Origin of the sequence: Desulfamplus magnetovallimortis (genome assembly GCF_900170035.1) — a bacterium.
GTDB classification, from domain to species: Bacteria; Desulfobacterota; Desulfobacteria; order Desulfobacterales; family Desulfobacteraceae; genus Desulfamplus; species Desulfamplus magnetovallimortis.
The window spans coordinates 179,392-237,062 of sequence record NZ_LT828540.1; the positions used below are offsets into that span (position 1 = coordinate 179,392).

Annotated in this window: 44 protein-coding genes, 1 pseudogene and 1 riboswitch (1 of these 46 running past the window's edge); of the genes and pseudogenes, 22 read left to right on the forward strand and 23 right to left on the reverse strand. The window is 41.0% G+C overall.

Annotated elements, in window-relative coordinates:
• The coding region (locus tag MTBBW1_RS00755) for a PD-(D/E)XK nuclease domain-containing protein (RefSeq protein WP_186441009.1) at positions 1-413 on the forward strand (413 nt) is incomplete at its 5' end.
• A gap of 256 nt (positions 414-669) precedes the next feature.
• Positions 670-2,268, forward strand: a complete 1,599-nt coding sequence (locus MTBBW1_RS00760; RefSeq protein ID WP_080797767.1) for an ATP-binding protein — start codon at positions 670-672, stop codon at positions 2,266-2,268.
• 222 nt (positions 2,269-2,490) lie between these two features.
• Here the strand turns inward: MTBBW1_RS00760 and MTBBW1_RS00765 are convergent, their stop codons facing one another.
• Complete coding sequence (locus MTBBW1_RS00765) at positions 2,491-2,925, reverse strand: DUF3842 family protein (protein ID WP_080797769.1); 435 nt, start codon at positions 2,923-2,925, stop codon at positions 2,491-2,493.
• 455 nt (positions 2,926-3,380) lie between these two features.
• On the opposite strand from MTBBW1_RS00765, the gene MTBBW1_RS00770 reads away from it, so the two are divergent.
• The 10 genes from MTBBW1_RS00770 (at position 3,381) to MTBBW1_RS30265 (ending at position 13,719) form a co-directional block, all read left to right on the forward strand.
• A complete protein-coding gene (locus MTBBW1_RS00770; protein ID WP_186441010.1) occupies positions 3,381-4,043 on the forward strand; it encodes a class I SAM-dependent methyltransferase in 663 nt (220 codons plus the stop codon).
• A gap of 64 nt (positions 4,044-4,107) precedes the next feature.
• Positions 4,108-6,084 carry a TonB-dependent receptor gene (locus MTBBW1_RS00775; RefSeq protein ID WP_080797775.1) on the forward strand — a complete coding sequence of 659 codons (1,977 nt, stop codon included), beginning with the start codon at positions 4,108-4,110 and terminating at the stop codon, positions 6,082-6,084.
• An 83-nt stretch (positions 6,085-6,167) separates the two neighbouring features.
• Entirely contained in the window at positions 6,168-6,416 is a 249-nt protein-coding gene (locus MTBBW1_RS00780) for a hypothetical protein (RefSeq protein WP_080797777.1), read from the forward strand.
• 367 nt (positions 6,417-6,783) lie between these two features.
• The gene (locus MTBBW1_RS00785) at positions 6,784-8,856 is read left to right on the forward strand and encodes a molybdopterin-containing oxidoreductase family protein (RefSeq protein ID WP_186441011.1); all 2,073 of its coding nucleotides are present in this window, start codon (positions 6,784-6,786) and stop codon (positions 8,854-8,856) included.
• A complete protein-coding gene (locus MTBBW1_RS00790) occupies positions 8,853-9,926 on the forward strand; it encodes a uroporphyrinogen decarboxylase family protein (RefSeq protein WP_080797784.1) in 1,074 nt (357 codons plus the stop codon). The genes MTBBW1_RS00785 and MTBBW1_RS00790 overlap by 4 nt, the downstream gene beginning before the upstream one ends.
• Positions 9,923-10,714: an ABC transporter ATP-binding protein gene (locus MTBBW1_RS00795; RefSeq protein ID WP_080797787.1), complete on the forward strand. Its 792-nt coding sequence runs from the start codon at positions 9,923-9,925 to the stop codon at positions 10,712-10,714. Before MTBBW1_RS00790 ends, MTBBW1_RS00795 begins: the two co-directional genes overlap by 4 nt.
• Positions 10,707-11,495 (forward strand): ABC transporter permease, encoded by a 789-nt coding sequence (locus MTBBW1_RS00800; RefSeq protein WP_080797790.1) that lies wholly within the window; start codon positions 10,707-10,709, stop codon positions 11,493-11,495. The genes MTBBW1_RS00795 and MTBBW1_RS00800 overlap by 8 nt, the downstream gene beginning before the upstream one ends.
• A 232-nt stretch (positions 11,496-11,727) precedes the next feature.
• Positions 11,728-12,681, forward strand: coding sequence for an ABC transporter substrate-binding protein (locus MTBBW1_RS00805; RefSeq protein ID WP_080797793.1), 954 nt, complete (start codon positions 11,728-11,730; stop codon positions 12,679-12,681).
• 145 nt (positions 12,682-12,826) lie between these two features.
• Positions 12,827-13,477 (forward strand): corrinoid protein, encoded by a 651-nt coding sequence (locus tag MTBBW1_RS00810; RefSeq protein ID WP_080797795.1) that lies wholly within the window; start codon positions 12,827-12,829, stop codon positions 13,475-13,477.
• Between the two features lie 14 nt (positions 13,478-13,491).
• Positions 13,492-13,719, forward strand: coding sequence for an SDR family oxidoreductase (locus MTBBW1_RS30265; RefSeq protein WP_425430003.1), 228 nt, complete (start codon positions 13,492-13,494; stop codon positions 13,717-13,719).
• Positions 13,720-14,043: 324 nt separating this feature from the next.
• Here MTBBW1_RS30265 and MTBBW1_RS00820 read toward each other — a convergent pair whose 3' ends face one another.
• The 8 genes and pseudogenes from MTBBW1_RS00820 to MTBBW1_RS00855 all read right to left on the reverse strand — a co-directional run.
• Positions 14,044-15,003 (reverse strand): aminoglycoside phosphotransferase family protein, encoded by a 960-nt coding sequence (locus MTBBW1_RS00820; RefSeq protein WP_186441012.1) that lies wholly within the window; start codon positions 15,001-15,003, stop codon positions 14,044-14,046.
• A gap of 30 nt (positions 15,004-15,033) precedes the next feature.
• The gene (tsaA, locus tag MTBBW1_RS00825) at positions 15,034-15,564 is read right to left on the reverse strand and encodes a tRNA (N6-threonylcarbamoyladenosine(37)-N6)-methyltransferase TrmO (RefSeq protein ID WP_080797803.1); all 531 of its coding nucleotides are present in this window, start codon (positions 15,562-15,564) and stop codon (positions 15,034-15,036) included.
• Positions 15,565-15,792: 228 nt separating this feature from the next.
• Positions 15,793-16,392, reverse strand: coding sequence for an FmdE family protein (locus tag MTBBW1_RS00830; RefSeq protein WP_080797806.1), 600 nt, complete (start codon positions 16,390-16,392; stop codon positions 15,793-15,795).
• 69 nt (positions 16,393-16,461) lie between these two features.
• Positions 16,462-18,492 carry a TonB-dependent receptor plug domain-containing protein gene (locus MTBBW1_RS00835; protein ID WP_080797808.1) on the reverse strand — a complete coding sequence of 677 codons (2,031 nt, stop codon included), beginning with the start codon at positions 18,490-18,492 and terminating at the stop codon, positions 16,462-16,464.
• A 136-nt stretch (positions 18,493-18,628) separates the two neighbouring features.
• Positions 18,629-19,780 carry an FmdE family protein gene (locus MTBBW1_RS00840; protein ID WP_080797810.1) on the reverse strand — a complete coding sequence of 384 codons (1,152 nt, stop codon included), beginning with the start codon at positions 19,778-19,780 and terminating at the stop codon, positions 18,629-18,631.
• A gap of 129 nt (positions 19,781-19,909) precedes the next feature.
• Entirely contained in the window at positions 19,910-22,057 is a 2,148-nt protein-coding gene (locus MTBBW1_RS00845; protein WP_245809204.1) for a TonB-dependent receptor, FCYXU motif-type, read from the reverse strand.
• Positions 22,058-22,165: 108 nt separating this feature from the next.
• Positions 22,166-23,311 carry an FmdE family protein gene (locus MTBBW1_RS00850; protein ID WP_186441013.1) on the reverse strand — a complete coding sequence of 382 codons (1,146 nt, stop codon included), beginning with the start codon at positions 23,309-23,311 and terminating at the stop codon, positions 22,166-22,168.
• 543 nt (positions 23,312-23,854) lie between these two features.
• A pseudogene (locus MTBBW1_RS00855) lies at positions 23,855-24,244 on the reverse strand (PD-(D/E)XK nuclease domain-containing protein); the annotation flags it as partial.
• Between the two features lie 359 nt (positions 24,245-24,603).
• Between MTBBW1_RS00855 and MTBBW1_RS00860 the strand changes: the two are divergent.
• The 4 genes from MTBBW1_RS00860 to MTBBW1_RS00870 all read left to right on the forward strand — a co-directional run bounded on the left by MTBBW1_RS00860 (position 24,604) and on the right by MTBBW1_RS00870 (position 27,850).
• On the forward strand, positions 24,604-25,725 hold the full coding sequence (locus tag MTBBW1_RS00860; protein ID WP_245809205.1) for a FecCD family ABC transporter permease: 1,122 nt from the start codon (positions 24,604-24,606) through the stop codon (positions 25,723-25,725).
• 14 nt (positions 25,726-25,739) lie between these two features.
• Entirely contained in the window at positions 25,740-26,126 is a 387-nt protein-coding gene (locus tag MTBBW1_RS29875) for an ABC transporter ATP-binding protein (RefSeq protein ID WP_222423962.1), read from the forward strand.
• Between the two features lie 20 nt (positions 26,127-26,146).
• Positions 26,147-26,503, forward strand: coding sequence for an ATP-binding cassette domain-containing protein (locus MTBBW1_RS29880; protein ID WP_222423963.1), 357 nt, complete (start codon positions 26,147-26,149; stop codon positions 26,501-26,503).
• A gap of 192 nt (positions 26,504-26,695) precedes the next feature.
• Positions 26,696-27,850, forward strand: a complete 1,155-nt coding sequence (locus MTBBW1_RS00870; RefSeq protein WP_245809206.1) for an iron ABC transporter substrate-binding protein — start codon at positions 26,696-26,698, stop codon at positions 27,848-27,850.
• A 310-nt stretch (positions 27,851-28,160) separates the two neighbouring features.
• Here the strand turns inward: MTBBW1_RS00870 and MTBBW1_RS00875 are convergent, their stop codons facing one another.
• The 10 genes from MTBBW1_RS00875 to MTBBW1_RS00920 all read right to left on the reverse strand — a co-directional run bounded on the left by MTBBW1_RS00875 (position 28,161) and on the right by MTBBW1_RS00920 (position 42,871).
• Complete coding sequence (locus MTBBW1_RS00875; RefSeq protein WP_080797818.1) at positions 28,161-29,015, reverse strand: sirohydrochlorin cobaltochelatase; 855 nt, start codon at positions 29,013-29,015, stop codon at positions 28,161-28,163.
• An 11-nt stretch (positions 29,016-29,026) separates the two neighbouring features.
• Positions 29,027-29,548, reverse strand: coding sequence for a cob(I)yrinic acid a,c-diamide adenosyltransferase (gene cobO, locus MTBBW1_RS00880; protein ID WP_080797821.1), 522 nt, complete (start codon positions 29,546-29,548; stop codon positions 29,027-29,029).
• 319 nt (positions 29,549-29,867) lie between these two features.
• Positions 29,868-34,004, reverse strand: coding sequence for a cobaltochelatase subunit CobN (locus MTBBW1_RS00885; protein ID WP_080797823.1), 4,137 nt, complete (start codon positions 34,002-34,004; stop codon positions 29,868-29,870).
• Positions 33,988-35,895, reverse strand: coding sequence for a TonB-dependent receptor plug domain-containing protein (locus tag MTBBW1_RS00890; RefSeq protein ID WP_080797825.1), 1,908 nt, complete (start codon positions 35,893-35,895; stop codon positions 33,988-33,990). Before MTBBW1_RS00890 ends, MTBBW1_RS00885 begins: the two co-directional genes overlap by 17 nt.
• 82 nt (positions 35,896-35,977) lie before the next feature.
• A complete protein-coding gene (locus MTBBW1_RS00895; RefSeq protein WP_080797827.1) occupies positions 35,978-36,328 on the reverse strand; it encodes a DUF2149 domain-containing protein in 351 nt (116 codons plus the stop codon).
• Positions 36,329-36,407: 79 nt separating this feature from the next.
• A complete protein-coding gene (locus MTBBW1_RS27420; RefSeq protein ID WP_087881703.1) occupies positions 36,408-37,157 on the reverse strand; it encodes a MotA/TolQ/ExbB proton channel family protein in 750 nt (249 codons plus the stop codon).
• Positions 37,154-37,969: a DUF2162 family putative transporter gene (locus MTBBW1_RS00905; protein ID WP_080797829.1), complete on the reverse strand. Its 816-nt coding sequence runs from the start codon at positions 37,967-37,969 to the stop codon at positions 37,154-37,156. The genes MTBBW1_RS27420 and MTBBW1_RS00905 overlap by 4 nt, the downstream gene beginning before the upstream one ends.
• Before the next feature lie 148 nt (positions 37,970-38,117).
• A riboswitch (cobalamin riboswitch) is annotated at positions 38,118-38,309 on the reverse strand.
• Positions 38,310-38,434: 125 nt separating this feature from the next.
• Complete coding sequence (locus MTBBW1_RS00910; RefSeq protein WP_080797831.1) at positions 38,435-39,010, reverse strand: AAA family ATPase; 576 nt, start codon at positions 39,008-39,010, stop codon at positions 38,435-38,437.
• Between the two features lie 209 nt (positions 39,011-39,219).
• Positions 39,220-41,928, reverse strand: coding sequence for a response regulator (locus tag MTBBW1_RS00915; protein WP_186441014.1), 2,709 nt, complete (start codon positions 41,926-41,928; stop codon positions 39,220-39,222).
• Complete coding sequence (locus MTBBW1_RS00920; RefSeq protein ID WP_080799640.1) at positions 41,918-42,871, reverse strand: alpha/beta hydrolase; 954 nt, start codon at positions 42,869-42,871, stop codon at positions 41,918-41,920. Before MTBBW1_RS00920 ends, MTBBW1_RS00915 begins: the two co-directional genes overlap by 11 nt.
• Before the next feature lie 327 nt (positions 42,872-43,198).
• On the opposite strand from MTBBW1_RS00920, the gene MTBBW1_RS00925 reads away from it, so the two are divergent.
• From MTBBW1_RS00925 to MTBBW1_RS00945, 5 genes are all read left to right on the forward strand, one after another.
• A complete protein-coding gene (locus tag MTBBW1_RS00925) occupies positions 43,199-43,876 on the forward strand; it encodes an arylesterase (RefSeq protein WP_080799643.1) in 678 nt (225 codons plus the stop codon).
• Positions 43,873-44,562 (forward strand): ABC transporter ATP-binding protein, encoded by a 690-nt coding sequence (locus tag MTBBW1_RS00930; protein WP_080797836.1) that lies wholly within the window; start codon positions 43,873-43,875, stop codon positions 44,560-44,562. Before MTBBW1_RS00925 ends, MTBBW1_RS00930 begins: the two co-directional genes overlap by 4 nt.
• A 2-nt stretch (positions 44,563-44,564) precedes the next feature.
• Positions 44,565-47,243 (forward strand): ABC transporter permease, encoded by a 2,679-nt coding sequence (locus MTBBW1_RS00935; protein ID WP_080797837.1) that lies wholly within the window; start codon positions 44,565-44,567, stop codon positions 47,241-47,243.
• A gap of 143 nt (positions 47,244-47,386) precedes the next feature.
• A complete protein-coding gene (locus MTBBW1_RS00940) occupies positions 47,387-47,605 on the forward strand; it encodes a hypothetical protein (RefSeq protein WP_080797840.1) in 219 nt (72 codons plus the stop codon).
• On the forward strand, positions 47,568-47,987 hold the full coding sequence (locus MTBBW1_RS00945; protein WP_080797842.1) for a DUF2335 domain-containing protein: 420 nt from the start codon (positions 47,568-47,570) through the stop codon (positions 47,985-47,987). Before MTBBW1_RS00940 ends, MTBBW1_RS00945 begins: the two co-directional genes overlap by 38 nt.
• Positions 47,988-47,991: 4 nt before the next feature.
• Here MTBBW1_RS00945 and MTBBW1_RS00950 read toward each other — a convergent pair whose 3' ends face one another.
• From MTBBW1_RS00950 to MTBBW1_RS00965, 4 genes are all read right to left on the reverse strand, one after another.
• Positions 47,992-48,693 (reverse strand): histidine phosphatase family protein, encoded by a 702-nt coding sequence (locus tag MTBBW1_RS00950; RefSeq protein ID WP_080797844.1) that lies wholly within the window; start codon positions 48,691-48,693, stop codon positions 47,992-47,994.
• Between the two features lie 74 nt (positions 48,694-48,767).
• The gene (locus MTBBW1_RS00955) at positions 48,768-49,145 is read right to left on the reverse strand and encodes a response regulator (protein WP_080797848.1); all 378 of its coding nucleotides are present in this window, start codon (positions 49,143-49,145) and stop codon (positions 48,768-48,770) included.
• Between the two features lie 79 nt (positions 49,146-49,224).
• Positions 49,225-54,267: a two-component regulator propeller domain-containing protein gene (locus MTBBW1_RS00960; protein WP_080797851.1), complete on the reverse strand. Its 5,043-nt coding sequence runs from the start codon at positions 54,265-54,267 to the stop codon at positions 49,225-49,227.
• A 46-nt stretch (positions 54,268-54,313) separates the two neighbouring features.
• Positions 54,314-56,761, reverse strand: coding sequence for a hypothetical protein (locus MTBBW1_RS00965; protein ID WP_080797854.1), 2,448 nt, complete (start codon positions 56,759-56,761; stop codon positions 54,314-54,316).
• Positions 56,762-57,124: 363 nt separating this feature from the next.
• Between MTBBW1_RS00965 and rocF the strand changes: the two genes are divergently transcribed.
• Positions 57,125-57,671, forward strand: the 5' portion of a protein-coding gene (gene rocF / locus MTBBW1_RS00970) for an arginase (RefSeq protein ID WP_080799644.1). Its footprint extends 353 nt past the window's final position; only the first 547 of its 900 coding nucleotides appear in the window; its start codon is at positions 57,125-57,127; the stop codon falls past the right edge of the window.

Consider the following 57,671-nt stretch of genomic DNA (forward strand, 5'->3'; position numbering starts at 1 on the left):
ATGAAGGCTCAATATTTGCCCTTCTTTGTGAATACCTTGAACTTAATGAACTTGATAACTTTATTGAAACCATGAGGGCAATTTATGCGTCAATACCAAACATACTTGAGAGCAAAAGAGATGAGGCATATTTCCATACCATATTCTATCTTATGGTTTCAGCATCAGGAGTCACTGCCCGCAGTGAGGTTCTCACCTGCAAAGGCAGAATAGACATGGTGGTGGAGTTTAAGGATAAAGTTTATATCATCGAGTTTAAATGCGGCCGCAGCAGTGATGAGGCAATCAAACAGATCAGAAGTAAAAAATATGCTGATTCTTATTTGCAACAAGGTAAAACAATCCATTTAATGGGAATCAATTTTGACATTGAAAGCCGTAATATATCAGACTGGAAGCATGAGTTGTTTTAAGCCCTGTTAAAGGTTGGGATTTACTCAAAATCGACACCTATAACCTCCTGAGCCTTGTCAATATTGTCTGAATCAGGATGCCCAGGATGATAATGATTTACAGGATAAAAATCCTGAGCATCCTGTAAATCCTGGTTATCCTGATTCAGACAAATGCAATAAATGCCGAGAAAGCCAACAAAATGTCGATTTTGAGGATTTAAGCCTTGTTGATACTGTGGGTTTTGCCAATTACAAAAACCGAAAGGATTGATTCATGAAAAAACTTCCTACACTTCCCACTGGCAACTCTTCCTTTGAAAACATAAGATGCAATGGTGATATCTATGTGGATAAGACAAGACATATCTGCCAGATGATAAGGGATGGAAAATATTTTTTTCTCTCCCGCCCCAGAAGATTTGGAAAATCACTCATGGTATCAACCCTTAAATGCCTGTTTGAGGGAAAAGAAAATCTGTTTGAAGGTTTATGGATAAAAAGTAAAAATAATGATAATGCTTTGAATTTTAAATGGGAGTGGGAAAAGCATCCTGTAATAACCCTTGATTTCAATGGAATTAGCCATCAGACTCCGGAGTTTTTAATCCAGGGTCTTTCATTAGCCATGAAAAAAATAGGTAAGAACTATGACGTTGAATTAAACGACATACCTGTTAAGGAGCAGTTTAAAGAGCTAATTGAGAGCCTTTTCAAAAAAACCGGAATGCCGCTTGTCTTTCTGATTGATGAGTATGATAAGCCTCTTATTGACCACCTTGGCAGAGGTGATGATGCCCTTGAAATTGCAAAAATAAATCGGGATATTCTAAAAGGTTTTTTTGGAGTTATCAAAGATGGTGATGTTGTAGATATAACCCGTTTCGTATTCATTACAGGTGTTTCAAAATTTAGCCAGGTATCCATTTTTTCAGAGCTTAATAACCTGACAGACCTTACAATGCACAGAAGATATGCAGATATGATGGGTTATACACAGGAGGAGCTTGAAAGTTGTTTTGCCTCCCATATTGATGCCTTTGCCAAAGAGATTGGGATTTCATCCTCAGATCTCCTTTTGAACATGAAGCGGTATTACAACGGCTACCGCTTTTCGGAAACAGACATAAAGGTCTATAACCCGTTTTCAGTGCTTAGAGCCTTTGATGAACAGGCTTTAAAACCCTATTGGTTTGAAACCGGCACTCCCTCCTTTTTGATAAATCTCATTAACCGTAAAAATTGGAATATCCCTGAAATTGAAAAAATCAGTGCAACCAGATCTGTATTCAGCGTGTTTGATCTTGAAAACCTTCACCCAGAGGCCATTCTATTTCAAACCGGTTACATTACAATAAAAGAGATAAGAGGAATGCTCTATACCTTTGATTATCCCAATCAGGAGGTGAAAACCGGTTTTCTTGAAAATCTTTTTTATACATATACAGAAAACTTCCGCGAAGGCTCAAGGTTTGCCCTTCTTTGTGAATACCTTGAACTTAATGAACTTGATAACTTTATTGAAACCATGAGGGCAATTTATGCGTCCATACCAAACATCCTTGAGAGCCACAGAGATGAGGCATATTTTCACACCATATTTTATCTTATGGTTTCAGCATCAGGAGCAAGGGCACGAAGTGAAGTTCTCACCTGCAAAGGCAGAATAGACATGGTGGTGGAGTTTAAGGATAAGGTTTATATCATTGAGTTTAAATGTGGCCGCAGCAGTGCTGAAGCCATCAGACAGATCAGAAGTAAAAATTATGCTGATTCATATCTGCAACAGGGTAAAACAATCCATTTAATGGGAATCAATTTTAACATTGAAACCCGTAATATATCAGACTGGAAGGATGAGTTGTTTTGTGAATAACTCTAATCCATTTTTTGTTTACACATAACTATTTGTTTTACCGTGAAAATGGATACAAATTTTTATATTAGGGGGTGGCCGAAACTCGGCCATGAGGGTTTACCGTGAAAATGGATACAAATTTTCATATTAGGGGGTGGCTGAGTCACAGCCATGTCCGTTTACCGTGGAAAGACATCACATTTTTATGGTTGGGGGTGATTGATACGCAATCATGCCCGTTTACACAGAACTGATGATCTCCCTTATTTTGTTAACGGCCTCCTGTACCAGATGCGGAAGAGGTTCTTTTGCAAAACCCACCAAAATTACGTTTTCCTGGGATATAGGCAGTATTACCTTTGGCGCCGGGCTTGAAGTTATTGCCCTGGCAATGTCTGTTGTTACTTCACCCATCATTGAATTTGGCCATGTGATGGCCACAGGCCCTGCAATACAGTCAGCTTGCTCTACTGCAATTTGAATGGCGTTCTCGCCGGATGCACATTGAGTGGCTCCTGCTTTTAGCATAGCTGAAGCGGCAATGGCATTTGTTCCCAGAGCTACCAGTTCAACCCTCTCTCCGTAGAACATTCTGAGATATTTGACCAGAGTGGCTCCTATTCCGCCGCCCTGTCCGTCAATGATACAGATTCGCTTTAATTTTTCATTTTTCATAATGCGTTTTCCATAATCACTTGCCCATTACATGGTTATATCAGTTTATTTTCAGCAAAAAAAAACCACGAAGTCATAATTTTTCCTTAATCTGGAAAAAGAAATGCCTTCGTGGCTTTTTATTTTTTTGGGGGTAATCCGGCGGTTGTCGGACAAATTTTTTTGATCTTTAAAGAGGCTTCTGCCGCTAAATTTATTGCGGCGAATATTACACAGCGGGTATTTTAAAGTCAAGTTCTTATTGCCCCCCGGAATAGTGAATAAATGCCTTGACACACAATATTGGTTTAAGCTAATCTTTTCCGAAAATTTGCAATAGAAATTGCATGATGATGACTTTTGTTTCTTAAAAATAGACGACAACGAACAAGCCAGAAGGCCTGCTATAGGAAAAACTATAGGTTGGCCTTCTGGCTTTTTTTTTGCTGTCATATTAATGACCCATGGAGGAGGATATGCAAAATGATCTTGTGAAAATCAAAACACCTGAATGGTGTGCAAAAGAAATATATTCAAAAAAAGCAGCTTTTTTTGACAATCAGGCTGATGCGGACTGGGCATCTGACCCCTATGGTGAATCTGAGCTTAAAAAACTGGAGATTCTTTTTTCAGAAGTTGGAGACCTGTCTGGAAAAAGAATACTGGAACCAGGGTGTGGTACCGGTCGTTTGACCACTATTCTTTCTGAAAAGGTTGGAAATTCTGGATGGGTAAGTGCAATTGATATAAGTCCGGAAATGACGGCAAGGGCATGTGAACGTTTAAATAAATGCTTAAATGTAAAAGTAGATACCTTGCCACTTGAATCCTTTGTTTCTCCCTTTAATGATGGCTTTGATATGGTGCTATGTCATCAGGTATTTCCACATTTTGAAGACAAAGAGGCATGTCTGTTTCATTTTAAAAGAGTGCTGAAACCAGATGGTGTTGTTGTTATTTTTCATTTTATTGATTACCAGGAGATCAATAATGTCCATAGAAAAGCAGGTAGTGTCGTTGCCCATGACATGATGCCGGACAAAGCACAAATGAACAATCTTTTCAACAAAGCAGGTTTTTCCATTCGTTTTATGAGAAGCGATGATAACGGTTATTTCCTCTATGGCGATATGGCGTAATCAAAATTGAAGAATGAATCTGATTACAGAAAAATGACTCTGATTACAAAGGTAATATAAATTCATGAACTCAAAAAAAAATATTAAATTCTTTCAATGTTTTGTTGTTATACTACAGTTGTGTATAATAACTTTTTGTTTTTTCAATAATACTCTTTATGCAGAAGAAAAAGATTCTCCGTATCTTCTCGAAGATATTGTGGTGATAGACTCTCCGATTATTGAAGGGAATTTTACTGATTTCTTTGCTTCACAAAAAACAGTTGTAACAAAAGACCAGATTAAAGAACTCAATGCCCATGATTTAGAAAGTGCCCTTCGCAGAACTCCTGGAGTCAACATTTCAAGGTATAATCCTGTAGGTTCTTTTGGAGGGGCAGAAGGAGGCGGCGTATTTATTCGTGGCATGGGCTCAAGCCGTCCCGGAGGGGAGATAAAAACCCTTGTGGATGGTGCTCCAATGTATATGAGTGTCTGGAATCATCCTTTGCTTGATCTTGTCTCCATTGATTCTGCAAATACCATAGAGGTTTATAAAAGTCCTCAACCGCAATATTTTGGAAATGCACTTGGAGTGATAAATCTTGTTCCTGGAGAACCTTATGAAGAGGGCTTTGTTACCAATGGAGAGTTGTCTGCAGGGAGTTATGAAACCTGGATTGCCAAGCTTCAAAACAGTGGGAAAATAGATAGGTTCAATTATTATGTGGGAGGAGCCTTTAAAGCCTCTGATGGTCATAGAACAGATGCCGACGGCGAATTAAAGAACCTTTACGGACGATTGGGATATAATCTTTCAGATCACTGGACTTTTTCTCTCTTTACCCTGGTTAATGATAACTATGCCAAAGATCCTGGGGTTGAAGGTGAAGATTCATCCCTTAAAGCAGGTAGCTATGAAACCCGGGCAAACCTTGCAACGGTAACCCTTGGAAATGATTTTAGCTGGACAGACGGAGAGATAAAGATTTACCGAAGCAGCGGAGAGGGAGACTGGCTTAATAATCCCACCGATACAGATGGTGTTACAGAAAACCTTTTCAACGATTTTCTCTTTTACGGTGTCAAGGCAAAACAGCGTTTTTCCCTCACAGGTGGTTTTGAACTTTTAGCAGGTATTGACTGGGATTATACCTGCGGTAATTACGATAAAACATTAAGTAACGGTAACACCGAGGTATGGGAGGAGCATGATTTTAATATTTTGTCACCATATGTGGCATTAAATCGTCAGTTTGGTACAAAAGATGGTTTTTATTTTATTCCTTCTGCTGGAATACGCTATTATGAAAACAGTGATTTTGACAGTGAAACTGCTCCCCATGCCGGTATGATTTTTGGCTATAAGGATAGCCGTCTTCATATGGGATATGCAAGGGGTGTTATCTATCCTGGTCTTGATGTTGCAGTTATGTCTGAGATGGTAATTCCCATGCTTGGAGAGTCATGGAAAGATCTTACAGCCGAAAAAACAGACCACTTTGAAATGGGAATTCAGCATGATTTCGGGGAACGAGCCACTGTGGACTTAACATTTTTTTATGAAGATGGAAAAAATCGTTATGTCATTGTTCCACCGCCGCCACCACCGCCTTCATATTCAAATATAGAGTCTTTTACCATACAAGGGGTGGAGGCATCTTTAACTGCAAGGCCACTATCTGACCTTACTCTGTTTACCGGCGTAACATGGCTTGATACAGATCCCACAGATCTTCCCTATGCACCGGAATTCACTTTTTCCGCCGGTTTGAACTGGACTCTTTTTGATAGAGTTAAACTCAGCATGGATTGTGCATGGCTCACAGATATGTTTGTCAATTCCCAGGCCCGTAAAAAAGATGCAGAAAACATAAGTGAAGTTGATGGATATTTTGTTGTCAATGGCAAGTTTACCTATGATATATTAACAAAACCCTCTGCATATGAGGTGGAATTATTTCTTTCAGGTGAAAACCTTACAGATACAGATTATGAATATCTTCCGGGGTATCCAATGCCGGGGATAAATTGTATGGCAGGAATTACCTTTAAATTATAATCAAATTATATACACCACATGCCAGCCGTTCTTTCCATTGTGCGGCAACAAACCAAACACCACTTAATAGAAGGAGAAATAAAATGAAAGTAAAACATGAACACAAACATCTGCATTCACACCCCCACACCCATGACCATGAGCACGAGCACACCCACGGTGATACGGCACATAGCCACGGACACACACATGAACATGCCCATGATCATACCCATGAGCATAAACATGAACATGCTGGGTCACCTCATGACCATAATCATAACGGTGAACATGGAGGGCATGATCATGATCATCCTGGGCATGAGGCTGAAAATCATTCACATGATCATTAAACGGTCATGGCTGTCATCCAGCCACCCCCGAATATGAAAAATTGTATCCATTTTTACGGTAAAGATTAGTTTTGAAATCGGGGCATCTTTCGTTATCCGCTTTAAACTTTCCGGAATAGCGTAGCAGTTTTACGGAGCTTTTATTCCGGAAAGCTTAAAGTACAATTATTATTTTTTATTAGAAATTATCCATAACATGCTTCATTATTCGTTGTGGCCGTGAGGCCATGGCAGTTTGTGATTCCCCTATATACTATTCGTAATTATTATAGATTTTTCCGATTTGACACATTTGCCTTTCTCCCTTTATATTAAGGCGTTTTTTGCCGCGAATATGGCAAGACATTTTAAGGAGGAAAGGAAAAAAATGAGTAACGGTAAAGTTGATGGAGTGCCATCCATATGCTACGTTTGCAAGGAAAATTGCGGAATAGTGGTAAAAGAGGGGATTCATGGTGTTCACATCTCCGGCAATCCACTTCATCCTGTCAGTAAAGGCTTTCTTTGTATTCGTGGGAAAAACTACGGACAACTGCATACTTCCCCTTTAAGATTGCAGAGGCCACTTTTGAAAAAAGGTTCCGGCTGGCAGGAACTCTCATATCCTGATGCCCTGGCTCTTCTCGCAGAACGTCTAACCAATATAAAAAATAAATATGGTCCGGAAAGCGTTGTCTTTTATAAAGGAGAGTCCCTTAAACACCAGGAGACATCCCTTTACCTCAATCACCTTGCCCATGGATTCGGAACTCCCAACTATATAACCGTGGGGAGTCTTTGCCATTTTGCCATGACACTTGGTTTTAAACTCACCTGCGGCGGAATGCCTTCAGCCGATTATTCCAGGATAAAATCAGCCATTGTGTGGGGGGCAAATCCGGCGGTCTCCCTTACCCGGTCTGGTATTGCACTTAAAAAAGCGGTAAAAAACGGTTTGAAACTTGTTGTTGTTGACCCTTCTTTTACCAGGACAGCAAAGTTTGCAGACCATCACCTTTCAATTAGCCCCGGCACAGACGGATTTCTTGCCCTTGCTTTCATCAAGTATGCCATATTCAATAATCATGTTAAAGCTTCCCTGAAACTGGAACATGGATGGAATGACCTGTGTGAAATGGTGTCCGGAATCCCCATGGATGAGCTGCTTGGACCCACCGGTATCCATATTGATCAATTTGAGTCTGCTGCAAGCCTCTTATTTTGTAATACTCCAGGATGGGTACAGACCGGCTCAGGTCTGGAACTCCAACCAGGGGGAGTACAGACCGTTAGAGCCATTGCATCTCTTTTCACAATTCTTGATCCAGATGCTGTTACTTCCCCCATGGCTTACAAGCTCAATGGTCTTCCGGGTACAGAACTCTATCCTCCCATGCCTGATCCCATTGGCAAGGAGCAATGGCCGCTCTTCTATTCCAATCTGGGTCAGGGGCAGGGGATGTGCCTCCCCCAGGCCATTTTAGAGAACAAACCATATCCCATAAAAGCCATGGTTGTGATTGGTGGAAATCCCCTCATGACCTTTCCAGATTCCCTTAAATACCTTAAAGCTTTTGAAAAGCTTGAATTCATGGCTGTTTTTGATTTGTTCAAAACTGCAACAGCCAGGGCTGCTGATTTAATCTTGCCTGGGGCATCCTTTCTTGAAAACCTTGAACTCATTGACTATGGCCGGGGCGGAAAGCCGTATTTAGGTTTAATACAACCGGCGGTAAAATCCACCAATGGCTGGCCGACATGGAAATTTATCTTTCGATTGGCACATACCCTGGGGCTGGGTGAATTTTTGCCATGGCAGGAAAATGAAGAAGCAATACGACACAGGCTGGGTTCCGGCCAAATTTCATTTGACGATCTTATGGCAAGCCCCTCTTCCATAATTGAGTATTCCCCTGGAGATCCCAGGTCTGGGGCATGGAACACTCCAGATGGAAAAATCCACTATAAATCTGATCTTGTGGCAGAGACAGGCAATCCCCCTTTGCCGGTTCCTGAGTCCTTTTCTCTTCCCTATGGCACTGATGATACATTCCCTTTCTGGCTCAGTACAGGAGACCGGGTGCTAAGTTACCAGCACAGCCAGTTCAGGGAGAGTCCAGCATGTAGATCGATGATGCCGGAGCCGTTACTGGACATACATCCTGATACAGCTTCTGGTTTGGGAATTGATGATGGCACAAGGGTAGAGCTTGGAACCCGCCACGGCACCATTTCGATAAAAGTGAGACTGACCAGTGAAGTTCGCCTGGACTCCTTAAGGTTAACACACGGCTGGATTGGTGCCAATGCCAATGAACTCACCGGACTTGATCACCTTGATGAACTTTCAGGGTTTCCATGGATGAGAGCTGTTCCAGCAAGAATAGAAAAAATTGAAAAGATGAAAACAGTAGATAATATGGAAAACAATGAGAGTTTGGACAATCTGGAGGAAGGGTGAACGATTTTTCAAAAAAGGATACCCAGACAGGAAAAGAACGCATGGCCGCCCTTATGGAAGGCAAGCCCTTGGACAGGGTACCCTTTAATCCTTGTTCCATCGGCTTTTCAGCCAGAATTTACGGCATAGACAGGGGAAGGTTCTACAGGAATCCTGAAACGGCCTTTGATGCCGGCATACACCTTATGAAAACCTGTCCATGGATGAATACCAAACCTTCCTATGGATGGGCAGACCGTGGTTCATGGGAGTTTGGCGGCAAAGTTGTCTGGCCTGATAATAACCGTTTCATAGCCCCTTGTTCCGTTCCCTTTATCAAAGATCCCGGAGAAATTTCATCCCTTCCCGATCCTGATCCTGAAACTGCCGGCATGAATCCCCTTGTGGATAGCTTTAACACCCTCAGCCGGGGGCATGGATTTCCTGCATCTCTGCCTGGAGGAACTCCCACAACCCTTTCCGCTGGTATCGTTGGTCGTGAAAATTTTTTAAGGTGGCTTGTGCGTTATCCGGAAGCAATCCACGCATTGCAGGAAAAAGTGACCAGATTTATCCTTAACACTGCTGAACTGACCATAAAAAAACATGGTGGTGAAAACTGTTCGGTTTTCTGCGGGGTTCCCATGGAATCAAACCAGTTGATTTCCCCTGGCAGGTTTGAGGAGTTTGCCAAACCCTATATCAAACAAATTTTTTCACTTTACCGCTCTGCAGGTGTTAAAAGCGTTGTTGTTCACCTGTGCGGAGACCACGCAGCCAATCTTCCCCATTGGCATGAAATTGATCTTCCCCGTCGAACCGTTTTTTCCATAGGCAATGAAATGGATCTTGAAAAAACAGGTGCAGACATAGGCAGCAGCCATATCCTGGCCGGCAATATAAGCAGCACTCTTCTACAGCAGGGAAGCGTGGAGGAAGTTGTAAAAGAAGTCAGCCGATGCCTTGATGCCGGAATGAAGCATCCTGGAGGATTCATCCTTATGCCGGCCTGTGAGTTTCCCCCTGATACTCCCATGGAAAATTTAGATGCCATTGCCCGTACCTTGTATGAGAAAGGCTATTATTCATGAAGCTTGCCATCAGAAATCTTCGTAAGGAGTATAACTCTGATAACAGAGGAACCTTTGTGGCTCTGGACAGACTTGATCTTGAAGTCGCTGAGCGGGAATTTGTCTCCATTCTTGGCCCCAGCGGATGCGGGAAATCCACGCTTCTTGAAATCATTGCCGGTCTGCAGGAACAGACCAGCGGTGATATAATCACGGACGGTTGTCCAATAATAAAAGATTCCAATAAAGCCCAAAATGTTGTGAAAAAAACAGCCATTGTTTTTCAGCATTATGGGCTTTTTCCCTGGCTTACCGTGCAGAAAAACATCGAATACGGCCTTAAAATCCGGGGAATTGAAAGCAAAAAACGCCATGAAATGGCTATGCACCATATAGAAATGGTGAATCTTCAAGGATTTGAAAAATTTTATCCCCATGAACTCTCCGGAGGAATGCAGCAGAGGGTCGCCCTGGCACGAGCCCTTGTAAATTCTCCTGATCTTCTTTTACTGGACGAACCCTTTGCTGCTTTGGATGCCCAGACCAGGGAGATTTGCCAGAGGGAACTTTTAAAACTTTGGCAGAGGATGAAAATCACCATTATCTTTGTAACCCATGACGTGGGAGAAGCCATTTTTCTGTCGGACAAGGTGGTGGTCATGTCCAAAGAGCCGGGTAGAGTCAGGGAAATAATACCAATTGATATGCCACGTCCCAGGGATTTTTCCGTGCGTCTCAAAGAAGAGTTCCGGAAAACAGAAATGAGTGTCCGGCTAATGATTTCCGAGAAAGAGGTGCAGTATGGCTAAGGGCAGATTTAGCAATATGTTTGGCCGACTTTTACTGAAGAGTCTTCTTCCCCTGTCTATTCTTATACTTTGGAAGTTAGCGGTGACATTCGGCGATATTCCCTCCATTCTACTTCCAAAGCTTGAAAAGGTTGGTGCTGATTTTGTCAAATACCTCTTGAACGGTGAGCTTATTCACCATATGACTGTGAGTTTGCGGCGGTGTGCCATAGGATTTTTCTTCGGCTCTGCGGCCGGTGTCGGCTTAGGGGTTCTGCTGGCGTGGTTTAAATCTCTGGAAGTTTTTTTTGATGTTACACTCAATTTCAGCCGTGCCATTCCCAAGACCGCCCTGGCTCCCCTTCTCATTGTATGGTTCGGGTTTGGAGATTTCCCAAAGATTCTGCTCATAGGGCTTGCTGCATTTTTTTATACGGTCATTCCCACACTGGAAGGTGTCGGCAATGTTGACAACCTTCTTGTGAAATCCGCACGCTCCATGGGTGCCAATGACAGGCAGATTCTTTTCGGGGTACTTCTTCCGGCAGCAATGCCTTCAATATACGCTGGAATCCGCATTGCTGCAACTTCATCTTTTGTAATTCTGCTGTTTGTTGAGATTATCTCCGGTAACAGCGGTCTTGGATTTCTTCTGGAAGATGCAAGGGAAAGTCTCAATACTTCAACAATGTTTATGACACTTATAGTGGTGGGTATTTTAGGCTTTACCCTTGACTGGCTTGTCCGTTACACCGAGAAAAAAGTTATGCCCTGGCAAAAGGGAAAGACCATTTCTCGCTGATTTTATAAAAACAAATAGGCTGTCATATTTTTATGACATAAAACAAAGTAAATATTCGGAGTTCTCTATTTTTCATACAGCATATTGAGATAAGTTTGTATTTTATTGTATGCAAACACAATATATTGTGTGCCAATTTGGGAACACCGAATATTTACAAAACAAAACATGAAAGTCTTTTAAAAATAATATGTTATAGAGACTTTCCAGTAGAACCAAGGAGAATTAAAAAATGAAAACCTGTATTCAATCAATTATTATATCCCTTTTGATGGTGATCACGGCCTTTCCAGTTATGGCCCTTGAAAGAGACACCATGCGTGTTGTCACAACCACTTATGATATTACGATGGATGTGACCATTGCCAAGGAAAAAGGCTATTTTGATCTTTTGGGACTTGACTTTGACCCTGTGACTGTAAAGGGTGGAACTGCAACCATTATTTCCGCCATTGGCTCCGGCGATGTTGACGGATGTTTTCTTGCATCTTCAGGTGCATTCACTGCCTATTCAAAGGGTGTAAAGCTTGTCCAGGTGGCAGGAAACGGCAACCGAACCTTTGATTTTTACGTCCTTAAGGATTCCCCTATTCAATCTCTAAAGGATTTTGAAGGCAAAAAAATTGCAAACAAGCCCCGCCCATCAGGCCCTTGGCTTTCGCTTCGCTATGACCTTGACGACCAGAATATCAATGCCGAGGTCATAGATGTAAAAACCGAAGACCTTGCCCTTTCAGCTCTTCTTTCAGGACAGGTTGACGGTGCCATTGGTGAGGCCACCTTCATGGCCATGTACGGTGATAAAATAAGGAAAGTCCATACATCCACAATAAGCAAATATCTCTATAATTCCTGCGGCTGGTGGGTTAAGGAGAGTTTTGCCAAGGAGCATCCAGCAGCCGTTAAAAAGTTTGTGGACGGCATATTACTTGCCCGACTCTTTATCCATGAGAACCAGGATGAAGCAATGGAGATACTTGCCCGTGAGACCCATATGGATTTAAGTGAGTTCAAGTTCAAGGATTCCTATGATTTGCCGACTTTTGATATGCCCACCACCATTTATAAATACGGCCTGGAGCAAATGGTTGCTATTTTCAAGCAATATAACCTTTTTGAAGGTGAAGTAAAAGTGGATGACCTTGTTGATCCCCGTTTCAGCATCATTATTGATACAGATTATTAATCCTTATATATGTAATAATCAGCCAGGAAGTGCCCGGGAAAATTCCGGGTACTTTACCATTAAAATGACTATTATTTTTATACTTGGGGGTGATTGTACGTAATCATGCCCGTTTAGTCTGTTTGGGTTATATAGTGTGCTATTTATGACTAAAGATAAAGAAATTTTAGATGGCCTTGCAGATGCAGTCCTTGCCATGGATGAAAAAAGAGCAAAGTCATTGGCAGAGGAAGTTATAAAAAGGGGCGTTGATATCCGCGAGGCGGTTTTGGAGGGACTTTCAAAGGGGATGGAGGAGGTTGGCAGAAATTACAATAATGGCACCTACTTTGTTTCTGAAATGCTTCTCTGTTCAGATGCCATGAATGCCGCATTTGATGTTTTTAAGCCTCATCTTAAAGGCACAGAGTTTCTAAGCAAGGGGCGTGATATTATTATAGGTGTGGTGCAAGGTGATATTCATGATATTGGTAAAAACCTTGTAAAAGTAATGCTGGAATCAGTGGGATTCACAGTTCATGACCTTGGTACTGATGTACCTTTGGAAAGGTTCATTGAAGATGCACAACGGGTAAATGCCCGGATAATCTGCCTTTCTACTCTTATGACCACATCCATGTGTCAAATGGAAAGGTTTATTCAAACACTTGAGGAGAGGGGCATACGGGACAGGTATAAAATCCTTGTTGGCGGAAGCCCTGTAACCCAGAGTTTCGCCGATGCCATCAATGCTGATGGTTATGCAGATGATGCCTTTCTTGCCGCTAAAAAGGCCAGGGAATTAATGGAGACATAAACGCCAAACACAATATCAATGTAAACGCCATTGCTCAGAATTTTGTTGATAATCCAAGCTATTTTCCAGAAGAGATTCAAGCTAATCCAAAATTTCAAGAAAGGTTAAAACGTGAAGTACCACTCGGACGGCTTGTGTCTGCAAGCGAATATGCTTCATTTGTAACATATTTATGTTCTGAATCAGCAAATTGTTTTGTTGGTCAAGTTTTTCCAGTATGTGGAGGATGGATACCTCGATAGTTCAAGCATCTTTAAATTCATTAAATGTGTGCAATGTTAAGGCCACTATTTGAGATAAAAACCTAACCCGGCGCTGAACTCGGACGCAAAAGGGGTAAATATTTGGAGTACTCCGTTTGTTATACAACATATTGAGATATGTCTATGTTTTGTTATATGCAGGTACAAGATGTTGTGTGGTGATATAGGGACACCGAATATTTACCAAAAGGGTTCCGGTCGCTAGCGCTCCCTCCACCCTTTTGCGCCGGCAGCTTAGCGTTGGGCTGTTGGATGGACCAACAATTGATTATAACAATTAAATCTCAAAAGAGCAGTTGACAATTATATTGACCAATCAGGTACGGTTTTTTCAAAAAAGCTGTAATGTTGTAATATAGCGTTTATCTTTTTTTCAATATTCCCCATGGTATGGGGGTGGAATCTTATCGTCCATACAACTGTTGAAAAGATACTCATTGCTATGTAAACAGCGATTTTAAGGCTGTCATCTTCGCTTATTTTATCGGTTCCAAAATATCCATTTACCTGACCTTTGGCAAAATCTTTGCTGACAGGCCAGGTAAACCATTCAAGTTTTACAAACTCATGAAGAGGGTCTCCCCAATCATATCTGTTGAAGTCTATTACTCCCCCGTATTCATTGTTATGGACAATTATGTTTCCAAGATGAAAGTCATCATGTTGAAAGGTATCAATCTCGGGGTTGTCTTCTATTGCATTGTAGTTCATTTCGATGAATCTTTGTATTTTTTTATCTTCATCAAATCTGTAACCAATCTTTTTATATTTGTCGCAATAGAGACTGTGTTTTTCCCATTTTCTCTGGTGCCAGCTCCTTGTTTGTCTTTGGGGGAAGTCTTTTGTATTGATTTGAATGCTGTTAATCTTTTTCAAATCATTTCCAGCTTTTACACCCATTTCATATTGCATTGAGCCTGATATTTCATTTATGCAGCTATCTGCATCCTGTCCTGGCAGGTAGCTATAAAAGGAATATAAGGATTTAGTGCCAAAGTTTTCTGCTTCAAAGATAGCAAGGGGTTTGTTGCATCTTACGCCTTTATTGTGCAGTTTAAGCATCAGGTCATACTCTTCCTTTTTTCTTTCATACATATTTGAAGGGGATGACCTTAGTAAAAAAACTCCATTTTTTGCTGTTATCTGCCATTTTTTCTCAGACGAAAAGCCTTTTTCAATGGGCACAATATTGCTTATCTCTCCGGTGATCTCATTAATTTTATTTTTTATACCTTTAAATACAGTCATATTATTATAAGTCATAAAAGGCATCTTTCATATCAAATCAAAAAATTATAAACTTTCAAGCTGCCTGTGAATATTCTCCATCCATTCAGGTCTTGTAGGGCTTTCAACTCTATGATATCCCTCCACATATGGTTTGATATCAATTACAGGTGTGCCGTCAATAGCTTCAAATCCCTGAATTTTAAGAATATTACCCTTACGTTCAATCAATTTTACAGCAGTAACCAGTACAGGATTTGGCCTTGCAGGACTGCATGTTGCAAAAATTCCTTTTCTCGGAATATCCTTTAATCCCATTGGATGAACTTTGGTAAGTTTACGGCTTGCTTCAGGAACTTTATGTGCCCAAAAAAGAACTAAAATATGGGAATAATCATCAATATCATCAAGAAGCTCTGCAAAATCAGGTTCAATAACAATTTCAGAGATCATGGTTTTGATTTTATCATTCTCTATTTTAACTTTTTTAAGTTTTTCTTCAAGAGTAATACCATTGTTGTCAGCACGTAAAACTGGTTCTTTTATTTCGCTTTTAACAAATCCAACAGCTCTTAAAGTTATTTCAGGAAAATCCATTTATAATACTCCATTTTAATATGAGTTACGTCAGTGATGTATCTTTTTTTAAAAAAGGCACTTTCCAAAATGGGATATATAGGTCGACACCCTATGCAAAAAATCAACCAGCAATTATCAGGTTTAGCTGAACTTTGGCAAAAATTTGATTACAGGCCAGGTAAACCATCTGCTGCCATGATTGGCTCTATATGCCTTTAAAATAGAATTACAGGGGGCCTCTGCATACTACAGGCAGCCTCTGCATACTTTATGTCCGTTTACCATGTCCATTTTAGATGGCATAACTGGTTCCCCGCATGAATAACATATCTCTGATACCTCAATACGAGCTTTAGGTGGAAGCTCAATTGTTGTCTCCTCAATATTGAATATCTCCTCAAATGGTGCATCTAAAAGATCAGAAGTGCGTTTCAGATGAAGCTCTTGAAAACGCTTTTTCTCTGCATCATCAGCCTTTCCGGCAATCATTTTCTGGATCAATGTATGGTGCTCTGCATCTGGCTGCATTCCATTTGGGCGGGCAGATACCCGAACACCTTTGCCTGAATTTCTGCTGAGAAGGGTCAGTGCCATCTTTCCATAATCCTTGTATATAAAATTCCCCTTGCCGAATGTGCATCCTGTAAGCACCTGCACCGCATCAGCGGAGCAGGCATCGGTTTCCACAATGGCCACAATCTCTTCATCCTCTGATCTCTGTTCTTTTAATTTATCCATTGCCACCTTTGCTGCTCTAAAGCCTGTTGCTAAACCAGGACAGATATGTCCGTGAAACTCCACGCATTTTTTAAATTCTTCGCTGTTCATGATCTCTGCTGCACCCATTGTAATGTCTCCTCTAAATTTTTTTTTTGCGGCTTACCACAACAATTGGATTATTGAAAATAATCAGTACTAAAAATCATATTGCATTGAAACATAATATATTGTTCCATCCTCAATATATTCTTTTTCATCTGTCAAATTTTCAATATTCAATCTTACCGTTGCCTTGTCAAATAGTGTTTTCCAAAGAGATATATCCAAGGTAGTATAATCAGGTACTTTAGTTGTGTTTTCCGCATCAGCATATTCATCAATATTATACTTAAACAGAAGTGATAGATTTATAAGCTGAGGATTTTTATAGGTCAAACCTGCCCGAAATTTATGAACAGGATTCCCTGCAAGATAGTTTCCCTCCAATTCTGGATTTTCACTATCCTTTTCGATTTCTGAAATGTTGTAATTATAGTTAAAAAATGATGTCAAACCATATCCGATATCATATTCCAATTCCGCCTCAATTCCATATATATCCACTTCGTTGATGTTATCATAGACGCTTTCAGTGTAGGTTTTGCCATTTTTCTCGTAGCTTTTGATGGTTTTGCTTCCAATATAATCGGAAGCACTTGATTGATAATAGGCAACTCTTGCCCATAGATTATCAAAAAAAAGTTTATCTCCGCCAATATCCCAACTGACAATCTCTTCCGGTTCCAGATCGGGGTTTGGAAATCTTACATAGGCACCTCCGCTACGAATGTGCAGTTTATACTGGTCAAAAAGACTGGGTGGCCTGAACCCTTTGCCGATGGATGCTCTTAGCGTCGATGTTCTGTCAGGATGGAATACAATACCAGCCTTTGGAGAAAAATTATCCCATGTTTGCGAATTATATGTGGTATCAAAATCTGATTTGGTTTCCCAGCTTCTGCAGTCAAAATTTTTGATATGATCATATCTAAGCCCTGCGTTAAGCAACATTTTGTCATTGAGCAACTCCATGGTCACATCAAAAAAAGGTGATAAGGTTTCCTGTCTGCCTGTGGCTCCAAGATCTTCGTCATTGGATTTATAATCTTCATCATAATCCATGGCGATTCTTTTGAATGAAAGACCAGATGTTAATATTGTTTTATTAAACAAATGTATTGTATTTTGAATATCCGCCCCCCACACCTCATTTTGTGGGAACATCTCATCCCTTTCCGGCTCATAGGTTTTTGTGGAACCAATGAATTTATCCTGATATGCTGTCTTGTCTGCACGGTTCATATAAATGAGAGCATTCCAATCCATTTTTTCTCCACGATGGTTGACTCCTAAACGGTATTGATCCATCTGAAGATCATCATAAAAATATTCTCTTCCTTTTCCCATCTCATGATCGTAATAAAGGGCACTGAAAGATAAATCCGTTTTAGTGTCCAAGGAGTAGGTGGCTTTACCAAACCCCTTATAGATATCGCGATGTCTCCTGAGTGTGTATTCATCTATTCCTTCAGGGTCAACCATGAAAAATCCGTCGCTTTTTTCCCATCCGCCTGATAATAAAAAACCAAATTGTGATATTTTCTGGGAATGTCCCATGGATAGACTATATGTCTCTTCAGAACCTGTTGTTAATTTAAAGCTGCTTGCTCTCTTTTCATCGGGTTTTTTGGTTATGATATGGATTACGCCTCCAAGACCCTCCGAGCCATACAAAGAAGATGAAGGACCTCTCACAATTTCAATTCTCTCTATGCTCTCCTTAGGAATTAATCCCCATGCTACCCATGAAATGGAGTTATTGAAATTATCGTTTAGGGGAACTCCGTCAAGAAGCATCAATGTCCGGTTTCTTCCCACACCACGCATGTCGAAATGGCTGGCAATACCGCCTGTCTGTTGGCCGTAATGGCTGTAATTTTGAAATCCGGCGGCAAATCTTAAAATATCTTCGATTCTGTCAAAAGGAGAATCCATGATCTCCTTATTGGAAATTACTGTAACGCTTTGAGGTGCATCAAATACAGGTATTTCAGAACGGGTAGCCGAGACAACAACTTCTTCCATATACTGTGTTTTTTTAGAAGTCTCTTCTGCTGACAGTAGAAGAGGACAAAAAATTATGATGGTAAAAATAAGTACTGTTATCTTTTTTAAAATAAATTTCATTTTTGAGCCTTATCTTTTGATACTTAAGGAATGAGCCCGAAATAACTTTCCCTTTTTCCCCCTCTCCAGCCATGGAGAGGGGGTTAGGGGGTGAGGTAAGTGGTTAAATTATTTAAGACCGATTCATAAATATTTATTATTCCTGAACCAAACCCAGCTGTTTCATCGGGTCAACGCCTGGCCTTGCCCAATCTTTGGGAGAAACGCCTTCAGGGAGTTCAAATTGATTTATTACCTTAACAAAAGATTCAGGTTGATCAAGTCTATCTAAATGCCACAGATCAGAGCAGAGTTTTGACATTATGCTGCCAGTACCATAATCAGGACATCCTGTATCTCCTAAAGAAATTCCGATCACGATACCATCCCATTTTTTAGTCTCGCCATCTTGACGATATATAATTGTTGCAGCATCCTTTACATCCTCATTCCATGCCTCACGATCCTCTGCCGTTGAATAGAGTACCGAATAACCACCTTTTCCAGGTGTTGCATTGAGAAGAGTCATTAGGGCATCTTCCTTGCACCAGGGCTGAACGCTCTGTACAAAGTAGCTTCCTCCAGATGTCAGAGGAAAATTCTTTTTGATATAATTTACTGCCAGAATCCCCGATGTAACCCCTGGACAGTAGTGATCATGGAATTCAACTGAACGGAGGAGTGATTTTGGAGCCCCTTTTGCCACAGCATTTGCTATGGTTACAATACGAAAGGCATTTTTCCCAAATACAAGTTGCGTACCAAACTTATCGTTGTATTCATCTGCGTTTGCATACAAGTGTTCCGGATTGATATTTTCAAATGAAGCGATTGAAAAAAGCTCAGAAGAACTTACAGCAAGGTTGTCTGTTATAATCTGATAGAAGCTGGGGGAATCAGTTGAACTGAAGAGCTTTGATACTGACAAGGGGTTAACCTCCAGGTAGGCACACATACCTGATGTTGGATAATATATTGCAAACCAAAGAGCATCATCATACTTTGAATGCACTTCCACCAGGCTGTTGTTGCCCCTTGATGCATAGGTCAGTTCCTGTAGTCCGTCAAGTGCAGCTTCTGTGGAAAGCCCATCTATTTCAGCATATCCGGCATTTGTCAACACTATGGCAGCATAGTCAATACCCAATTCATGCTGAGTATTTACTGCTGCTTCATAGGCAGCCCTCATTCCAAGAACACTCCATGTCAGATAGTTTTTATCTGTTTCCTGGGAAAAAGAAAAAGAAGGAAGAGAAATCAACAGCATAAACATAATAGCAATTTTAAGACAATTCTGTTTTTTAAACATTTATGGTATTCCTTATTATAATTAGTATTTTATGTAGAGATACTTTTTGAACTCCCCAGAACAAGGCAACACACCTGATTCTATTTGCCTTTGCAGGTGAATTGCCTTGTTCAAGTGTCAATTTTATATTTAAAATGAAAAATTCATTGATACTCCATAGGTACGGTCGGTCATGGGATAACCTCTGCTGTTGGAGTACTCCTCATCAAAGATATTTGTTGCGTAAAGTTTAACGGTTCCTTTTTTAAATTGACGCCAGTTGGTAAAAAGAGTCTGCTCAACTGCAATGTCAACAAGACTGTAGTCGTCAAGGCTGGCTTCTCTTACATAAAGATCGCTGGGATCGTCATCCACCATCTCAATGACCTGCTGGGTCTGCTCGGACTGAAACTTGTAATCCACAAGCAGAAGGGTAGGAGCAAAAAGACGATAGCGGATACCTGCATTAAGGCGGTGTTTTGCTCTGTCACTTAGATCTGCGTCAGCCCACTCCTCAGGGCCTCCGTTGTGGGGGCCTTCATATTTCCACTCATTAAAGGCATAGCTTGTATAGAACTCTGTTTTGCCAAAAAATCCATTGATCTCAATATCCACGCCATCCTTTACGACATCTTCAAGGGATACCATACGTCTTCCCCAGGGTGCCTCCTTGAAATAATCGGTGGCAGCATTGGCCCATATGGGATAGTCACTGAAATCATAGCGTGAGAAATCAACATTAAGGAAGATGTTTTTCAATATTTTACCGGAAAATATGAGATCATATCCCATGCCTTCGGCAGGTTCTAACTCCACACCGGAACCCCAGCTACAGACCTCACAATAGCTTCTTGGACTCCAGATTTTGCTGACACCAAGGGAAAGTGACATTCCCTTGAATGCCGGGGATAACTGCTCCATCTGCCAGGTTAAAAGTGATTTTGGCACAACTTGATTGTAATCTTTTTTTACCTGTTCCTCAGGATGGGAGGGGTCTTTGTATGCACCATCTGGATATGTAGCTGAAGGCGACCACCAGTTGTTCCACCAGATGCTTGTATCTTCATAGCGAAGGCCTGCTGTAAGTGTAAGAAACTCCATTATATCCCATTTATCCTGTATAAACAGGGCAGAAGTGTCAACTATCTCCTGTGTGTATTTGGTGTATAGATTTGCAGTATCAAGACCTGTGGTTATGGTATGGGAATCAAAAAGATCCATTTCATGTTTTATGATACCGCCATAGGAAACATAGTTTGTGGTATATCTGCTGTAATCAAATCCATCCCTGAAATATTCCTGATCCTCATCGGTATAGTAGGCTCCAAGGGAAAATTTACCTATTTTTGAAGGTTGATTAAGATCAAAGCGAACAGTATGGCCCCCATAATCCCTTTTTGAATGGTCTTCCGGGTTTTGCCACCTCGAAGATACATCTTCGGTTTTTACAATGGGGTAACTGCTGTCAAAATCATCCCGCTCCGGGTCATTGGTTGTAGGAATTTCCCTTGAAATATCGCTGTATGTTCCCATGAGTCTCATATAGCCGTCATTGGGAAGTTGAAAAGAGACACGGCCTGAAAGGTTATCAATATCTGCCGTATTATTCCTTAGATATCCGTCTGTGTGATATCGTTCATAGGAAAAGCCCATGTTGATCTTTTTCACACCGCCACTTGCCTCAAGCATCTGATTGTTGGTGTTGTAGGAGCGAAGGCTTGCCGACAGTGAGCCGTCAAGGGTTGCTTCATCATAATATTTGGGGGTTTTGGTCTTGAAATTGATAACTCCGCCAAAACCCTTACCATCAAAAAGTGCAGAATGGGGGCCTGATATGATTTCAATGCTCTCCACAATGGAGTAGGGTATGGTGCCAAAATCCACATAGTGCCCTCCCCAGAAGCCTCCTGTTTTCTGGATAACAAGGCCATCAACAGAGGTGATGAATTGTCGTGTATCAAATCCCCTCATCTGGATTACATCATCTTCTGGCACAAGATCGCTCTGGGCACGGAAATCAATGATCGCTCTGTCTTTAAGTATATCTAAGATGTTTGTTGTGTGGGTGGCCATGTTGTAATCTTCCATGAACACTTCGGTCTTTAATGGACTTAGTTCAACACGGGTACCTGTTACCTGCATATCATTCAGTGTAACAGGAGTGTTATCATTTATTGATGTATCATTAGAAGAAACAGAAGCTCCTTTTTCCACTGTTTCACCGCAGATGGCATTTTTCATGGTTACAATTCCTGTTATCATGGAGAAAAATACCATGATAACCAATACTTTTTTCATCTTTTCCTATCCTTTCTTTTTCATAAAAAATATGGCATGCTTCAATGAATTCTGATCCAATCAATTTTTAAAAAGATTCATGAATTTAGTGAAGCTACCTGTTAATAATTAATTATCTACAAGCCCAAGTTCTTTCATCGGATCCATGCCTGTACGTGACCAGTCAATGGGAGAGACTCCTTCCGGCAGTTCAAAACGGCCGAACTCCTTGATATATGCTTCAGGGGTGTCAAGCTTTTTCAGGTACCATAGATCCATACAAAGCTTGGTTATTATGCTTTTTCCAAACTCCTTGCATACTGAATCTGACCACTGGAAACCCAATAGAACAACTTCCCATCTTTTTGTATTCTTATCTTCACGATAAATGAGAGTTGCAGTATCTTTATATTCCTTTTTCCATCTCTTTCTCTCTTCCTCGGTTGTATAGATAACAGAATATCCCCGTTTTCCAGGTGTTGCATTCAAGAGGGTCATAAGGGCATCTTCCTTACACCATGGTTGAACACTCTGGACAAAATATTTTCCCCCTGGTTTCTGGGAAAAATGATTTTTAACATAATTTACCATCATGATACCTGATGTTACACCAGGGCAGTAATGATCATGATATTCAAATGCTTTAATTGCAGAAACAGGTGCACCCTGTGCCATGGCATTGGCAATTGTGACAATTCTAAATTCATTGCCGCCAAATATTTTCTCCTTGAATTTTTTGTCATATGTGTCAGCGTTGGCATAAAGATGCTCTTCATCTATTTGCTCCACAGATGAAATGGAAAAAATGGCTTTAAGAGTAGCTTTCTCAAGCTCAACCGGAGAGGGTATGTTTGATGTTACTACCTGAAGATAGGCACAGTAGCCGGAGGCCTTGTCATATATTGCACACCAGAGGGGATCATCATAACGTGAATGTATTTCGGAAAATGTGCTGTTTCCTCTTTTGCATTCTGTTATTTCAATAATACCATCAATAACTCCCATCGTGCTTTGTCCCTGAACTTCTGCATAACCTGCATTGGTCATTGCAATAAGCTTTGATGTCGCTGAAGAAGTTCCCTTCTCTTTGATCATTTGAATTGCTTCTGTAGCAGCTCTTTTGCCTATTTTTTCCCAGTATTCATAGTTATTCTGCCCTTCGCTATCAGTGGCGCTGGAAGCAAAAACAGCGTTACTGAAACATAAACCCATAAGTACGAGAATAGCCTGAACTGCCAGGCAAAGTTTCGGTATGCCTGAAATCGTATTTTTCATTATTTCCTCCATAATATCTTAAAATAATTAATAAAAAATAGTATTAAAACATCAGTAAAAGCAAAATAAAAATAAGGCAAAAAAAAAGCCACGAAAACACAACAGAGTCATTTCTCTGTAAAGTGCCTTCGTGGCTTTTTTTAAATTTTTTACCTGTTAATAAAACATTAAGACAGGGAGTTTGTGGTTAACAACCCTGAAACCAGGTATTCACATCAATTTTTTTAATGAAAACAGATAATGTCTTCATTGTTTGTGGACGAAATTTTATCCATTATAATATGGAAAACCGAATGTTTACTTTTTGTGATGACCTCGTAATCATGAGGGGTATTTGTATTTATCAATACATTAATCATCTTCCTGATGAAATAACCCATCTCTCATAACTTAATTTAAAATGGCTGTCAATTTGTTTTTACATAAAATGGTTTAATGATTTTTAATTCAACAACCATAATTTCAAGATTACTATGTATTTCCACGGTAAGATTTTATCCTGGTACTAAATTTTGACCACATTATATTGCGGTTTATGCGTGATTAGGTTGTGGTTTCAGCGTGTATTGTCAAAAGATTTGGCAGTTTTTTGCTGAAAACAAGCCCCACCTCATGGACAGTGACCCCTTTAATGCCCCTGTACTTTTCTGCATATCCTTTCTCTTTGATTTGTTTTAGTGCAGGGTTGTGATGTATTAAATCCATCTCTTTCATAATATCGCCCTCTGCACTACTACCCACACCATTCATATCATTTACACCATCGACACACTTCATAGCCCCCACACTCTTCTGCTCCACCACCTTTATCTCCATGACATAAATATGCGTTCCCAGCTTTATGGTCATATCCACCTGGCCGTGGTTTGTTATATATTCAGGGATGATCTCTACATCTAAAGAGCTGAAGAAGGAGTAAAGCACAGATGCATAATAGCCTTCATAGCAAAAAGCTGAATTTTAGGGATTTTTCATGTTAGAACAAATTCACCCTGAACCAATACCCGAAATTAAAACTTGACCCTTAAACGGCATTCCTGTATATAAAATTGATAATTAACAGGCAGCAGAAGCTGTCCCCAAGTCAGAGAGTCGCTATAAGACAGTAGATTAAAAGGATAGATCAAAGCGTAGCAAAAAAGTCTACCATTCAACATAATTAAAATCCGAATATGTATCGGATTTTTTTGTTATCAACGTTATTATCAAAAAGGCCACGAAGGCTGATTTCTTTCCCTATATTGGGAAGAGGTGTCTTCGTGGCCTTTTTTTTATTCCGACAAGGAGTTCTCATGAGTTTGTTCAATGTATCCCATACATCCGAATCCGGTTCTACTTCCATGGACATACCGTTCCGTTTTCCTGGAGTCCGAACTCTGACACCCCGTCCCCTGAACCTGACGTCCCACCCCCTGACATCCGCCTTTCTTGCTCAGGTGCAGAAAAAACTGAACCTGTTTTTCCTTCTGCTCTTTTTGACAGCGGTGCTGGGCATCTGGGCTGTTACCCAGGGCGCTTATGACATCAGCCCCCTTGATGTTCTCAGGGCATTGGTCGGAGGAAACGGGCAGACATCTGACATTGTGATTCTCAATATCCGCCTGCCCCGGATTATTGCGGCACTGGTGGCCGGGTGGGGCCTCTCCCTTTCCGGGCTGACGATTCAATCCCTCTTGAAAAATCCCCTTGGATCGCCTTCCACCCTCGGCATCAGCCAGGGTGCCGCATTTGGTGCGGCGCTTTCCATTGTGATTTTCGGTGGTCAGGTGCTTTCCGTAACAGCCTTTGCATTTGCCGGCTCCATGGGGGCCACGGCCATCATTCTCATTCTGGCACGACTGAAACGGCTTTCCCCGGAAGCGGTTATTCTGGCCGGGGTGGCCCTCTCCTCCCTTTTTACCTCGGCCACCACCCTTATTCAGTATGTGGCTTCTGAAACCCAGTTGGCCCTTGTGGTGTTCTGGACTTTCGGTGATGTGGCCCGATCGAGCTGGGGGGAGATCGCTTTGTTGAGCGGAACAGTTGCTGTGGCCTCCCTTTTTTGCATGATCCGTAGGTGGGATCTCAATGCCCTGGCCTCCGGGGAGGAGTGTGCACGGGGCCTGGGGGTGAATGTGGATCGAATCAGAATTCAGGGGATGATCGCAGCGTCCCTTGTGGCAGCTCTGGTCACAGCCTTTCATGGTGTCATTGCCTTTGTGGGACTCCTTGCACCCCATATGGCCCGACGTATTGTGGGGTCGGATCACCGTCTGCTGCTGCCGTTCTCTTCCATCATCGGTGCGCTGTTGCTGCTTTGTGCCGATACATTGGGCCGGGTGCTGGTGGGGTCGGGTTCTCTACCCGTGGGGGTGATTACATCGTTCATGGGGGCACCCATGTTTCTCTATCTGCTCATCCGGGGCTATCGGTGATGACTGAGGGGCAAATGACACTTGAAAGAAGGCTTGATGTATCGGGCATCAATTTTTCCTATAACAGCCATCCGGTGCTGTCGGATATCGGTTTTTCCCTTGGGCCCGGTCAGGTGCTGGGCATCCTCGGTGTCAACGGTGCCGGCAAATCCACCCTGCTAAAATGCCTCAATCGAATTCTGAAACCCCATGCTGGAACCGTAATGCTGGCACAGGAAGACCTGCTCTGCATGACTCCCCGGGAGGTGGCCCGTCGGGTAGGATATGTGCCCCAGCGTCACACCGAAAGTCGATTGAGCGTCTATGAATCCGTGCTCCTTGGCCGGAAACCCCACATGGGATGGACGGTGTCACAAACGGACTACGACATTGTGGAAACATTGCTGACACAAATGGGCTGACACATCTGGGACTCAAACGAATGGACGAGCTCAGCGGCGGAGAGGTGCAGAAGGTTATGATTGCCAGGGCTCTGGCCCAATCCCCCCAGGTGTTGCTGCTGGATGAACCCACCAGTAATCTGGATTTGAAAAACCAGATGGAGGTCATGGGGTTGATCACTTCCGTTGTAAAAGAGCAGAATCTGTCCGCCATCATCTCCATCCATGATCTGAACCTGGCAGTACGGTTTGCTGATACCTTTCTGTTTCTTCGGGATCATCGGGTGCATTCTCTGGTTGCAAAAGCTGCGTTAACGGCGGAGACCATTCGTGAGGTGTACGGGGTGGAGGTGCTGTTGGAAAATGTGCAAGGGCATACGGTTGTTATTCCTTTATAAAAGAATGATTATATTAATTGCAAAATACATATAACGTACATGGCGGATTACCGCCACAATCGAAGGGATGAAAGTCATTTTCAAAACAGGCTGTTACGGAGACTTTCATATAAAAATACAAAATGTTAAAATATAAAATGTAAAGCACAACGTGCGAAATATAAGAAAACTCTAATACATTAAGGATAAATAATGAAAACATACCTGAAAACGAAGTCCTCATGGATTGCCATCATTGGAATGTTATTGAGTATGTGGCTGTTTCCCCTTGTTTCAGCAGCTTTTTCAGAAGAAGCGGTTAAAAGCGATGCTATTGTAAAAACAGACCACATCACCATCACGGATATGGCCGGTCGCACTGTCTCCGTACCCCATGATCCTGCGAAGATTGCCTGTATTGGTCCGGGTGCCTTGCGGTTGATTGTCTATCTTCAGGCACAGGATAAAGTGGCTGGTGTGGAAGATATGGAGAAAATGAATCCCGTCGGACGTCCCTATTGGCTGGCACACTGGGAATTGGAAACGCTGCCCCGCATCGGGCCGGGCGGCCCAGCCGGCATCAATAAAAAACCGGATATGGAGGCGTTGCTGGCGGTTAGCCCCGATGTTGTTTTCGTCACCTATATGGATGCAACCCTGGCCGATGATGTGGAGAAAATTCTTGGCATCCCCCTCGTTGTGCTGAGTTACGGGGCCTTTGCAACTTTTGATAAAGCCGTGTACGAGGCCCTTGAAATTGCCGGCAGGGTATTGAATCGGGAAAAGCGTGCTGCGGCGGTTGTGGCCTATATTGAATCCCTGCGCACCGATTTGCATAAGCGTACCGGCGATATCCCCGCAGATCAGAAACCGGGAGTATATGTGGGCGGCATCGGTTATCGGGGCGCACATGGAATTGAAAGTACGGAAGTCTCCTATATTCCCTTGCAATGGAACCATGCCACCAATCTGGCCGAACAGATTCCATCCCGCATCGGCAGCCATGTGTTTGCAGACAAGGAGATATTGCTTGGCCTCAATCCGGATGTGATTTTCATTGATGGCGGTGGCCTGGCTATGGTCACCGAGGATTTCCGTAAAAAACCGGAATACTATCAGGCCTTGAAGGCATTTCAGAACCGCCGGATTCATATTTTGCTCCCCTTCAATTTTTACACCACCAACATAGGCACTGCCCTGGCCGATGCCTATGCCATTGGAAACATCCTGTATCCTGAAAAATTTACTGATCTTGAGCCAGAGCAGAAGGCCGATGAGATTTACACCTTTCTGGTCGGAAAACCGGTTTATGGGGAAATGAAAAAGGAGTACGGAACCATCGGGCGGATTGCGCCGTTTTTGGAATGAAGGTGTCGCAGAGATGGAGCCCTCACAGAAGGGGAGTTCTCGAAGAAAGGAAGGTGTAGCAAAAAAGGAGCCGCTGCAGAATTGATCCGGCTCCTGGCAGGTGAGGGGGCATAAAAAACGGGCATGGGTCACATAGATATCGCCATTTGTTCCGTGCATGGGATTGGGCAGGCAGATATCCAGTTCCGGAGGCACAGCAATGGAGGCCATCCTCTCACTGCCCAGTACGGCCTGACACCATCCGGCAGCAAGATGAAGGGGCAGGGCGGGAATCATCCATTCGATTGTGATGCAATGTTCATCATGGCCGTTATAAGGGAATCACATCCAGGGCTTCTTTTATATGTCTTACAAAAATGCGGCTGATTCCGTCCAGCACCCCAATCCCGTCACGAATAAGAGAGACATCAATTCCCTGCGCTTCAAACGCTGCCTGCCATGAGTCGTCATCCCCTGTCAGATCCTCCTGAAAATGAACTCCGGCCACCAGCATGAAAGGGACAAGAAGCACCTTTGAAAATCCGGCCTGCTTTATCCGTTGTACCGTGGTGTCCATTTCTGGAAACCCCTCTACAACGCCGGTAAAAATGCTATCGGTGCCGTGGATATCTCTCATGATACTCTCCAGGGCAAAGTAGGATGTCCATGCCGGATGATCGGTACCATGCCCTATCAGAACCACTGCTCTTTTATTGCCAGAGCAATCCTTTTCAGACACATCATTTCCAGAGAAGCCAGTTCCGGAAAAAAGAGGTTTCATGGCATGGGCAGTATCCATGTAATCTTGCGGTGACGAGAGAAGGGGAAGGCCAAACGATAATCGAATATCCACCCGTCTTCCTTCCGATGCCAGTCTGTGCAGTTCATGACCACCGATGATATGGAGGGATTGCAGTACAGCCCACGGATGCCCCTGCTGCTGAAGCATCAAGAGAACCTCTGCCGGATCTTTCAAATCAAGGTTTGTGTTACGTCTCATGGCATGTTTTACCATTCTGGATGAATAGGCCCAGAAAACAGGCTGTTCCGGCATCTCTCTTTTAAAGAGCGCATCCATCTTCTCATAGGTTGAAAAGGCTTTGGCAGTGGTGCCAAAGGCAGTCACCACAATGGGGATCGCCTCTCTTGTTTCGATATCACGGTTTACGTCGTTCATCTTTTTCATGTCATCAGCCTTTAAAATTCTATCCCTTGCTGGGCCATTACCCCCATTGTGTAAGGATGTTTTATCTCCTGCATCTCAGTCACCAGATCGGCGGCTTCAATGAGCTTAGCTGGAGCATAGCGACCGGTAACCACCACATGGAGATCCTCTCTTCTATGTTTCAGATGGTTCAAAATATCGTCTGCTTTCAGGAATCCCAATGTTATCAGGTAGGTTAATTCATCCAGAATGACCATGAAATATTCCGGAGAATTCAGCTGCTCCCTTGCCAGATCCCATCCTTTCAGGGCCAATAGTTGATCTTTGTCAATATCGTCCGATTGCCAGCTAAATCCCCTGCCGGTGACAAAAACATCAACCAGATCTATATATCGTTCCACCGCAAAGAGTTCTCCATATGTTTCAGAGCCTTTAATGAACTGGATCAGACAGACTTTTTTATGATGCCCCATGGCCCTGAATGCCAATCCCAATGCTGCCGTGGTTTTACCTTTTCCATTGCCGGTATTTAAAATCAGTAGCCCTTTATCCATTTTTCAACTCCAATAGAATAGGATCAAATTAATTTACCCAGATTTGTTTGGGTTGCTGGAAACCACTTCCAGCAACCCTCTCTTCAATCAGAAGCCATAAGCTTTATTGAAGGAGAAAACAACGGCACCCCATAAGGCATGTGACCTGAAACCAATGCTTGAGCCTCAAATCTTTACTTAAAGGGGTTGTCAGGCGGCCGGTATTCCGCTGACATGTCGCTTATATGTGAAACAGGTTTTCAGGTAATAATCCCGTTTACCACCTGAGCCTGGCATCACCAGAAGGTCATCTTTTTTTTCTTCGTTTATCCTTGATTATTTAATTTTTTCGCCTGAAGCCCCAGAAAAAAAGTCCCAGGATGAGTAGAATGAACAGTGAAGCTGTCCACTGGATTCCTGATGATGTCATTTCAGTAATATCATCCTGTGGGTTCATATCCTTCATTTTATATCCTTCAATCGGTTTTTCCTCTGAAGTATCCTTCGGCTGCTTCTTCTCTTTATTTTCCGATGCTTTTGCCGGGTTATGATTTGTGTTGTTCCCTTGTGGATTTTTTACGTGATCTTGATTTTCTGGTTTATCCTCGACCCTATCCTCTGCTTCTGCTGCCATGTCAGGCGATACTGCTGACGCCCCCGGAGGTGATATCAGGCTATCGGAGAGTTTTTCCAGCAGAGCCTTTCGTTCCGTCACCTGCTGCTCAAGGGGCTTCTTTGCCATCTGTTCAATGGCCAGCCTGAACTTCTCCACGACCTCCGGCGACATCATGCCGGGAAGCGATATAATGTTAAACACCATCTGGTTGAGCAGAGGATTGTTACAGGTATGGTCACAGCAGGCCACCCCTTTTTCCACCACATTCATGGCATATTCGGCAGCCAGTTTCTTTCTCACCGTCTCATCCGCCTGCCAGTAACCCTTACGCACGGACTCCAGCATTCTGGCGGTCATGGACTGATAGGCCCAGGGGTTTTCCCGGTTGAAAAAGGACTTGATATCCTGACCGTATTTATCTTCCACATATACTTCGTAACTCTGCTCCCAAAGACTTTTGTCCACGGCATTGGGCGTGGTCACCTGCCACCCCCACATGTTTTCCATAAACTCGGCCATCTCCCTTGCTCCGGCATAATTTTCTTTTTTCATGCCTTCAATCCATTTGGGGTTGAGATACCGACTCCGCATTTCCCGACCCAGCGTGGCGGAAAGGGGCTCCACATGGCCCTCTCCCAATGTACTCTGCATGGATACGAAAACCTCCGGATCTTTTCCGGAAGCCTTGCGTACGGCCATACTCAGGCTGCCGAGGTATTGAAACATATCATCATTGTCCATGGTGCCGTAAAGATTGGAAGAGATGGTTTGAACGGTGGCATCAACTGCTCCCAGGTGTTCCCGGTAGGTGCTTTCCATACCTTTTCCCCAAAGCTCTGCGGAGTATCCATAGGACTGCATCCGTACAAATCCCTGTTCTGCCACAATATCATCTTTTTCCCACAGGCCGCTGTTGCCGGCCAGATCGTCAACTTTGGTGCCATAAGCTCCGGGAGGCGCACTGTATAGGCGAATCAGGGATAGCTTTTTCGCCTCTTCCGGGGAATATCCCTGGGTGATGAGAGATCTTTCCACATGCTCTGAATGGTTGCGGATAAAATTATCCAGATCCGTAAGGGTTGCGGCTTTTTTCACTGCCCCGTCCAGTAACAGGGCCACCAGAGAAAAGGTGTCCCGGAACAGGCCGGACATCTGTAGCAGCACATCAATTCGGGGTCGGTTCAACTCCCTGGCAGGTATGGGAATAACGGTTTTCACCTTATCCCGTTGATCCCAAACCGGCGTCATTCCCATGAGATAGAGGGCCGTGGCCACATTTATTCCTTCATCCCGGATGGTTTCCACGGACCAGAGCACCACCCCCACCTGCTGGGGATATTTCCCGTCGTGTTTTTTCCGGTACGCATCCAGGATATCCCGGGCCGCATTTTTACCGGCCTCCCATGCCTCCTTGGAAGGCACTTTTTCAGGATCAAATGCATAAAAATTTTTTCCCGTGGGTAGGCTTTCCGGATTGCGGATGGGATCGTTTCCCGATGCCGGAGGGATGTAGCCGCCATTAAGCCCCTGCACCAGGCTGTCAAGTTCTGAGGGGCCACATGCCCGAATTTGATCCGTATAGAACGCTTTTGATTTCTCTCCCTTTTCAGCCATGGCCTGGGCGGTTTCGTTCAAAGCATCGTTAGATGGAGAGATTCCAAAGGTATGCAGGCCATATGGGATCATTTCGGTTTTGAGTTCCAGCAGGTAATGCTCGATCTTCTGAAGGGCATAGCCATCCACTGTCTCCGCTTCCAATCGAAGATTCTTGTCCAATCCAAGATCCTTATCCAGGCCCAATCCAATGGTTATTTCCCGAATCCGTTCCAGGCGGGCAGATTTGATTTGATCGGACAATGCGGTGTCGTATTCACCAATCAGGGCCGTCAGTGTAGCATACTCCTCATAAATACCCCCTCGTTTAAAAGGGGGCACGGCATGATCAATGACCACAGCTCTGCCCCGTCGCTTGGCCTGAATTCCTTCCCCCACATCATCCACAATATAGGGATAAAGATTGGGAATATCGCCAATGAGCACTTCCGGAGGACACTTCCATGTCAGTCCGGCCTGTTTACCCGGCAGCCATTCGTGGGTGCCGTGGGTACCCAGACTGATCATTGCATCGGGCTGAACCTGTTCCTGAAGCCAATAATAAAAGGCATTATACTGGTGATGGGGATAGAGGATCGTGCTGTGGTAAAGCTTGTCCGGGTCGTCATTAAACCCCCGAACCGGCTGGGGGGCAAGGATCAGGTTTCCGAGCCGGATGCAGGGGATGACAAATTTATTATCCTTGACCATGATCCTGCTCTCTTCGGGGCGTCCCCAATCCTCCGTAACCTTCTCCTGAAATTCTTCCGGGGTTTTGGACAACCATTGACGGTAATCTTCCATATCGATCAGAGCGGCATTTCCCGCCCGGAGTAAACTATCCAGTTCATCCGGTGCCCAGGAACCGATATTTCGACCGGATTTAAGTAACAGATCCTTGATGCGTTCCTCGGTGAACTCCCCTTCAATGGCGTACCCTTCGAGTTTAAGACGTTCAATGATTTTATTGATGCTTCGAAAGACATTGAGATAACTGGCTCCGATATTCTGCTTGCCTGCGCCGTGATTGTAGTACATTAGAAATATTTTTTTATCTCTGTTGGACGTTTGTTTCAGTCCATGCCAGCGGGCAGTCCGCCGGGCCAGCAGTTCAACATGCGGCGCTACATACGTGTAGCGAAAGGCATTTGACTCTTTGGAGTTCTGAGCTTTGACGTTTGAGTTTTCGTCATCTGCGGCCATGGAATTTTGGTCTTGGGACACGCCTTTATCCTTTATTTTCACACCGATGACCGTCGGTTCAACCAGTCCGCTGATTTCCGGGTTGGAAAACTGAAATGCCATTCCCACCGGAGAAATACCTTGGGGACTCTCCAGCCACTCCTCTTTTGAACTGAAAAAGAGATTCTGGGTATTGAAAATCGGAACATTTGCCTGTTTCAACACCGATAGCAAATCCACCGTGAACATGGAACTGAACTTGAAGGCAAAGCCCGTAATGGAACCGAGGTTCCCTGCAAGGGGAGGCGTGCTGATAAGCTGAGTCAAGGTTTTATCCCACCCTTTCATCTCCCGCATCCAGGTCACGGTGTTGATACCCTGTTTTTCATAGGCCCGAATCAGGGCATCCAGAGCCTCTTTTTTCCCGTCGATAGTAAAAGTGGGGAAAATAACCGTAAGATTCCATAGTTTTCCCTCCTGAAAACGACCGGATTCTTTATACCACTGTTTGTACTCGGAAAAGGTGGAGAAAAATTCAGGGGCATCCGGGTGATACAGTGCGTTTTCCGGCGGTTTAACCGGAGGAGCAAAAGTGGTTTTGATGCCCAGATCCCGGTGGGCCAGAAATCGGAGCATCTCCACGATGTTTTCAGCTGAAGTGTAATCATAATATGCTGATATTTCTGGGTCTATTCGAAAACCGCCATCCAGAAAATCCTGGGTGTGACTGGAACGTCGTACCGCATATATCTGGAGATCGGTTTTCATTTTCTCCCGATTTTCCAGCAGCCATTCAGCTGGCTGGCTCTGCATTATATCAACCACTGCCACGTCCATCTGGCCAACGAAAATCGAAAAATCGGGTTGCTCCATATCCTTGTTCGTAAAAATTCGGATATCGGCATCCGGCAGGGTCAATAAGTGTAACGCACGGAGGCAGGTATAGGCATCGGAATCTGAGACAAATAGAGCAATGGATTTACCCGTGTTTTCGGCAGAGAGAGAAGCAGGTGTCACGAACCCGATCCAGATCCCAATGGTGTATAAAAGCAGAAAAGCGCCTGTAACGCTAAAAAATGATTTCATAACCCACCTTCACCAGTCGTCCGACTTCATAATAGAGATACTGGTTGCTGGCATCTTCCGACATATCGCCGGATACCTGAACGTCGTCATCGAAAATATTGTCCACGGCAACGGTCAGATAGCCTTTCCAGAGTCTGTACCTGGAAAAAAAATTCAAAACAGCACTGCTATCCAGATTGCGTTCCCTGGATCTAACAACATTGCAATTAACATCCAACGTCAAGGGCTCAGTAAGATAGTTGAGACCCACTGTGGTCTGTAATTTGGGGCCGGTCTGATAGGTTTCTCCAGCAGTATCTTCTGCTGTGGGATCGGCCCAGTACCCTGAGGTGTACAAGGAGATATTCTGAAGTTCACCCCCTTGATTTGTAAAAGGATTGATACCGATCTCCCATTCCACTCCTTTGCTGTCATACTCTCCGGCATTGAAATAGGTGAGCGGGTATCCCTGGGAGCGGTCGATTTCAATTTTCTCCTCATAGGCCATGTAAAAAAGGGAAAGGCGAAGGCGGAGGGCATTGAGATCATATTTCAGGCCTCCTTCATAGGTCCAACCCTCTTCAGGATCCAGATCTGGATTGCCTTTCAGAAAGGAGCTATCATAGTAAAGATTATTGAAAGTAGGTGCCCGAAATGCCTTTCCGGCGTTGACAAAAAAATTGAGGGTATTGGTTGCCATATACGTCAGGCCAACACTTGGCAGGAACTTATCATAATCTTTGGCCCCGGAGGCCCCGTCAATAAACTGCTCCCGTGCCCCGAAGGTGCCTGTTAGACTATCCAGCAGATTTTTTTTAAGTTGAAAAAACAGACTATAATCATTTCGATGGTGACTGCCGTACTGGTTGTTGTAGTTTGCCCCCCTGTAAACCCAGTCGGCACCCAAATTGAAATTCCAGCCTGCCAAGTCAAATTTATAATCTCCTTCCAGACCGGCATTGTAGTTTTTATTTTCATCATCCGGTTCATCCGGATCGGTGTATTCATTCCGCTGCATCTCATCGTAGCTACCAAAGAGTTTGCCTTTAAAGGTCTCGCTTTCATAACGGAAATCGGCAAAATTTTTGTAATGCTCCTGTTCGGTTCCTTCAAAGGGCTTATCACTACTGTCGTAATGCTTTTCAAAAGCACTGGTGTAATAGGATCCCATGTAATCAAAGTAAAGCTGATCAAAGAGCTGTGCATTGAGGTTCCAGGCATATTTGTCGGTTTCATCCAGATCATAGCGGTATTTTTTGGAAAAACTTCGGGAAATTTCCTCCTGGGAGCCCAGGTGCTGATAATTGAAACCAAGGTTTATGCCGGGTAAAGAAGTGCCAACACTGTGGTTGTGGTATGCGTTGTTTCCAAATTCCACACTCCCTGTAAAAGCGGTTGTGGCTTGGGTTTTTTTGGTGATGATATTGATGACGCCGCTCATGGCATCGGCCCCGTAAAGAGTGGATGCCGCCCCTTTGAGGATCTCCACCCGCTCGATCTGATCAAGGGGAATGGTGTTCAGATCATAGGCATGACCTGCCGCCCCCTGGATGGGGCAGCCGTTGATCAGGATCAGTTCACCATCCTTGATTCCTCGAATACTCAGGGTACTGTTCATGCCGCCATGGGAAATTCCCAGTGGAGCAAAGGCCTTGTAGTCAAAGCCGCCGACCCGTTTTAATGCATCGGAAAGATTATTGGCACCACTCTCTTTCAATTCCTCAAATGGTACCACCGTGACAAACCGGGGGCTCTCCTTTTCCTTGACGGGAAACCGCTCCGCCGTAACCGTTATGGATTCAAGTTCTGTGATCTGTTCCTCGGCAGAAGCAGAGAGAAATCCCGAAAACAGGCTGATGAGCAAAAACAGTAGTGTCCAATGGCATGTTCGTAATATGTAGTTACCAACCATTCTCTTTTTTCCTTTCATGTTTAAAATTTGGGGGGAGGTAAATGGAAATGGGTACGTGATTTAAAACCGGTTCCTAAAGGTACTATTCCGGCACATACACCATACTTCCATCCTGAAGTTCATAGGCAATACCGAGACGGTGTCCCTTGCCCTTGACACTCTCTTTGCTTACCTTTATGGCCTTCACCGTCTTTCCCTGTTTGGTGATGATCTCCATCTCCTGTGTCGCTTCATTCTGCTTTACCATCGTAAATGAAGCGTTCTCATTAAACAGATCCTGAAGATGATAGACGCTGAAAATCATCATGATCAGGCCCACAATGAAGACAAGACCGATATCAAAGAGATTGGCCACCCCACTCATGGGATCATCATCCCTGAATGCCTGATCCCCGAATCCTTTGCGGGATTTTCGGATTCTACGTCTGCTCATATATTTCACGGCATCTCCTTATTGGGTTCGGATAGTGGGTTTGTTTCTACTATTGGAGCCGCTACAGATATTGCGGGATTCATTGGCCGCTCCTGTTATCTGTTTCCATGGGGGAAAGCAGTAGTTCTGTGGCCAATTCCATGTTTTTGATATCTTCTTCAATCCATCTTCTTCTGAGGGTATAGAAAAAAAAGGCTGAAGTACCGATGGCAAGTCCGGTGACGGTGGTGGTAAAGGCGATAACCAGGTCGGAAGTGAGACGTGTCATATCCCCCTGTCCCAGGGCGGCAAGACCAGTACCCATTGGGATGAGTGTACCGATCAAACCAAGGGATGGGGCCACTCGAACCAGAATCCTCAGGCGATCGATGGATTTCCACAGCTCCAGGGTGGTGGCTTGAAGCATGTTTTCAACGGCCACCTCCATATCGAATGCTCCTTTTCCCCGGGCACCCATCGGTGATTCGTTACCGGGAGTTGAATTCAATGATTGTATCGAATTTATCGATTTTGTCGAATCTATTGAATTTCTCGCATTTGTGTTTGTAACATATTTTTGAGACATCAGCACTCTGAGAGCGTTGACATATCGGACAACCCGATGGGAAACCATCCCTTCAGGATTCTCATTTTTAAGGACAGCCGGTAACCTTTGGGGAGGACATTGGGATTTTTTTAAACGAAACCGCTCCAGCCATTCAGCAAAGAAAGTACCTGAACAGGCAATGATGAAGAGGATCAATACCACCAGCAGAAAAAGCACTGGATAGAGTAGAGAGGATGAAATGAGATAAATAAAGGTTTTGAGTAAGGCACCAATGTCGGTCATGGTTTTCTCCAAATATGTAAATAGGTGTATGTGAATCCGCTGATGAATGTCATGCCCACGCAGGCAATAAACAAAAACAGGTGCTGAATTTGCTGAAAGGGGATTTCAGACGTTGACAGGGAGAGACGGTACACCTTATCAGCATCGGCAAACTGAGGCATGATGGTCACGGAGAGGAGGAAATAGGCTGAAATCAACAGCATGGCACTCCCGAGAAGGGCTTCAGGAGAGCTGTTTCGGTTCCACTTTCCTGCCCCCATGATGAAAAGGGTTAATCCATTTATCAGCAGGAAGCAGAAAAAGAGTAGCAGCATCGTTAGCATGGGCGTGTCGGGAAAACATGCCGTCATAAATCCCAGGGAGATAAAAATCACCGTGACACAAACCGGGCAGGGGATAACCAGCATCAACCAGGCCCGGGTGTGGCGTTTGTTGGTATACTCACCTTGAAAATTGTTGTCTGAATCACTTTGAAGGTTGGGTGTTGGCTCTCCTTGAAAATTATGTTGAGAATGGCGAAGCAGATGCAAACCCCACAGAGTCAGCAAACCCGCCATGACAAGATGAATCAGCATGCCGGATTGAATGAACGTCTGAATTGTATTCATATGTCGCACCAGATCAATCCTTGCCAATAGCTGTTGAGAGAGGATAAAAAGAGAGAGGTAGGCAAGGAAAAAGAGAGCCAACACCATGGCCCTGCGTTTTCCCGATGGGGTTTTAGAGAGGTAATAATGGAGGCCAAGTCCGCTTTTGATGGCAAAAATGCCGATACTGAACAGGATGCCGAGAATTAAACTTTTACAAATCATGCGTTCTCCTTGATCTTATGGAATTCATGGGGGCCTTTTCAGGATTTTTTTCGTTTTTGGCAAAAAAAAATCCCGAACCGACACATAATGTCGATCCGGGATTCCCGTTTTTATCCAACAGATCATGAGCCTCTCTCCGTCCTCGAGATAATAGGCTCTTGTTCAGGCAGGTCTTCTGACTTCCGGATCATCCTACTCAAGAGCGTCTTCCCAATCCCAAAAGCAATGGATCAGTGACGTATATGCTCTTTTCGTCCCCGGTTACAGCGACGGGCTCGTTCCCGAATTTCACGGGATTCCCTGTTAGGCTTTTTAAGGCACCTGAACAATATGAATTGGGTTATTAGCGTATTTGCATTATGATTGTCAATTGAAATTAAATTTTGACCACACTTATATTGTGTTCTTGAGTTGTAAGTTCTCGTTTACCATACCACATATACACCACTTGAGTTTGATAGGGAACTATATGTAGTCATAAAATTGAGAATTTCTGTCTTGTCCTTTGAGCACGGAGTAAAGGTTTTTCAGGCCATCCCGCACCTCTGCGGCAATGTCACTATTATCAATATTGTCAAGGATGGGTTTGTCATATTCATCCACCAGAACCACAACCTTTTGATTATATTTTTTGGAGCAGTTCATTATGAGGTCTTCAAAGAGCCCGGGAATGTCATTGTCATGGGAAGGCGCCACATTCAATAGCTCTTCATTGACTTTGATCAGTTTACGAATACGATTTTCGAGTTCACTACGGCTCTGGAGAACAGCACCTGCAAAATCAATAAGAATGACAGGAAATGTTTGGCTCCAATCCCATTTATCGTAAATATAAAGCCCCTTGAACAGTTCTTTGTTGCCTTGGAAAATTTCCTTGAGCGTATCCACAAACAGGCTTTTACCAAACCTTCTGGGCCTGGAGAGGAAAAAACGTCCCGCATGTTTTACAAGGTCCCAGGCCATGGGGGTTTTATCCACATAAACCATGTTTTGGTTTTTTATATTTGCAAGTGTATTGACACCAAGCGGTAAATTTTTCATGGAAACTCCTTAGAACTCCTGTGTATCACCTGTTTTTTATATGAAAGTCTCGGTAACAGCCTGTTTTTAAAACGACTTTCATCTCTTCGATTGTGGCGGTGATCAGCCATGTACGTTATATCAGAGCAAGGTGTTGGGATTGAGTCTATAGCCATCGGGCATTTTCCGACCGGTCTGTTAATAACAGGCCCATGCCTCTGAGTGTTTATTCAAGGTAGGTTATCCAGAAGTTTCCTGATTTTGCCGGAGAGTTCACTGATATCAAAAGGTTTCTGGATAAAATCTTTGCACCCTTTTTCCATGAGATCGGAAGCCTGCCCCTGGACAGAGTAACCACTTGAAAGCATCACAGGAATTTCAGGTCTGATTTTACTTATGTTCTCAAATGTCTCTCTGCCATCCATTCCGGGCATTATAAGATCCAGAATGATAAGATCAATAACATCACCTTTGCTTTTTAAAATATCAATAGCATCTTCCCCACCTTCTGCGATAATAACTTTGTATCCAAGCTTTTCAAGAAGAGCTTCTCCAACTTCAAGGATCATCTCCTCGTCGTCTATCATAAGGATTGTTTCGCAGCCTTTGATAACTCTTGTCTCTTCATTGTGCTCATTAACTGCTTCCATATTGGATAGCGGAAGATAGATATTAAAGGTTGAACCTTTACCCTCTTCACTGTAAACAGTTATGATCCCCGAGTGATTCCTGATGATGCCATATGCAGAGGCCAGTCCAAGGCCTGTGCCACGCCCCTTTTCCTTTGTTGTGAAAAAAGGGTCAAATATTCTTTCACAAATGCTTTTGTTCATTCCTGTACCGGTATCTGAGATGGAGAGTGTGGCATATTTTCCAGGTAAAATTTTGTAAGGAGTGCAGAATAGAGTGTCAAGCGTTATAATCCTGGTTTCAATAATAAGATCTCCGCCATTGGGCATAGCCTGCCAGGCATTGATATATATGTTAAGCAGAACCTGTTTGAGCTGGTTTACGTCAACTTCAACCACAGGAGAAGGAGAGCAAAACCCTGTCTTTATTGAGATCTCTTTTTTTGTTCTGCCAAACATGGAGGAACTCTCCTGAACAAGATTGTTGAGATAAATTGGCTTTATTTCATATTTACCACCCTGTGCAAGACCAATAAGCTGTCGGGTCAGATCTGTTGCGTTACGTATATACTCTTCAATTGCCTTAAGATGTTTCCAGTGTGGTGAATATGCTTCAAGTTCCATAAGTATCAGGGATGATCGACCCTTTATTGCCATCAGAAGATTATTAAAATCATGGGCAATACCACCTGCAAGGGTACCTATGGCTTCAAATCTTTGTGAATGTTGAAGCTGCTGTTCCATTTTTGTTTTTTCGGTAATATCCCGTCCTACCAGTACAAGTGATTTTCTATTACCTTTATTGTCAAAGGTTACGGTTTTTACTACATCAAATATTTTTGTGTTATCACCAGGAAGCTGGATAACTTCATTTCCACGTGATATTCCACCTGCCTGCCAGGCAGCTGCATCGGTTTTTTCACAAACACGAAAAGTATCCTTTAATACAGGATAATCCATTGCAATCTCTGAATTTTTTCTGCCACGGAAGTCAGCACTTTCAAGATCAAACAGTTTTAGGTAAACATCATTGACTTCAAGCCATCTGCCATCGCCATCCTTGAAACATACGATATCTGTCATTGAGTTTATAAGCGTTCGCAGTCTCAGCCCACTTTCTCTTAGTGCTGCATCAGATTCTTTACGTTCCTTTATCTCTTTTTGAAGTTTTTTGTTCCATATTAAAACAACTGTTAGGATGCTACCAGAAAAGATCACTGTCATTAAAACCCATTTTATGATGTCAGTTGTGCTTATTCCATATTCATACCTTACAGAGAGCCATTTGTTTCTGATTTCTGTTTGCTGAACATCGGGCATGACATTGATTGCTTTATCAATAATTGCACCAAGTTCCTCAAGATCTTTTCGGACAGCAATATGAAGGTTATAGTTTTCGTAAGGTGTGGGAGCTGCCACCTTGAGGTTTGTTAAGCCGTTTTCTGCAATAAGGTAGGTGGCGGCAGCAAGATTTTCAATCTGAGCATGAGCTTCTCCAAATGAGACAGCCTTAAGACCGTCAAGTGGAGATGCCGCATAGTGGGGAATAATATCAATTCCGTCACGGCGCAGCCATTCAGATGTAATGGTCTTTTTTATGGTTGTCACTTTTTTGCCGGCAAGATCGAAAATACCGCCAGTAAAAGGAGCATCAACTCGTGTTATAATAACAAGTGGAAAAGAGAGAAAAGGTTTGGAAAAGCGGAGAAATGATTCACGTTCTCTGGTTTTGGCAATGCAGGCCACAAGATCAATGTTGCCTGCTTTTGTCTCTTCAAGTACTTCCTGCCAGGGAATATTCTTGCGTATTATTAACTTTATTCCAAGCGGCTTCATGATTGCGTGCAGAAAGTCCACGGAAATTCCTGAGAGTTCATTTTTGTTACTTAAAAAATAAAAAGGTGGAAACGATCGCGGCCCGCTTACAGTAATGGTTTTGTTATTATGAAGCCACTCATTTTCCGAAGGTGAAAGGTCAAGGTCTTCAAGGGTAAAGGTTATGATATTTGAATCTCTTTTATTATGTTTCTCCACTGATGGGGAAGTGTTTTTTTCATATTTTTCGTCTGATTGTGAAGTACTCTTTTCAGATTTCCCAAATGATTGCGAATTGTTATTTTTATTTATTTCGTCAGATTCTGGTACTATTTTTTCCTGAATTTCGACTAATTCCAAAGATATCTTATCTGATTCTTCGGCCACTGCTGTTATGGCATGTGAACTGAAAAAGGCAAGCAGAATAGCTGTGTATAAAAATATATAGAGTGATATAATTTTTTTTAAAATTGATTTTTCATATCTATATTTCATTATTTGTCCCGTTGTTAAGAAAAGCTGATGCTGTATCATATAGTACAGCACACTGTTTTTTTGCAAGGCTTTCCATATTGAGAAACGCATGGATCATGTCATCAAAATGGAGGTGTTTATGTTTTACACCGGCACTTTTCATTTTATCAACATAAGCAAAAGCTTCATCACGTAACGGACAGAATTGAGCTGTCATCATAAGTGTTTCCGGAAATCTGTCTGTAAATAACATATTAATGGGAGAGCAATTTTTACGATTCTCACTATTCTGGAAATAGTTATCAAAATACCACTCGATTTTGTTTTTCTCAAGGAGAAAACCCTTGCCGTTTTCGTTAATTGATTCATGTTGCAGGGTATAGTCAAGACCGGGATAGATGAGTATCTGCCTTGAAATTTTTATATCCGGGTCATTTTGGGTCATATGGGCAACTGTTGCACACATGGCACCTCCACCGCTGTCTCCGGCTATGGAGAGACGACGGATGTGCCTTATATTTCTGTTGCCCAGGGTAAGCCATATGTTTTTTAAAACAGTCATGGCATCTTCAGTGCCGGCAGGGTAGGGATTTTCAGGAGCAAGCCTGTAATCTACAGATATAACTGTATGGCTTGTGGAAACAGCCATTTTTCTGCATATTGGGTCATACACGGTTATGCTGCCTGCCATATGTCCCCCGCCATGAAGATATATCAATACCGGCAGGGGACTTTCGGGTTTTGGATGATAAATTCTGACAGGGATATTGAAGTTATCACCAACTATAATTTCATCCATAACAAGCTTGACATGGGGAGATTCAGTGACAAGCATTTTTGTCATAACAGCAAGACCTTCCCGACTGTTTTCTGGGGTTGGTCTGAAACCTTTTTGTGCAAGTTTTGCAATAAGTTTATTGTGCCCCAGCAGCCATTTTTCAATTTCAGGTGATAAATATGGCATTTTTAACCTCGCAAATTCAATATTATAGGATTTCCCATTTTTTCTTGGCATATTCCATAGTGTTCTTTCAAGGTTTGATTGTCGGGTAGAAAATGCCTTTAACCTTTGAAAAGCCCTAAAAGTCACCCGATAGTTTAAACTTGAAGAAGCAATAGAGTCTCCAAAATTCTTTACACTTTTTGAATAGCTGTTCCAGAAAAACGGGAACATTTATAACTCTTATAGTACATTATGTTAATATTTGCAACATTGACTTTACAACACCTAAGTGTTAATAATTAAATCTTATGATTAATGTCATTGGGAGCAATAAAAATGGTGAAAAATATGGCAGAAAAATTAAATTTATTAACCTCTTCAATATTGATTTTTTTGACAGGTATCTCTTTTTTTACAGTATGCTTCATTTTTATACTCACCTTGCTGTTACCCCAAAAGTGTGCAGGAGCTGAAATAACAATCCTTTTTCTCGGAGATTCCCTAACAGCGGGATTGGGTGTGGAACAGGATGAAGCTTATCCAGCTCTTCTTGAAAAGATGCTTGGGGAAAAGGGCTATGAAGATCTGACTCTTGTCAATGCCGGCATAAGCGGCTCTACAACTGCAAGTGCTATATCCAGATTAAAATGGTACTCCCGTGTAAAACCTGATATTCTTTTTCTTGCACTTGGTGCAAATGATGGTTTGCGCGGTCTCTCCCTTGAAGCCATGGAGAAAAATCTTGAAAAAGCCATTGTTGCAGCACTCGAATCCGGCATGAAAGTAATCCTTGCCGGTATGGAAATTCCTCCCAATTATGGCCCTGAATATACAAGTAATTTCAGAAATGTATTTAAGTTGCTTTCTGAAAAGCACAATATTTTTTTTATGCCATTTTTGCTAAAGGATGTGGCAGGAGAGCAAAAGTACAACCAGGCTGACGGAATACATCCAAATGCAGAAGGGCACAAGATTATAGCTTCCAATGTTTTTCCCTATATTAATGAAATGGTAAAGAATAAATGAAAATCCTACAGGTAAAAAACCTTGTTAAATCATATCCACAGACATCTGATAATCCCCTGACTGTGATTTTTGACACCTCCTTTGATGTTTGCCAGGGTGAAACTGTAGCAATTACAGGTCATTCCGGCAGTGGCAAGACAACTCTGATGGCTCTTCTGGCAGGACTTGATACCCCTGATTCAGGTTCAGTTATGATAAGGGGTGAAAAGCTTGGCAAAATGGATGAAGATCGCCTTGCACGTTTCAGGGCAGAATGGATAGGCATAATATTTCAGCAATTTCACTTGATGCCCCATTTAACAGCAAAGGAAAATATCATGCTCCCCCTTGAGATCCTGAAATATAAAAGTGAAGATATTGAGAGACGTGCAAACAGGGTGCTTAGGCAGGTTGGACTTGATAAAAGAAAAGATCACCTGCCGTCCCAGTTGAGTGGTGGTGAGTCGCAAAGGGTTGCAATTGCAAGAGCTCTTGTGGTTGAGCCATCCCTGCTTCTGGCTGACGAACCAACAGGAAACCTTGACACAAATACAGGAGAGCAGGTGGCGGATCTGCTTTTTGATCTTGTTGATTCATCAGGCATGACCATGATTGTGGTTACACATAATATTGAACTTGCAGCCCGATGCAGGCGGAATTTAAAATTTGAACATGGCCGACTGCAAGCAGCCTCCATGGGGAATTAACTATGAAGCTATGGATAAAACTTGCATTACGGGAGCTTTCAGGAAATCGCAAATTTTCCCTTTTTTTTATTCTTAACTTTTCCATTGGTCTTGTGGGGTTTATTGCCCTTAATTCATTTAATTTTTCCATACAAAATCACTTGAAAAACAATCTCAAAGAGATCTTGACAGCAGATATTGCTGTATATTCACCTCGTCCTTTAAATCAAAAGGAACTAAATACCATTGATAAGGTTCTTGGAAATGAGAGGCAGGAATCTCATCAGGTCACATTTTTTTCCATGATTTCAGGAAATAATCTCTCCAGACTTGCAATGGTCATTGCAATTGACAATAAATTTCCCCTTTACGGCAAACTTGTCATGGAAAAGAATGGACAGAACCTTGAAGATAATTCACTGCCCATTAAAGATAATTCACTGCCTCAAAAAAAACCTTCATTACCTTTTGCGTGGATAAGTCGTGATCTTGCTGTAACATTGAATGTAAAAACAGGAGACACTGTACGCATTGGCAACATGGATTTTATGATTGAGGATATTGTTATCTCGTCCCCTGGAAATTCTGTAACACCGGTTGAACTTGCACCATCCATATATATTGATATCTCCAATATTGAAGAGACAGGTTTGACAGGGTTTGGAAGCCGCATCAGATATGCAAGATATTATCGTATTCTGCCGGAAACAACAACAGATCAAGTTCTCATGGCAAAAACCATTGAACTCAGAAATAGCCTTGCTGCCCTTTTTGATGGAGAACCCCTTGTAAATGTTTACAACAGTGAAGATGTAAACCGAAACCTTGGCCGTCTTTTTGGATATTTTACAGGATATATGGGACTTGTAGCCATTGTGGCACTTTTTCTTGCAGGTATTGGCACATCTTACCTTTTTCGTGGATATCTGAATGCAAGACTTAAGGAAATGGCTATTCTCAAGACACTTGGAGCAAGGAGAATTGATACATATTTTTTAATGACCTTGCAGGTTATGATTCTTGGCTTTTTCTCCACAGTTTTATCTGTTGCATTCTCATTTGTTCTATTACCTTTTTTCCCAAAAGTTCTAAAGGGGCTTATTCCTGTAAATTTTGAAATAGCTGCCAACCCTGAAAGCCTTATTCTTGCATCTTTTCTCGGAACACTTGGCAGCGTGATTTTCTGTCTGCCTCTTTTTGTGAGAATTCATTTTCTCAAGCCTTTGATACTTCTACAGGGTTCTGACAGATCTGCCGGCATGCATGTTAATAAGATTATTACAAAAAACAATCTTCTTAAAATTTCAGCTTTTTTGCCGGTTTCAATAACCTTTTGGATCCTTGCTGTGGGGCAGACAAGATCCTTTGAGAGGGGAACATTTTTTTTGTTAAGCTTTGCAGGTGTAATGCTCATAACCGGATTGACAGGCACTTTTTTGCTTTCCGGGATTCGATTTTTCTCAAACACCGGAAATCCAATCCTTAAAATTGCGTTCAGAAATCTTTATAGACATAAATTTTCGTTTATATCCTGTTTTGTCACCATTGCCATGGGAGCATTTCTCATAAATGTTATTCCACAGATAAAAAACGGTATCCAGGATGAAATAAGCCGTCCTGAAGGGATGAAAATCCCCGGGTTTTTTCTGATTGATATACAGCCGGAGCAGCTCAATGAACTTGAAATTTTTCTGAAGGCAAGGGGCGTTGCCCTTGATAATGCTTCTCCCATGGTAAGAGGCCGTATAAACAAGGTTAATGGAGTTGGCTTTTATGATAGGTTTGGCAGTAAAAATAAAAAAAATATCACAGAGGATCAAAACAGAGAGAAGAGCAGACTCAATGCCAGGGAAGAAGGAGCAGGGCAGGGTAGATTCCGACGACGGGAGTTTAACTTTTCATGGCGGGAAAAGCTGGATGTTTCAGAAACCATTGTAAAAGGAAAACCCCTTGAAGATACTCCATGGAATTTTCATGATGACAAACCTCTGGAGATTTCCCTTGAAGAGGGATTTGCTGAGAGATTTCACCTTGAAATAGGGGATATAATGCTTTTTGATATCCAGGGAATCCCCCTTGAGGGAAGGGTGGTTAACTTTCGCAAGGTAAGGTGGAACAGCTTTCAGCCCAATTTTTTCATCCTTTTCCAGAAGGGCGTGCTTGATGATGCGCCATGCACATATCTTGCTTCTGTTCCCCAGATGCCAGCTTCTGAAAAAATGCCTCTCCAGAATGCCATGGCAGGAAAATTTCCCAACATTTCGGTGCTGGATGTCAACCAGACAGTGGAGCAGCTTCTTGACATCACCGACAGGCTGACATTTTCCATAAATTTCATGGCATGGCTTGCAATAGTTGCAGGACTTGTGGTTCTCTTTTCAATTGTAAGGTATGAAACCAGGACACGTTCTATGGAGATAAACCTTCTTAAGGTTCTGGGGGCAGGTTTTAACGATATTATAAAGATCACCTTTGTTGAATTTGGCTTCATGGGTTTTTCAGCATCTTTGTTTGCTGTTATATTAAGCCTTGGATGTTCCTATGGCATTTCATGGCTTTTCTTTGGAAATTTGTGGTCTTTCAGATGGGAATACAGTCTCTTTTCGATTTTTTCCATTACCGTAATATCTCTTTTTACAGTATATTTTGCATCACGCAGTGTAATCATGCAGAAGCCGGTGGTACTTCTCAAATCTGCATGACAGAGCTTCAGTTGATTTTTTGCAATAAGGTTACTATTTTGAATTTAGGATAAATCTGAAGCTTTTTAATTATCAGGAGGTTTTGAATTTGATGTTGACATAAAATTGCTTTATGAATACTATTTTCAAAAAGGAGGTTGATTATGTTTAATTACAGTTTATTTGCAAGACCTGGTTTTTTGTCAGGTATGAGCAGAGTTCTTGATATATCTGGAACATTAAATCAATATAATTGCTCAGGGACTCCTGAAGAGGCAGATAGAAAAGCTATTATGTCAGACTGGGGTGCTGTCGGTCTGGATTTACAGGAAATTATTGATAATTATGAAAAATTCTCCAAAGACAAAAAAAGACAAAAATAGTAGTAATCATCAACAAAAATTTCAAATATCCTCACAACCTTTTTCTATTTCAAGCCCCATACCTTTACCGGAAACTCTTGAACACTATGATCGGATTCTTCCAGGATCAGCAGAACGGATTTTTAGTTTGGTTGAAAAACAATCTGCGCATAGACAGGCATTAGAGCTAAAAGTTATTGAATCGGATATTTTCAACAGCAAATGTGGTTTGCTATGTGGCTTTATCATCGGTATAGCAACCGTTCTGAGCGGTGCTTACTGTATCCTGCAAGGACATGATTTTGGTGGTGCTTTTATTGGTGGGGCGGGCCTTACAGGGTTGGTAAGTGTGTTTGTATATGGCAGTAAGACCCGAGCTAAAGAAAGAGAAAATCAGAAATAACAAATTACAGACAAACTGTTTCCAGACCTTTTTCTGCCATCTGGTAGCTTGTCATGTGAGCTTTTCCCCCCCTTTCAAAAATAACCACACTCTCCAGGTATCCCACCATTCCAAATGTTTCATGGGGTAGTCCCAGCTTGAACTCTTTAAGAGGAAACAGATTCCAGTCATGGGAAACATTAATGGCGATTTCCCCTGAATGCAGTCCTTTAAGCTGGTCTGTCATGAACTCTGCAATTCTATTGGCGGCAGCTTCTGGATTCAACATTACGGATTCATTGATTTTGTTATCAAACCACTCCCTGAGAAAAACCGGATTTCCAGTTTCACTTACCATTGCAATGGCCTTTGGTGGATTGATTATGTAAAAAGGGGCAAGCTCCATTGCCTGGACATTATGACCATTAAATATTTTATGCGCTTTTGTAAATCCTTTGTCGATGAGATATGCTGTTTCAATACATCTACCAAATGTACTTGAAAAAAAGCGTGGTTTTCTTGGTGGTGCAGGAAGAGAGCTTCCAAGCTGCATTGCAGCATCTTTGCCTTTTTCAGTAAGCCCCATGAAAGGCTCCATTGCGCTGTCCTTGTGAAATAATCTGTCTGAATGGCGCATGATAACACTCATTTTTTCAACGCCCTGTTCAAGAAGTCCGGTTATTGTATTAATAGTTTCTGTGTCTCTAATTTTTTCCTGGGGTCTCATTGTGGATGGTGCTCCTTTTTTTTGTCCATCAAATAGATTTTTCATAAATGATTTAAGGGGTATCAAAAAGCGTGTTACTGATTAAGGATTAATTCTATTTGTTCAATTAACGAATTCACAGAGGCACTTTTTGACATCATTTTATAGCCACCGATTATTTTACATTTTTCACCAGCTTCTTTTTTTGACAAAAGAGAGGAGAGAAATAAAAAAGGAATATTTCGAGTATCATTGCAGTCAGATAGCTCTCTTGCTACATCACCTCCAGTAACATCTGGCATATCAATATCACATATAATTAAATCTGGTTTTTCATTTCTCGCCATTTTTAAAGCTTCTTTGCCTTTGTTTGTAAAAATTACTTTGAATTTTTTGCTCTTTTCAAGTTTTATTTTTAACATAAAAGTAATATCGGGATCATCATCAACAAGCATAATTTTTGGTAATTTCATATTTTGAGCATCTCCCAAATTTATATATATAATTTTTTAATATAATCGATTTAATTAGATTACTACAGCATTATTATTGTTAAATATCATTTATTTTAACATAAGTTATTTTTATATTCTCTAACATGGCTTTAAGAAGAGCCAAATTTTTTTCAATTTCATTTCTATCTCTTTCTTTTGCTCCGTTTTCTATATTTGAGCAGAGTTTACCAAGCCTGTCAAAACCATACATATTAAATCCGCCTTTTATTTTGTGACCAATTTTGCAGATATCTTCATAATCGTTATCTCTTAGTTTATCGTATATGGCTAAAATCTCTGCTTTTTTATTATCAAGAAAAGCTGGGATTAAATCTTCTAAATCAATATCTATTTCAAATGCATTACTCCCTTGATCACTCCCTTGATAAATCTCTTGTGTAGAAAAAGATAAAAACTTCTTTGAAATCTCAATCAAATCGTTTTTTACAGCATCAAAATTGAAAAGTTCGATTTTATAAATCAAGTTTTTAAAATCAGATTCAGCTATATAAAAACTTAACTCTTGAATAAATGGATGAATAGCGTCAGGGTTATACTCTTCACAAGCATCAACTGCCTCTTTAAATAGTTTTTTTAATTCATCAATATCTTTATCTTTGATTTTATTTTTGTTATCCCCATCTTTGTTATCAATATTGTCAATTTTGTAAAATTCAACTTTATTATTATCAGCAAGTTTAGCTGAAAAATTCTTAAAAATTGAAGGATTATCAACACTTGAAGGGTTATCAATACTTGAAATTGCAAAATAGTTTATAAAAATCTGCTTAATATGCTCGCGGTTTACTGGCTTTGATAGATAGGCATCAAATCCAGCATTAATACATTTTTGGCGAATATCGTTATCATCATGTCCTGAAAGTGCAACAATTATGATAGGATTATCTGCTGCTTTTATAGGATTATCTGCTGCTTTTATAGGATTATCTGCTGCTTTTATAGAATTATCTGCTGTTATTATAGAATTTTTTTCTGCTATTACAGGATTATCTTCTGATAAATTACTTTGTACTGAATCACTAATTGTTATTAAACTGTGTTCCCTCTCCCATTCCCTTATTTTAGTAACAGCCTCTATTCCGTTCATAACAGGCATTTCCATATCCATGAAGATTAAATCATAATGGGATAAGATAGCTTTTTCCAATCCAATTTTACCATTTTCAGCAGAATCAACTATCAAGTTTGGCTGTTTTAGATAACTTTTAAGGATAAGCCTGTTATATTCATCATCTTCAACAATTAGTACCTTGTATGTTGTAATTGAAGCTCTGTTTATTTCTGTAGATGAACGACCACTTTCTATCTCTATGGGATCTTTCTTAAAACCACCTGGCTTAAAATTATTTTGTTTTGATTCATCAACTGCTCTATTGGATAGAAAAATATTTTCATAAGGTGAGGTTACCTCTTTTAAATGACAATCTTTCAATAAAACAGAAATTACTGTACCTTTTGCATCATCAGTTGTCATGGATATAGAACCACCTAAAGTTTCAGCCATTAACTTTGCCGAGTAAGTTCCGAGTCCAGTACCTCCTTTTTTTCCTGAAGTTGCATATTTATCAAAAAAAGTCTCCTTAATAGATAATGGTACAACACCGTAATTGTGAATAGAGATTAGAGCAAATTGATCTTGTTTTAAATTTGAGCCAGAAAAATCCTTTGACAGATTTTTTGAAAAGGTAATTGTTATTTTCTCTTTTTCCGGCGATGCTTCAACAGCATTTTTAATAATATTAGCAAACATTGAGTAACATAAAAGCTCTTCTCCCAAAATCTCAAAAGAATCACCATAGTCACTATCTGATTTATCTTTTATTAAGATATCAAATATAATGTTTTTCATATTTGCTAAATATCTTAAATCTGAAATAATTTTGCGGATAACTTCTAAAACATCCACATTAACAGCTTTAAGTGTATAAGTATTATTCTCCATTTTCAGCATATCAAGGGAGAGGTTTATCATATTGAGCATTATATACCCTGATTTTTTAATTGATTGAATAAGCTCAATATGTTCATTGTGCAGTAGTGGAGCAAGATAATTGTCTTGCAAAAGTATTTCAGGAAATCCAATAATACTGTTTAGAGGAGTTTTCATGTCATGACGGGTAATTCGTTCAACCTCTTCTTGGTGCTTTGTTCTCTCCTTTAATATGGTAGCTTCACTATGCAGAGTTTGAAGCTCTAACTTGCGTTCATACTCCTGTTTTTTAAAAAATAAATAGGTGTAAATCACACCTATCAAGCTGAAAATATATATTAAATATGCCCACCAGCTTTTCCATGGAGGAGGTGGAATTATAAGATCAATAGCAACCCCTGATTCGTTCCAAACACCGTCATTATTGCTGCCTTTAACCCTGAATGTGTATCTGCCTCCATCAAGGTTTGTGTAGCTGACATAGCGTCTTGTTCCGCAGTTAATCCACCCATTGTCAAAACCAACTAACTGATAAGCATACTGATTTTTATGGGGAGCAGTATAATCTAATGCAGCAAACTCAAATGAAAAAAAGCTCTCTTTATATGATAAGCTAATTGTTGGAAGGAGGCTGAGTTCATTGGCAGACAACACTTCTTTATTAAAGACTTTAAAAGAGGTAAGGACAATTTCAGGAATGTTTGGATTATCAGATATTTTAGATGGATTAAAAACATTAAAACCATTAATGCCTCCAAAAAACATCTCATTATTTTTATTCTTATATCCAGCTCCAATATTAAATTCATTGGATTGAAGCCCGTCTTCTTTTGTGTAATTTCTAAACTCTTTGGTGTTTGGGTTAAAGCAGGATAATCCCTTGTTTGTGCTTAACCATAAATTGCATGTTTCATCTTCAAGTATTTCATAAATAGTGTTGTTGCATAAGCCATCTTTTTCAGAAAAAAGAGTAAATGTTTCTTTTTCTCGATTAAACAGGTTTAATCCATTTTTTGTAGCCAGCCAGAGTCTTCTTTTACTATCCTCCATAATATAGATTATCCTGTTATTGGATAAGCTTTCAGGGTTTGAAAGATCATGCTTATAGCTTTTAAAGTAACTTCTCTTTAAATCTAAGCAGTTTAACCCGCTCTCTGTTCCAATCCAGATGTTTCTTAAATAGTCCTGCATTACAGTTCTTACCCTGTCATGGTTTATGCTTTTGCCATCAGTTTTAGAATCGTGTCTGTAATGGGTAAGTTTATTGTTTATTAAATCAAAACAGTTAAGTCCGCCATTATAAGTCGCAATCCATAAAAGCCCTTCTCGGTCTTCATAAATTTTCATGATGTCAGAATCGCTTAAAATGTTTGATTTACAGTTTTCTGATGAATTTTCATCAACCTTGGAACGATTAAAAGAAGGTGCATTAGGTAAAATAGTGTCAAATTTAATACTGTTTTCTGACAAAGTATTTAGAGCAGCAGGATTGAATAAAAGAGGAGTTGTAGCATCCGCATAATAGCGTATAAATTCGCCAGTTTCACGATTCATAAGATTTAAGCCATCTTCTGTGCCTACCCAAAAAAGACCTCTGCTGTCTTCAAGAATAGTTTGTACTCTATTGTTGCTGATGGTTTTAGGATTAGATGGATCATGCTGATAAGTTGTAAATTTGTTTAAGGCTCTATCAAATTTAGATAAACCTTGTTCTGTACCAAGCCAGTGTATTCCATATTTATCTTCAAATATTGCCCAAATACTATTGTTAATCAAACTCTCTTTTTGATAAATATCTTTCTTTATATGCAAAAATTTTTTTTCCGAAAATTTGTTTATTCCTCCAAGATATGTGCCAATCCATAAAACTCCTGATTTATCCTCATAAATTCGCATAATACTTATGTCGCTCAACCCGTCAGGGTCAGATGTAATATCTTGTTTAAAAATCTGAAATTTTTCTCTTTTTTTATCTAAAATATTGATGCCGTTTTCTGTACCAACCCATAAACGCTCTTTTTTATCTTCATAAATAGCTGTTATAGAATTACTTGAGATTGTTGCTATGTCCTTTGGGTCATGCTGGTAAAATTTTATCTCTTCTGTTTCCTTATTAATAATTTGAGCTAATCCGCTTTTCTTCATACCAAACCATATATTACCACCTTTGTCTTCATAAATAACTGTAATCTCATTATCAGGGATAGAAGAAGATGCATATTGCCCTAATTTTATCTTTTCTTCAGTAAAGTTATCCTGAGAGATTCCATTTTTATAGATTTTGACTGAATGAATATTATTCTGAGCATCTAAAATAATTTTGTTTAAACCCTGCTGTTTAGTGCCAACCCAAAAAAAGCCTTTAGAATCTCTATAAATAGCAGTAATGCTATTACTGCTTATGATTTGGGGATTGCCTGAATATTTTGAATCAACTGTATTGTTTTGATTGTCTGAATCGTGTTGCAAATTCATAGTGCTGTATTGATAATGTATGAAGGTATTTGTTGACGGTATAAAACGGCTGATCCCTTTGTTTTCAGTACCAAGCCAGATATTGCCCTGATTATCTATATGAATAACTTTGATAAAATTATCGTTTATCCCTTTTGGATTATTAGGGTCATAACGATAATTTAAAAATTTTTCTGTTTTGGGGTCAAACCTGCTCAACCCCTGACCACGCGTGCCGAGCCAAATAATGCCATATTTATCAAGTGCAATATCATAGACAAAATTATCTGATAAACTATTGGCATCTTCAGGGTTATTTTTGTAATACGTGAAATTATAGCCATCGTATTTATTCAGCCCGTCTTGAGTGGCAAACCACATAAAGCCGTTTTGATCTTGCAAAATAGCGTTAATAGTGTTTTGAGAAAGCCCATCTTCAATGGTTATATGATCAAATTTGACTGAACCGATAAAACTAAAAGCAAGATTTTTTGTACTGAGCAAAATATAGAAAAAAGCTGCTAAAAATATAAGATAAAATGAGATTAAATTGATTAAATTTTGGCATCCTTCATATCGCATCAAAAGTACTTTACACTTTTGTGAGAAAAAAACTTTAAAGTTAAGGTTGCTTCCCTGGAGAGTGTAAAGCGGGAAATGAAGCATAGCTATATTTTTAATAATGAGGCGTATCAATTTGGATTTCCCAGTTTAGAAAAATTATATTCAAATCAATTAGCTATTATTCTATTATTCTATTAATATCATATGACGATACAGGGCAGAAGATATATTTTTTTAGTTCATTCATCTGATAGCCTTTATTTATAGAAGTCCACTCTGATTCAGTCATCTTAATAGGGTATGATCTTGTTGATATTATAATCATATCACCGTTATCAGTATCTCCATCTTCAATGTCATTACCATTAATATCCGATTCTTTATAAAACATCTTCCAGTCAGAGCCTATCTGAGGTCTGTTAATCGTGAAAAAAACATTATAGTGTTCTGATTCTTCTGGATTTTCGCTTGAGTAGCCATATAGACCATTTCCCCCTTTTTCATAATTGAACCACATATCATCTTGTGATGAATAATAAATTGGGAATGAGTGAATCTCTTTAAAATAGCCGCCAGATACAGCCCCGTATGTAAAAAAAGTGGATGGAATACCAATTGCCTTATGAAAAGCAGTTGCAACAGCAGTTACATCCACACAGTTGCCATAAAAAATCCCATAGTCATTTAGATAATCCACTTGAAATGATGCGCTAAATATTGCTCCTTTGTTTATATTTGTTCCATTAACTGTAGTAATATTGATATCTCCAGTTTCAAGCTCCTGGAGAGACTCTTCATACACTACAGCCCAATATTCAGGATTTGATTCATAAAGTGCTAAAATATCTTCAATGTAATACCTTCGATACTTATTCTTTTGCCATAAGAAATTTTCAATATTCAGCATTGTGTTGGCAAGATCTTCAGATTCCATTAATCCGTTGTTCTGTATTATTGCTCGGCTTATATCTAAAACTGACGGTTTAAGAATAAGAAAATCATACGCATCTTTATTTAATCTCCCTGATTTTAAAAGATCTAAATTAGTACCTCTATAACCTCCAAACATTATTGATCTGTCTGCCCATAAAAGCAGTGCCTCAATCGAAGTTTCTGTAAGCGGTATCTGACCTGAAAAGCAATATTCCATCGATTTTGCAGATTGTTTTATCATCTCTAACCCATCATCAATAACTGTAGGTCGAATTTCATTTTCTGCTAATTTATAAATATAACCTTCTGTAATTGCTTGAATTATTGGAAATGGATCGTTTGGTGTCAAATCAATTTTTTCTGCATACTGGCAAAAAACATCTAAACTATACCTGTAGCCATATCTGTTTTCAATAGAGGTATCTAAACTCCAAATATAGTTGCTATCAAGACTGTTTTTATATTCATGCCAAACAACAGCTTGAGTATGGTAATATTCTGGCATGTTATTGAGTTTATCTGTTGGAATCTTAGCTTCAAATGCGGTTTTCTTTGCAAATTCAGCTCTCTCTTCATCAATATTTCTGATAAATGTTCCGTTTTGTGTATCCCACTCTTGAATAAAATTTCCGTAATTTGTCCACACAAACGCATAAACAAGTTTGTTATCTGATGTTAGAATATTAATGCGATAATGGTATTCATCTTCATTTTGAGGCATTTCAAAAGGCTCTAACATACAGTATATAAAGCTGTTTCCATGAATTACACCATCTTTTTTTAAGTCATCAGATTTTAAATAAGCTCCTATTGGAAGGCTGCTGTCTATTGCGGTTATATCATTTTCATGATCCTCATGGATGTTCTCTACATTTGCCCAATCAAAGATTTCTCCGTCAATTATTATGTTGCTAACTCTATTTTGATTTTCTGCTAAAAGTTCACTGTTTTCATATTCCATAATATGATAAAGAGCCTGTGTTACAATTTTAGAATTACTTTCTGAAACATAGTTTGTGATATTTTGGAGTGCTTCATTTGATGGCTGATTTTTTAACTGAGATATTGAAATTTTTAGCATATCTAATGTCACATCACAAATATCGTTATTCAAGGAAGTTTCATTAAGTGTAATTTCCTGATCTCCAATTAGAACCTTATCCCCTGTAATAAGCAAATTATAGTTGCCTTCAATAAATATTATTTTTTGAGCTGTTTTTGTTGCTGGAATTTTTATTTGAGTACCACTAACTCCATTTTTAAGATAAACTGTTGCACCTGAACGATAAACTGTAAAATCAGAGGCATTATCTTCAATATCAATAATATTTTGACCAATAAAGTTAATAAATTCTGCTCGTCCGCCGGATTCCAAATAAATTGTATGACCAAGATCGTTGTTACCAATAGATGAGCCAAAAACTATAACATATTCGTCTTTATGAATGGTTATAGGAGAAGATTGAGGTGTTAGAATTTCATAAGAAGTTACGCTATCAGATGATACCGAGGATGCTATTAAAACCAGTCCGGATTCAAGAGATATGTTTTGTGAAAACTCAATATAATCACGTTCGCTTACATCATGCCTAATGTTTACACCATAACAGATGTTAGCAATAAACAAGATAGATATAATAATAGAAAAATTTTTTAACATTGTAATGCTAATTAGTTGTTTTAAATGGCTCATAATTTTTATCCTTTTTATAAGAAAGTCCCCGTATTTTAAGGCTCGAAAGAATTTCATGCTTCGTTGTAGCAGATGGATCTGCAATGGCCGTTTATATGAAAGTCTCGATAATAGCCTGTTTTTAAATCGACTTTCATCTCTTCGATTGTGGCGGTCATCAGCCATGTACGTTATATGAATTGTCAGTTTTTAAAATGATTTTCAATTTTTAGATTGTGGCTGTGAATCCCTGGATTTTTTCATTCAATATGGTGTTGGACTGTTAGCATCTCTTATGATATAGCGTTATGCCAAATTGTTCAATATCAGAAATTGCATGTATTTTTATGGTATTAATAATAAAATATGAAAAGATGTGAAAATATGAAAAAAAAGATTAAGATTATTGGCGTACCAATGGATTTTGGCCAGCTTCACAGGGGTGTTGATATGGGTCCTGCTGCATTGCGGTACAGTGGTCTTGTGCCCAGAATAAGGCAGCTTGGATATGATGTGGAAGATACAGGGGACGTAATGGTTCCTGTTCGGGATCAGGGACAGGCAAAATCTTCATCAGGTGACGCAAACTATCTGCAGGAAATTATAGAGGTTTGTGAAAGGGTCTATGAAGCAGGGAAAAAAGCCATAAGCGAAAATGCCTTTCCTCTGTTTCTTGGAGGTGATCACTCCATTGCCATGGGTACAATAGGGGGCGTTTCACACAATACACAGACAGGTGTAATCTGGATTGATGCCCATGGAGATTTTAATACACCAAAAACATCCCCAAGCGGGAATGTACATGGTATGCCACTTGCCACACTGACCGGTGACGGGGACCCGGGGCTGCTTGAGATAGGGCGGAAGGGTAAAAAAATCGATCCTGAAAATGTTGTTTTAATTGGAATTCGTTCCCTTGATGACAAGGAGA

What these genes read in the sequence shown, in the direction of transcription:
- MTBBW1_RS00925 (WP_080799643.1), top strand. Translation starts at nt 43,199, where the DNA reads ATGGCAGAAAAATTAAATTTATTAACCTCTTCAATATTGATTTTTTTG.
- MTBBW1_RS29875 (WP_222423962.1), top strand. Translation starts at nt 25,740, where the DNA reads ATGACACTTGAAAGAAGGCTTGATGTATCGGGCATCAATTTTTCCTAT.
- MTBBW1_RS00840 (WP_080797810.1), bottom strand. Translation starts at nt 19,780, where the DNA reads ATGTTTAAAAAACAGAATTGTCTTAAAATTGCTATTATGTTTATGCTG.
- MTBBW1_RS27420 (WP_087881703.1), bottom strand. Translation starts at nt 37,157, where the DNA reads ATGACCGACATTGGTGCCTTACTCAAAACCTTTATTTATCTCATTTCA.
- MTBBW1_RS00820 (WP_186441012.1), bottom strand. Translation starts at nt 15,003, where the DNA reads ATGACTTATAATAATATGACTGTATTTAAAGGTATAAAAAATAAAATT.
- MTBBW1_RS00965 (WP_080797854.1), bottom strand. Translation starts at nt 56,761, where the DNA reads ATGAGCCATTTAAAACAACTAATTAGCATTACAATGTTAAAAAATTTT.
- MTBBW1_RS00920 (WP_080799640.1), bottom strand. Translation starts at nt 42,871, where the DNA reads ATGCCATATTTATCACCTGAAATTGAAAAATGGCTGCTGGGGCACAAT.
- MTBBW1_RS00890 (WP_080797825.1), bottom strand. Translation starts at nt 35,895, where the DNA reads ATGGTTGGTAACTACATATTACGAACATGCCATTGGACACTACTGTTT.
- MTBBW1_RS00800 (WP_080797790.1), top strand. Translation starts at nt 10,707, where the DNA reads ATGGCTAAGGGCAGATTTAGCAATATGTTTGGCCGACTTTTACTGAAG.
- MTBBW1_RS00760 (WP_080797767.1), top strand. Translation starts at nt 670, where the DNA reads ATGAAAAAACTTCCTACACTTCCCACTGGCAACTCTTCCTTTGAAAAC.
- MTBBW1_RS00830 (WP_080797806.1), bottom strand. Translation starts at nt 16,392, where the DNA reads ATGGGTGCAGCAGAGATCATGAACAGCGAAGAATTTAAAAAATGCGTG.
- MTBBW1_RS00835 (WP_080797808.1), bottom strand. Translation starts at nt 18,492, where the DNA reads ATGAAATTTATTTTAAAAAAGATAACAGTACTTATTTTTACCATCATA.
- MTBBW1_RS00850 (WP_186441013.1), bottom strand. Translation starts at nt 23,311, where the DNA reads ATGAAAAATACGATTTCAGGCATACCGAAACTTTGCCTGGCAGTTCAG.
- MTBBW1_RS00915 (WP_186441014.1), bottom strand. Translation starts at nt 41,928, where the DNA reads ATGAAATATAGATATGAAAAATCAATTTTAAAAAAAATTATATCACTC.
- MTBBW1_RS00810 (WP_080797795.1), top strand. Translation starts at nt 12,827, where the DNA reads ATGACTAAAGATAAAGAAATTTTAGATGGCCTTGCAGATGCAGTCCTT.
- MTBBW1_RS00785 (WP_186441011.1), top strand. Translation starts at nt 6,784, where the DNA reads ATGAGTAACGGTAAAGTTGATGGAGTGCCATCCATATGCTACGTTTGC.
- MTBBW1_RS00930 (WP_080797836.1), top strand. Translation starts at nt 43,873, where the DNA reads ATGAAAATCCTACAGGTAAAAAACCTTGTTAAATCATATCCACAGACA.
- tsaA (WP_080797803.1), bottom strand. Translation starts at nt 15,564, where the DNA reads ATGGATTTTCCTGAAATAACTTTAAGAGCTGTTGGATTTGTTAAAAGC.
- MTBBW1_RS00770 (WP_186441010.1), top strand. Translation starts at nt 3,381, where the DNA reads ATGCAAAATGATCTTGTGAAAATCAAAACACCTGAATGGTGTGCAAAA.
- MTBBW1_RS00775 (WP_080797775.1), top strand. Translation starts at nt 4,108, where the DNA reads ATGAACTCAAAAAAAAATATTAAATTCTTTCAATGTTTTGTTGTTATA.
- MTBBW1_RS00955 (WP_080797848.1), bottom strand. Translation starts at nt 49,145, where the DNA reads ATGAAATTACCAAAAATTATGCTTGTTGATGATGATCCCGATATTACT.
- MTBBW1_RS00860 (WP_245809205.1), top strand. Translation starts at nt 24,604, where the DNA reads ATGAGTTTGTTCAATGTATCCCATACATCCGAATCCGGTTCTACTTCC.
- MTBBW1_RS00795 (WP_080797787.1), top strand. Translation starts at nt 9,923, where the DNA reads ATGAAGCTTGCCATCAGAAATCTTCGTAAGGAGTATAACTCTGATAAC.
- MTBBW1_RS00895 (WP_080797827.1), bottom strand. Translation starts at nt 36,328, where the DNA reads ATGAGCAGACGTAGAATCCGAAAATCCCGCAAAGGATTCGGGGATCAG.
- MTBBW1_RS00905 (WP_080797829.1), bottom strand. Translation starts at nt 37,969, where the DNA reads ATGATTTGTAAAAGTTTAATTCTCGGCATCCTGTTCAGTATCGGCATT.
- MTBBW1_RS00945 (WP_080797842.1), top strand. Translation starts at nt 47,568, where the DNA reads ATGAAAAATTCTCCAAAGACAAAAAAAGACAAAAATAGTAGTAATCAT.
- MTBBW1_RS00910 (WP_080797831.1), bottom strand. Translation starts at nt 39,010, where the DNA reads ATGAAAAATTTACCGCTTGGTGTCAATACACTTGCAAATATAAAAAAC.
- MTBBW1_RS00875 (WP_080797818.1), bottom strand. Translation starts at nt 29,015, where the DNA reads ATGAAAAAGATGAACGACGTAAACCGTGATATCGAAACAAGAGAGGCG.
- MTBBW1_RS00950 (WP_080797844.1), bottom strand. Translation starts at nt 48,693, where the DNA reads ATGAGACCCCAGGAAAAAATTAGAGACACAGAAACTATTAATACAATA.
- MTBBW1_RS00845 (WP_245809204.1), bottom strand. Translation starts at nt 22,057, where the DNA reads ATGAAAAAAGTATTGGTTATCATGGTATTTTTCTCCATGATAACAGGA.
- MTBBW1_RS00935 (WP_080797837.1), top strand. Translation starts at nt 44,565, where the DNA reads ATGAAGCTATGGATAAAACTTGCATTACGGGAGCTTTCAGGAAATCGC.
- MTBBW1_RS00780 (WP_080797777.1), top strand. Translation starts at nt 6,168, where the DNA reads ATGAAAGTAAAACATGAACACAAACATCTGCATTCACACCCCCACACC.
- MTBBW1_RS00885 (WP_080797823.1), bottom strand. Translation starts at nt 34,004, where the DNA reads ATGAAATCATTTTTTAGCGTTACAGGCGCTTTTCTGCTTTTATACACC.
- MTBBW1_RS00940 (WP_080797840.1), top strand. Translation starts at nt 47,387, where the DNA reads ATGTTTAATTACAGTTTATTTGCAAGACCTGGTTTTTTGTCAGGTATG.
- MTBBW1_RS00805 (WP_080797793.1), top strand. Translation starts at nt 11,728, where the DNA reads ATGAAAACCTGTATTCAATCAATTATTATATCCCTTTTGATGGTGATC.
- MTBBW1_RS00765 (WP_080797769.1), bottom strand. Translation starts at nt 2,925, where the DNA reads ATGAAAAATGAAAAATTAAAGCGAATCTGTATCATTGACGGACAGGGC.
- MTBBW1_RS29880 (WP_222423963.1), top strand. Translation starts at nt 26,147, where the DNA reads ATGGACGAGCTCAGCGGCGGAGAGGTGCAGAAGGTTATGATTGCCAGG.
- MTBBW1_RS00870 (WP_245809206.1), top strand. Translation starts at nt 26,696, where the DNA reads ATGAAAACATACCTGAAAACGAAGTCCTCATGGATTGCCATCATTGGA.
- cobO (WP_080797821.1), bottom strand. Translation starts at nt 29,548, where the DNA reads ATGGATAAAGGGCTACTGATTTTAAATACCGGCAATGGAAAAGGTAAA.